Source organism: Thioalkalivibrio sulfidiphilus (genome assembly GCF_000377945.1).
GTDB lineage: Bacteria > Pseudomonadota > Gammaproteobacteria > Ectothiorhodospirales > Ectothiorhodospiraceae > Thioalkalivibrio_A > Thioalkalivibrio_A sulfidiphilus_A.
On sequence record NZ_KB898921.1, the window covers coordinates 112,896 to 169,296 of the forward strand.

Annotated in this window: 56 protein-coding genes (2 of these 56 only partly in view); 16 read left to right on the top strand and 40 right to left on the bottom strand. The window is 62.6% G+C overall.

What is annotated here, in order from left to right:
- Positions 1–704, bottom strand: the 5' portion of a protein-coding gene (locus tag D580_RS0100555; protein ID WP_018952495.1) for a tyrosine-type recombinase/integrase. It extends 559 nt beyond the left edge of the window; only the first 704 of its 1,263 coding nucleotides appear in the window; the start codon lies at positions 702–704; the stop codon falls past the left edge of the window.
- A gap of 657 nt (positions 705–1,361) precedes the next feature.
- Here D580_RS0100555 and D580_RS15950 point away from each other — a divergent pair.
- A complete protein-coding gene (locus tag D580_RS15950; protein WP_081617199.1) occupies positions 1,362–1,601 on the top strand; it encodes a DUF1902 domain-containing protein in 240 nt (79 codons plus the stop codon).
- Positions 1,602–1,799: a type II toxin-antitoxin system HicA family toxin gene (locus D580_RS15955; RefSeq protein WP_081617200.1), complete on the top strand. Its 198-nt coding sequence runs from the start codon at positions 1,602–1,604 to the stop codon at positions 1,797–1,799.
- A 259-nt stretch (positions 1,800–2,058) separates the two neighbouring features.
- On the opposite strand, the gene D580_RS0100560 is transcribed toward D580_RS15955, so the two are convergent.
- Positions 2,059–3,081, bottom strand: coding sequence for an IS5 family transposase (locus D580_RS0100560; RefSeq protein WP_018952496.1), 1,023 nt, complete (start codon positions 3,079–3,081; stop codon positions 2,059–2,061).
- Between the two features lie 262 nt (positions 3,082–3,343).
- Here D580_RS0100560 and D580_RS0100565 point away from each other — a divergent pair, with 262 nt between their 5' ends.
- From D580_RS0100565 to D580_RS0100580, 4 genes are all read left to right on the top strand, one after another.
- The gene (locus D580_RS0100565; protein WP_026289562.1) at positions 3,344–4,012 is read left to right on the top strand and encodes an SOS response-associated peptidase; all 669 of its coding nucleotides are present in this window, start codon (positions 3,344–3,346) and stop codon (positions 4,010–4,012) included.
- Positions 4,013–4,121: 109 nt separating this feature from the next.
- On the top strand, positions 4,122–4,424 hold the full coding sequence (locus D580_RS14965; RefSeq protein ID WP_018952498.1) for a cytochrome c: 303 nt from the start codon (positions 4,122–4,124) through the stop codon (positions 4,422–4,424).
- 105 nt (positions 4,425–4,529) lie between these two features.
- The gene (locus D580_RS0100575) at positions 4,530–5,018 is read left to right on the top strand and encodes an Hsp20/alpha crystallin family protein (protein ID WP_018952499.1); all 489 of its coding nucleotides are present in this window, start codon (positions 4,530–4,532) and stop codon (positions 5,016–5,018) included.
- Positions 5,019–5,142: 124 nt separating this feature from the next.
- Complete coding sequence (locus tag D580_RS0100580) at positions 5,143–5,490, top strand: PilZ domain-containing protein (protein ID WP_026289563.1); 348 nt, start codon at positions 5,143–5,145, stop codon at positions 5,488–5,490.
- A gap of 35 nt (positions 5,491–5,525) precedes the next feature.
- Here D580_RS0100580 and D580_RS14970 read toward each other — a convergent pair whose 3' ends face one another.
- On the bottom strand, positions 5,526–6,293 hold the full coding sequence (locus D580_RS14970; RefSeq protein WP_018952501.1) for a CheR family methyltransferase: 768 nt from the start codon (positions 6,291–6,293) through the stop codon (positions 5,526–5,528).
- 320 nt (positions 6,294–6,613) lie between these two features.
- On the opposite strand from D580_RS14970, the gene D580_RS0100590 reads away from it, so the two are divergent.
- Positions 6,614–6,934 (top strand): hypothetical protein, encoded by a 321-nt coding sequence (locus tag D580_RS0100590; protein ID WP_018952502.1) that lies wholly within the window; start codon positions 6,614–6,616, stop codon positions 6,932–6,934.
- Positions 6,935–6,983: 49 nt separating this feature from the next.
- On the opposite strand, the gene D580_RS0100595 is transcribed toward D580_RS0100590, so the two are convergent.
- The gene (locus D580_RS0100595; RefSeq protein WP_155999609.1) at positions 6,984–8,615 is read right to left on the bottom strand and encodes a methyl-accepting chemotaxis protein; all 1,632 of its coding nucleotides are present in this window, start codon (positions 8,613–8,615) and stop codon (positions 6,984–6,986) included.
- A gap of 815 nt (positions 8,616–9,430) precedes the next feature.
- On the opposite strand from D580_RS0100595, the gene D580_RS15770 reads away from it, so the two are divergent.
- The 3 genes from D580_RS15770 to D580_RS0100610 all read left to right on the top strand — a co-directional run bounded on the left by D580_RS15770 (position 9,431) and on the right by D580_RS0100610 (position 13,673).
- Positions 9,431–12,643, top strand: coding sequence for an EAL domain-containing protein (locus D580_RS15770; protein ID WP_018952504.1), 3,213 nt, complete (start codon positions 9,431–9,433; stop codon positions 12,641–12,643).
- Between the two features lie 22 nt (positions 12,644–12,665).
- Positions 12,666–13,337, top strand: a complete 672-nt coding sequence (gene mtgA / locus D580_RS0100605; RefSeq protein ID WP_026289564.1) for a monofunctional biosynthetic peptidoglycan transglycosylase — start codon at positions 12,666–12,668, stop codon at positions 13,335–13,337.
- Positions 13,338–13,406: 69 nt separating this feature from the next.
- Positions 13,407–13,673: a hypothetical protein gene (locus D580_RS0100610; protein WP_018952506.1), complete on the top strand. Its 267-nt coding sequence runs from the start codon at positions 13,407–13,409 to the stop codon at positions 13,671–13,673.
- Positions 13,674–13,697: 24 nt separating this feature from the next.
- Here D580_RS0100610 and D580_RS15775 read toward each other — a convergent pair whose 3' ends face one another.
- The 22 genes from D580_RS15775 to rtcA all read right to left on the bottom strand — a co-directional run bounded on the left by D580_RS15775 (position 13,698) and on the right by rtcA (position 37,790).
- Positions 13,698–14,558, bottom strand: a complete 861-nt coding sequence (locus D580_RS15775; protein WP_051081729.1) for an alpha/beta fold hydrolase — start codon at positions 14,556–14,558, stop codon at positions 13,698–13,700.
- Between the two features lie 139 nt (positions 14,559–14,697).
- Positions 14,698–15,366, bottom strand: a complete 669-nt coding sequence (locus tag D580_RS0100620) for a zinc ribbon-containing protein (RefSeq protein ID WP_196799708.1) — start codon at positions 15,364–15,366, stop codon at positions 14,698–14,700.
- Between the two features lie 239 nt (positions 15,367–15,605).
- Entirely contained in the window at positions 15,606–16,409 is an 804-nt protein-coding gene (locus D580_RS0100625) for a phosphate/phosphite/phosphonate ABC transporter substrate-binding protein (protein ID WP_038042919.1), read from the bottom strand.
- 208 nt (positions 16,410–16,617) lie between these two features.
- Positions 16,618–17,619, bottom strand: a complete 1,002-nt coding sequence (locus D580_RS0100630; protein ID WP_026289565.1) for an MBL fold metallo-hydrolase — start codon at positions 17,617–17,619, stop codon at positions 16,618–16,620.
- A gap of 380 nt (positions 17,620–17,999) precedes the next feature.
- A complete protein-coding gene (locus tag D580_RS0100635; protein ID WP_026289566.1) occupies positions 18,000–18,308 on the bottom strand; it encodes a helix-turn-helix domain-containing protein in 309 nt (102 codons plus the stop codon).
- Positions 18,309–18,961: 653 nt separating this feature from the next.
- The gene (locus tag D580_RS0100645) at positions 18,962–20,014 is read right to left on the bottom strand and encodes a thioredoxin family protein (protein ID WP_026289567.1); all 1,053 of its coding nucleotides are present in this window, start codon (positions 20,012–20,014) and stop codon (positions 18,962–18,964) included.
- Positions 20,015–21,156: 1,142 nt separating this feature from the next.
- On the bottom strand, positions 21,157–22,200 hold the full coding sequence (locus D580_RS0100650) for a DUF262 domain-containing protein (protein WP_196799709.1): 1,044 nt from the start codon (positions 22,198–22,200) through the stop codon (positions 21,157–21,159).
- A complete protein-coding gene (locus D580_RS0100655; RefSeq protein WP_018952515.1) occupies positions 22,193–22,783 on the bottom strand; it encodes a hypothetical protein in 591 nt (196 codons plus the stop codon). Before D580_RS0100655 ends, D580_RS0100650 begins: the two co-directional genes overlap by 8 nt.
- A gap of 171 nt (positions 22,784–22,954) precedes the next feature.
- Positions 22,955–23,641, bottom strand: coding sequence for a hypothetical protein (locus D580_RS0100660; RefSeq protein WP_018952516.1), 687 nt, complete (start codon positions 23,639–23,641; stop codon positions 22,955–22,957).
- A 231-nt stretch (positions 23,642–23,872) separates the two neighbouring features.
- Positions 23,873–24,334, bottom strand: coding sequence for a GNAT family N-acetyltransferase (locus D580_RS0100665; RefSeq protein ID WP_018952517.1), 462 nt, complete (start codon positions 24,332–24,334; stop codon positions 23,873–23,875).
- Positions 24,318–24,983, bottom strand: a complete 666-nt coding sequence (locus D580_RS0100670) for a helix-turn-helix domain-containing protein (RefSeq protein ID WP_231363467.1) — start codon at positions 24,981–24,983, stop codon at positions 24,318–24,320. Before D580_RS0100670 ends, D580_RS0100665 begins: the two co-directional genes overlap by 17 nt.
- A gap of 2 nt (positions 24,984–24,985) precedes the next feature.
- Complete coding sequence (locus tag D580_RS0100675; protein ID WP_018952519.1) at positions 24,986–26,332, bottom strand: FMN-binding glutamate synthase family protein; 1,347 nt, start codon at positions 26,330–26,332, stop codon at positions 24,986–24,988.
- A 3-nt stretch (positions 26,333–26,335) separates the two neighbouring features.
- Entirely contained in the window at positions 26,336–27,046 is a 711-nt protein-coding gene (locus D580_RS0100680; protein WP_018952520.1) for a protein glxC, read from the bottom strand.
- Positions 27,034–27,924: a class II glutamine amidotransferase gene (locus tag D580_RS0100685; protein ID WP_026289568.1), complete on the bottom strand. Its 891-nt coding sequence runs from the start codon at positions 27,922–27,924 to the stop codon at positions 27,034–27,036. Before D580_RS0100685 ends, D580_RS0100680 begins: the two co-directional genes overlap by 13 nt.
- Before the next feature lie 16 nt (positions 27,925–27,940).
- Positions 27,941–29,275, bottom strand: coding sequence for a type III glutamate--ammonia ligase (gene glnT, locus D580_RS0100690; protein ID WP_018952522.1), 1,335 nt, complete (start codon positions 29,273–29,275; stop codon positions 27,941–27,943).
- The gene (locus tag D580_RS0100695) at positions 29,272–29,916 is read right to left on the bottom strand and encodes a hypothetical protein (RefSeq protein WP_018952523.1); all 645 of its coding nucleotides are present in this window, start codon (positions 29,914–29,916) and stop codon (positions 29,272–29,274) included. Before D580_RS0100695 ends, glnT begins: the two co-directional genes overlap by 4 nt.
- Positions 29,913–32,804, bottom strand: coding sequence for a 2Fe-2S iron-sulfur cluster-binding protein (locus D580_RS0100700; RefSeq protein ID WP_018952524.1), 2,892 nt, complete (start codon positions 32,802–32,804; stop codon positions 29,913–29,915). The genes D580_RS0100695 and D580_RS0100700 overlap by 4 nt, the downstream gene beginning before the upstream one ends.
- A complete protein-coding gene (locus D580_RS0100705; RefSeq protein WP_018952525.1) occupies positions 32,797–33,072 on the bottom strand; it encodes a sarcosine oxidase subunit delta in 276 nt (91 codons plus the stop codon). Before D580_RS0100705 ends, D580_RS0100700 begins: the two co-directional genes overlap by 8 nt.
- A gap of 388 nt (positions 33,073–33,460) precedes the next feature.
- Positions 33,461–34,699 carry an FAD-dependent oxidoreductase gene (locus D580_RS0100710; RefSeq protein ID WP_018952526.1) on the bottom strand — a complete coding sequence of 413 codons (1,239 nt, stop codon included), beginning with the start codon at positions 34,697–34,699 and terminating at the stop codon, positions 33,461–33,463.
- On the bottom strand, positions 34,699–35,571 hold the full coding sequence (gene purU, locus D580_RS0100715; RefSeq protein WP_012638259.1) for a formyltetrahydrofolate deformylase: 873 nt from the start codon (positions 35,569–35,571) through the stop codon (positions 34,699–34,701). The genes D580_RS0100710 and purU overlap by 1 nt, the downstream gene beginning before the upstream one ends.
- A gap of 147 nt (positions 35,572–35,718) precedes the next feature.
- Positions 35,719–36,747 (bottom strand): ribonuclease Z, encoded by a 1,029-nt coding sequence (locus tag D580_RS0100720; protein WP_018952527.1) that lies wholly within the window; start codon positions 36,745–36,747, stop codon positions 35,719–35,721.
- Complete coding sequence (gene rtcA, locus D580_RS0100725) at positions 36,744–37,790, bottom strand: RNA 3'-terminal phosphate cyclase (RefSeq protein ID WP_018952528.1); 1,047 nt, start codon at positions 37,788–37,790, stop codon at positions 36,744–36,746. Before rtcA ends, D580_RS0100720 begins: the two co-directional genes overlap by 4 nt.
- A gap of 326 nt (positions 37,791–38,116) precedes the next feature.
- On the opposite strand from rtcA, the gene D580_RS0100735 reads away from it, so the two are divergent.
- The 4 genes from D580_RS0100735 (at position 38,117) to D580_RS0100750 (ending at position 41,503) form a co-directional block, all read left to right on the top strand.
- Positions 38,117–38,869, top strand: a complete 753-nt coding sequence (locus D580_RS0100735; protein ID WP_018952529.1) for a DUF72 domain-containing protein — start codon at positions 38,117–38,119, stop codon at positions 38,867–38,869.
- Positions 38,866–39,981, top strand: a complete 1,116-nt coding sequence (locus D580_RS14990; RefSeq protein ID WP_018952530.1) for a CapA family protein — start codon at positions 38,866–38,868, stop codon at positions 39,979–39,981. Before D580_RS0100735 ends, D580_RS14990 begins: the two co-directional genes overlap by 4 nt.
- A 209-nt stretch (positions 39,982–40,190) precedes the next feature.
- Entirely contained in the window at positions 40,191–40,853 is a 663-nt protein-coding gene (locus D580_RS0100745) for a phosphoribosyltransferase (protein ID WP_018952531.1), read from the top strand.
- The gene (locus D580_RS0100750; protein WP_018952532.1) at positions 40,850–41,503 is read left to right on the top strand and encodes a dienelactone hydrolase family protein; all 654 of its coding nucleotides are present in this window, start codon (positions 40,850–40,852) and stop codon (positions 41,501–41,503) included. The genes D580_RS0100745 and D580_RS0100750 overlap by 4 nt, the downstream gene beginning before the upstream one ends.
- Before the next feature lie 28 nt (positions 41,504–41,531).
- Here the strand turns inward: D580_RS0100750 and D580_RS0100755 are convergent, their stop codons facing one another.
- The 6 genes from D580_RS0100755 to wrbA form a co-directional block, all read right to left on the bottom strand.
- Entirely contained in the window at positions 41,532–42,371 is an 840-nt protein-coding gene (locus D580_RS0100755; RefSeq protein ID WP_038042890.1) for a hypothetical protein, read from the bottom strand.
- 168 nt (positions 42,372–42,539) lie between these two features.
- A complete protein-coding gene (locus D580_RS0100760; protein WP_012638253.1) occupies positions 42,540–43,073 on the bottom strand; it encodes a YbjN domain-containing protein in 534 nt (177 codons plus the stop codon).
- Positions 43,074–43,099: 26 nt separating this feature from the next.
- A complete protein-coding gene (locus D580_RS0100765) occupies positions 43,100–43,723 on the bottom strand; it encodes a phosphoribosyltransferase (RefSeq protein WP_018952534.1) in 624 nt (207 codons plus the stop codon).
- 205 nt (positions 43,724–43,928) lie between these two features.
- Positions 43,929–45,749 carry an ABCB family ABC transporter ATP-binding protein/permease gene (locus tag D580_RS0100770; protein ID WP_018952535.1) on the bottom strand — a complete coding sequence of 607 codons (1,821 nt, stop codon included), beginning with the start codon at positions 45,747–45,749 and terminating at the stop codon, positions 43,929–43,931.
- Positions 45,746–46,162, bottom strand: a complete 417-nt coding sequence (gene arfB, locus D580_RS0100775; RefSeq protein WP_018952536.1) for an alternative ribosome rescue aminoacyl-tRNA hydrolase ArfB — start codon at positions 46,160–46,162, stop codon at positions 45,746–45,748. Before arfB ends, D580_RS0100770 begins: the two co-directional genes overlap by 4 nt.
- 109 nt (positions 46,163–46,271) lie before the next feature.
- Entirely contained in the window at positions 46,272–46,931 is a 660-nt protein-coding gene (gene wrbA / locus D580_RS0100780) for an NAD(P)H:quinone oxidoreductase (protein ID WP_018952537.1), read from the bottom strand.
- A gap of 112 nt (positions 46,932–47,043) precedes the next feature.
- On the opposite strand from wrbA, the gene D580_RS0100785 reads away from it, so the two are divergent.
- Complete coding sequence (locus D580_RS0100785; RefSeq protein ID WP_018952538.1) at positions 47,044–47,961, top strand: LysR family transcriptional regulator; 918 nt, start codon at positions 47,044–47,046, stop codon at positions 47,959–47,961.
- 106 nt (positions 47,962–48,067) lie between these two features.
- Here the strand turns inward: D580_RS0100785 and D580_RS0100790 are convergent, their stop codons facing one another.
- From D580_RS0100790 to D580_RS0100820, 7 genes are all read right to left on the bottom strand, one after another.
- On the bottom strand, positions 48,068–48,811 hold the full coding sequence (locus D580_RS0100790) for a DUF4197 domain-containing protein (protein WP_231363463.1): 744 nt from the start codon (positions 48,809–48,811) through the stop codon (positions 48,068–48,070).
- An 8-nt stretch (positions 48,812–48,819) separates the two neighbouring features.
- A complete protein-coding gene (locus tag D580_RS0100795; protein ID WP_018952540.1) occupies positions 48,820–49,443 on the bottom strand; it encodes a DJ-1/PfpI family protein in 624 nt (207 codons plus the stop codon).
- Positions 49,444–49,575: 132 nt separating this feature from the next.
- Entirely contained in the window at positions 49,576–49,989 is a 414-nt protein-coding gene (gene rnk / locus D580_RS0100800) for a nucleoside diphosphate kinase regulator (RefSeq protein WP_026289570.1), read from the bottom strand.
- A gap of 124 nt (positions 49,990–50,113) precedes the next feature.
- The gene (locus D580_RS0100805) at positions 50,114–51,490 is read right to left on the bottom strand and encodes a DEAD/DEAH box helicase (RefSeq protein ID WP_018952542.1); all 1,377 of its coding nucleotides are present in this window, start codon (positions 51,488–51,490) and stop codon (positions 50,114–50,116) included.
- Between the two features lie 241 nt (positions 51,491–51,731).
- On the bottom strand, positions 51,732–52,496 hold the full coding sequence (locus D580_RS0100810; protein WP_018952543.1) for a sulfite exporter TauE/SafE family protein: 765 nt from the start codon (positions 52,494–52,496) through the stop codon (positions 51,732–51,734).
- 31 nt (positions 52,497–52,527) lie between these two features.
- Positions 52,528–54,114: a diguanylate cyclase domain-containing protein gene (locus D580_RS0100815; protein WP_018952544.1), complete on the bottom strand. Its 1,587-nt coding sequence runs from the start codon at positions 54,112–54,114 to the stop codon at positions 52,528–52,530.
- Between the two features lie 196 nt (positions 54,115–54,310).
- Positions 54,311–55,216 carry an alpha/beta fold hydrolase gene (locus D580_RS0100820; protein WP_026289572.1) on the bottom strand — a complete coding sequence of 302 codons (906 nt, stop codon included), beginning with the start codon at positions 55,214–55,216 and terminating at the stop codon, positions 54,311–54,313.
- Between the two features lie 176 nt (positions 55,217–55,392).
- Between D580_RS0100820 and D580_RS0100825 the strand changes: the two genes are divergently transcribed.
- Positions 55,393–56,109 (top strand): hypothetical protein, encoded by a 717-nt coding sequence (locus D580_RS0100825; RefSeq protein ID WP_018952546.1) that lies wholly within the window; start codon positions 55,393–55,395, stop codon positions 56,107–56,109.
- Positions 56,110–56,186: 77 nt separating this feature from the next.
- Here D580_RS0100825 and D580_RS0100830 read toward each other — a convergent pair whose 3' ends face one another.
- On the bottom strand, positions 56,187–56,401 hold the 3' end of the coding sequence (locus D580_RS0100830) for a quinone oxidoreductase family protein (RefSeq protein WP_018952547.1). Its footprint extends 763 nt past the window's final position; only the last 215 of its 978 coding nucleotides appear in the window; its start codon lies off the right edge, out of view — the gene reads right to left on this strand; it ends in the stop codon at positions 56,187–56,189.

Genomic DNA, 56,401 nt, shown 5'->3' on the forward strand with positions numbered 1-56,401 from the left:
TTAAGCGCCAGGGCGGTCAGGCGGTGCAGTCCGCAGGTTTCGGCATGGGTCCAGAAGTCCAGAATTTCCTGATTGCTCAGCACCCGGGCGCGGGACTTGGGTGTCATGGCCTTTGCCACCTTGCGGGGCTTGATGGTGGCGACGGGGTTGGCCTCGATAATCTCCCGATCCTCGGCCCAAGCGAATAACCCCTTCGTGTAAGTCAGCAGGAGAGCGGCCTGGCGGGGATACTTGTGAGCCAGCGTCTCGAGTACCTCAATCACGTCTCTGCGGCGAACGTCTTTCAGCTTCATTTTCCCCAGCGGGGGGACAAGGTAGCGCTCCAGGGTGGCGCGGATCGCCGGGCCGGACTTGAGCTTGTCCACGTGGGCAGCGAAGTATCGCGACAGGGCATCTGATAGCGTCGGCTCATCCCGGTCGGCGCGGCGCTCCTCGAGTATGTCGTGCCCGGCGTCAATCTGTTTCCGGAAGTCATGGGCCTGCTTCCGGGCTGCGGCCAGACTCCAGGGCTTGGGCCACTGGCCAATTGTCAGCAGCCGGTCGCGTCCGTTCACGTTGTAGCGCAGAAGGAAGGTCACGGTCCCGGCAGAGGTGATACGGACCCCAAAGCCTCGGGGCGCATCGCGGTGATCGTCAAAGATGATGCGCTTGCCCTTCGCTGGCGGCTCCAGGCGCCTCAGCAATGTATCTGTCAGGGTCGGCATGGGTCAGTCCTCGGTAAATGACCTTCTGTCATTCGGTCTCCGGTTTGATTCCGGGTCACAGAATAGTCACAGTATAGGACTGTATTTCATGGCATACAATGTCACTTTACGTCACCGAAAAAGTGGACGTAACTACCTGACTCAAAATCGTTATTTCTGAGAACAGCCAGATGTGACAAGGATTCCGGGGTCACACCCTGACGCGACTGTTAATCACTAGGTCGGCGGTTCGAGCCCGTCCCGGGGAGCCAAACATGAGAAGGCCTCGACAAGATCCTGTCGGGGCCTTTTTGTTTATACGGCTCCGATGGACTCACACCGCCTTCGGCGGCTGATCCGCGCCATCCCTGGCGCGGCCCCTTCGGGCGCGCTGCACGCGTCCAAATCTGCTCCCGGCAGATTTGTCGAACCCGTCCCGGGGAGCCAAAACCTGCCGCAAGGCGGGTTTTCGTTGGGTCACAGAATAGCCACAGCCGTGGGTAAGGGTTATGCCCGCTAGCCTCTGGCAGGCCTGCTACACTCTCCAGCGGGCCGCCTTCGCCCCGTTAAGTGGCACCATTCCGCGATAGCCGGCCATGAAATTATTGCTTCTCAACTTGCCCCATCCCCATAATTGTCTAGACGTTTTTGGTCAGTGAACTAATCGAGGCTCGTGACATGTCAGCTATTCGCGTCAATGCCCTGTGGGATCCGGAAGCAAAGGTGTGGACCGCAGAAAGTGATGACGTGCCCGGTCTCGTGACTGAAGCACACACTGTTGAAGCCCTGACTGAGAAGTTGCGCATTCTCATCCCTGAACTGTTAGAAGCCAATGGGATTACCCCGCAAACCGACGACCATGAATTGCCGTTTGACGTGGTCGCGCAACGGCACGAAAGCGTTCGATTGGTGTCATGAATGGGCGGCAGCCTCACGCCCGACCTCAAGCGGATACTGCGTGACGCCGGATGTGTATTTGTCCGGCAGGGGAAAGGGGATCACGAAATTTGGTACAGCCCTAAAACGAACCGTAATTTCCCGATCGATTCTAAAATTCTATCTCGCAACACTGCCAACGCGGTATTGAAGCAAGCGGGTCTCCCCAAGCAGTTCTAAGTGGTTCGTGCTCTTACCTTTCGCACAGGCAGAAGAAGCCCGGCGCTTGACCGGGTAACCGCGAGGATGATCCCTTAAATATCGCTTTCGGAGAATTATGGGAACCTCTAAAAATCACAATTTTCCCGGCGCACGGTGACAGATGATAGCGATCAGACAATAAGGCGCATTTGGCTCAGAGATTCGATGCATCATGATGATGGCCACCTCATCGATTCAACGCTCGCTTCATGGCATCTTGCTTGGCCCCACCAGCCGTTCATGCCGCTCCCGTCGCTTCCAGCCATGCCCATCGTCGCAGGTTGTAGGTCATATTCGTCATCGCAATCTTCACCCGTGCTCGCGCAAGCCCGATCGTTCGCACCAGTTTGCCGCCCATCGCCGCCTGTGCGCCAAAGACATGTTCAACCCGAGCGCGCACCTGCGCCCGTCTCCGGTTCGCCGCCTTTTGCCGTCCGGTCAGCGGCTTTTGCGACGTCCCCTTCGTTTGGATGTGGCTGCGATGCCCCGGCTCCCGAAGGTGGATTTCTCGCTCTGCCGATCGATAGGCCGAGTCGGCCCAGATGTCGCCGCTCGTATTGGTATCGTCCAGCAGCACGTCGAAGACCTGGCTGTCGTGGGTGGCCGCATCCGTCACTTCGAAGTGCCGCACCAGCTTGTGCTTGCGGTCGATACTGATGTGGTTCTTGTAGCCGTAGTAGCTCTTGCCGTGCTTCTTCGTCCAGCGGGCCTCGACATCCTTCTGGCGCAACATGGCGGGTTTGTCCTTCCAACCTTCAGGAACCTCGCCGCGCCTGATCGCCTCGTTCTCCTCCCGGCTGTTGCGTTGGCGGGGCGCCGCAACAATGCTGGCATCCACGATCTGGCCCTGCTTCGGAATGAAGCCCGCCGCTTCGATCTGGGCCATCAGCTCGGCGAATAGTTCGTCCATCAGGTCCAGTTCCTTCAGATGCTCCCGGAACAGCCAGACGGTGCGGGCATCAGGAACCTTGCCCTCGGGCGTCAGCCCCAGAAAGCGGCAGAAGGAGTAGCGATCGCGAATCTGGTACTCCACCTGTTCGTCTGCCAGGTTGTAAAAGTGCTGCAGAACCAGGACCTTGAACATCAGGACCACGTCGTAACCCTTGCGTCCGGCATTGCTTTTGCGCTCCTTCTCGCGGACGCGCTGCAGGATCGGCCGAAAGCCCTCCCAGTCGGCCACCGCATTGAGCTTCGGAAGCGGATCGCCCAGCTTCTCCAGGAGTTGGTAGCGGTCATCGAGATCGAAAAAGCCGGGTTGCATCGTTCTCTCCAGGGGCGTCACGGGTTGCTACTAATGATGCCAGACGAGCCGATTTTTAGAAGTGCCCTTATTTGTCTCCGAGCCCTATTGTCGAGTCCGTCCCGGTGAACCACACAAGAGAAGGCCTCGACAGATCCTGTCGGGGCCTTTTTTTTGCAGTCTCTCCAGCGCTACTCCGGGGACCTGCTGCCTCTGCAGCCGGGTCAGAGGAATCCCGGCTTGTCCCTCGGCACCGCATCCCCGGCCTGCTATGGTCATGCTCATGTGCGGGCGTTTTGCTTCCAGAACCGATGCGGCCATCGAGCACGCCTTTGGCGTGACCGAGAGCCACTGGGCCGACTGGTCCAGCTTCAACGTCGCCCCCTCCATGGCCGTGCCCGTGGTGCGCGAGCATGAGGGCGTGCGGCAAGGCGTGATGCTGCGCTGGGGCCTGATCCCCTTCTGGGCCAGGGGCGAGCCGCCCAAATACAGCACCATCAACGCCCGGGCCGAGGGTATCGATACGGCGGCCAGCTACCGGGGTCCCTGGCGGCGCGGCCAGCGCTGCGTCATCCCTGCCCTCGGCTTCTATGAATGGAAGGGCGAAGGCAAGGGCAAGCAGCCTTTCTACATCCGCTTGGCGGGCGGCGAGCCCTTCGGGTTATTGGGGCTCTGGGACTGCTCCGTCGGGCCGGATGGTAAGGTGGTGGAGTCGGTCACCATCATCACCGTGCCGGCCAATCCCCTGGTGGCCGACATCCATGCCAAGGGTCGGATGCCGGCCATGGCGCTGGCTTCCCGATGCCCGGCCTGGCTGCAAGCCGGCCCCGAGGATGCCCGGGCCATGCTGCTACCCTTCCCCGCGGATCAGATGGATGCCTATCCGGTGAGCACACGGGTCAATTCGCCCAGGAACGATGGGCCTGATCTGGTCGAACCGATCGTCCCCTGAGCAGGCGGCCTCTGCGCGTCGCCTCATCGGGTCTTTACGCATCGACTATATTCATCAGTGAAATCCTGCCACGCAGTTTGCCACTGCCAACCAGGAGGCACGGAGCCCCATGAATGTCATGCCATCCCGCCGCCCCTTGAGGCTGGCTTCCCTGCTGATCTGCCTGTCACTGACGTCCCTGCAGGCGGGTGGTCAGGATTTCGACCCCGGCCGGGCCCTGTACGAAAACCACTGTCAGCAATGCCATGCCGGCTGGGTGCACACCCGGGAGGGTCGCAAGGTCACCCGCCTGGATGACCTGCACGCCCGCGTGGGGGCCTGGAGCGTTCATGCCGGCCTGCACTGGACCAGCGAGGAGATCGACGCGGTCACCCGGTATGTGAACCGGCGTTTCTACCAGCTCACGGAGTAAGACCCACCGGGCCGCTCGTGCCGGCGTCCATCCGTGCGGCAGTGGCGGCAGGGGTGCTTGTGGATCGATCAACAACGTGAAATCTGCATAGAGGAGGCAACATCAATGGCCAAAGACAGCAACAAAAAGAAGGAGATGGAAACGGTCACCCCGTCTCGCTCTCTGAGTCCTTTCCAGGACATGGAACGGTGGTTTGAGGAATCCTTCCCCAGGGCCTGGATGCAGCGCTGGGGATGGCCCATGGGAGAACGGATGTCGCGCGTGTTCGAGGGTCTGTCACCCAGGGTCAACGTGATCGATCGTGATGAGGAAATCGTCGTCCGTGCCGAGGTCCCCGGTGTCAAGAAGGAGGATCTGGATATCAGCGTGACCGAGAATGCGGTCACCATTAAGGGCAGCACGAAGCGAGAGGAAGAAGAGGAGAAAGGCGACTACTATCGCCGCGAGATCGAAACGGGGGCCTTTGCGCGAACGGTGGGACTGCCGGGGATGGTGGACATCGAAAAGACGAAGGCCACGTTCGAGAACGGCGTGTTGCAACTCACCTTGCCCAAGGTGAGCAAGGCCAAGCGCAGGCAGATCAAGGTGGAGTGAGCAACAGCTCCCCGGTTGCGGATGCCCGGCAATCGGGGAGTAGTCTTTAATACCGGTGACACGACCAGCGCCCCGATTTCGGGCCGTTGCATCCCATCACGGCCCGGGCGTCCGGGAGGTGTGTGTGAAAAAACGAGAGGGTGCACGCAGACCTGTAGACATCCACGCCATGATCGAACCGCTCACCGAGCGGCTCTCCGATCCTGTGCAAGGCCGGATCAGGGATATCAGCCTGAGCGGTGTGTACGTGGAGATGCCGACCGAGGCTGTGGCTAAGTACACCAGGCTGCGGCTCAGTCTCGGTTCCGGGAGCGAAAGCCCCGGCCCGACACGCAACTGGCAATGCTACGTGGTCCGAACCACGGGTGACGGCGTCGGCTGCATGTTCGATGATTCCGATCCCGGCAACATCGACGGCCTGCTGGAGATCCTGCGCGACCTGTCTGCGGGCAGGTCCCTGGACCCCGGCTGACCGGACAGCACCACAGGGCGCGGCCTGGCCGTCGTTCAGGCCTTTCGATACAGGCCCAGGCGTTGCGAGATGACCTGAAACGGCGGCCCGCCCTCCGGCAGGCATTCATGCACTCCCAGCAGCAGGACACCGCCGGGAACGAGCCGATCATGGAGCGCCCCCGCCACGTGCTTTTGCAGTGCCTGATCGAAATAGGTGAAGGCCAGGTTCCGGCAGCAGACCAGGTCGAAGCCGCCCTCCTCCAGCGGCTCGCGCAGGTCATGGAGTCGGAAGCGAACCGCCTCCCTGTATGCGGGCCTGAGACAGTAGCCTTCGTCGCGGCGAACAAAGGCCTCGGAAAGCCAGTGGGGTGGCAGGTTCTTCACGACGCTCCAGTCGTAGCAGGCGCGATCCGCCCGCGACAGCAGGTCGGGATCGGCGTCCGTGGCCAGGATGTCCACGCCGAGACCCGGGAAGCGCTCAGCCAGCGCGATTCGCCAGCCCATGGCCAGGCTGAAGGGTTCCTCTCCCGAGGCGCAGCCGGCGCACCAGATGCGCAGCCTCGTGGCATGGCGTTGCAGGGCCGCCCGGGCAAGCGCTGGCAGCACCTCCTCCATGAGGGTGTGAAAGACCTGCCGGTCACGGTAGAAGCGGGTGATGGTGATGCGGCACAGCGCGTCCAGCTGTGCCCATTCTCTCGGGTGGGCTTCCAGATAAGCCTGGTAGACCTGCACGCCCGGGCACGAGAGTGCCGCCATGCGTCGCTGGATGCGCTTGCAGGCCTGCTTGCGCACGCGTCGAAAGCCCGCCCAGCGCAGCTTCAAACGAGGCAGTGCCCACTGAAGGAAGGCAACACACTCCGCGTCTTCCAAGCAAAGCCTCCTGCATTGCGATCAGATGCCCGGCAAGTCGTGTCAGGCAGGTTGGCGCCGGTGAGGGCTTCCAGACACCATCAGTGTAGCTGCACTTCCACTGCATGGCCCCGCTGAGGCACGACAGGGTACATCGCTTCGCGTGGTCTATCTGTTTGCCCTATGCTGTCCCGACATGCCCATTACCCGCCTTCGGGTTGGCTCGGGGGAAGACCGGTGGGTCCTTTCATTTCCACAGATCACTCAGAAGCTCACAGGAGTGCATTCCCGTCATGTCCAAGACATCGGAGCAATCCGAAATGCACGATGCCGAATTGCAGCCGGAATTACTCGATACGCCCGGCGGTGATTCGGTGCGGCTTCGCTTCGAGGGACCGTTCGAGGGGCGTTGGGTGCGCTGGGACGCGTGCTTTCTAGCCCTGGGGCGCGGTGCGGCGGGGGGCAATTACATCGAGGCGGGAGAAGATGCGCCCGATGGCATCCGGCTCAGGGTCGGGCTCGCGGTGGATTGCATCGACATGCCCAGCCTGCGCAATGCCATCATCATGATCCGACAGTACAAGCGCCTGCGGCGCGGGCGACACGAGTGGTAGTGTAATTGCTGTCCGAGTGCACGGATCGAACCTAAGCAGCGCATGGTGCTTAATTCTTTGCTTTGTAACCCAGGCGGAAACCACCCCAGTGCTTGCCATTGATATAGATGGGCGCTGACAGGTCGTGCATGACCTCTCCGGTGTCCCGTTTGTAGGTCTGTAGCAGGAAGGGCTTGGTGTTAGACCCACAACGGGAGCCGGTCCGGTCGCTGAAGATGCGCTTGGTTCGGTTGTTCACCAGGTCTGTCTGGTAATCCCCGGTCAGCGGCTTGGAATACTTCTTGTTGTGAGTGGGGAAGTAACCCTTGTCGTCCACGGCACCCGCATAGGCGACCTCCGGGAACCTCTCCAGTATCGGCTCCTGGATGGCCGGCAGCACCTGGTCGGTGAATTTGTCGAAGCGGGTCGAGACCTTCTGGGGATTGGTGTTGGGAATGGGTTGATAATTTCGGTCGAACAGGTCCGATTCGCTGATACGCCCCTCTCGGATACTGCGCTCGAACAGCTCCCCCACATCCCTTGCTGCATTGAGCACGATCCCGCGCATGCGACCATGCACCCCCTCCAGGGGAAAATCCGACAGGGCCTCGTGGACCGATTCGGCCATCTCAGCGAGCTTCAATGAGCGCTCGGAGATGTTCTGAACCTCCTGTTCCGTGGCCTTGAGATGGCTGCTTACGTTCTGTACCGCAGCGGTGATCTGGCTCACCTCATGGGTATTGCCCCGGGCGGCGCTTGCGATATGACCGATATGCGCCCCCACGGTGTCGGTCTCGTTGACAATGCGTTCAAGCACGTCATCCACGGACTCGATTCGTGCCCGTCCATTGTCGACCAGGGACAGGAGACTGTTCATGGTGGAAACCGCGTTGCCGACGTCACCGCTGATCTCCTCGGTGGTCGCGCGGATCTGCTGGGTGGCCTCCGCCGTGCGTTTCGCCAAGGTACGAACCTCATCGGCGACCACGGCAAACCCCCGGCCCTGCTCGCCGGCGCGGGCGGCTTCAATGGCCGCATTCAGGGCCAGCAGATTGGTTTGTTCCGCGATCCCGGAGATCACGGAGGAGATGCTCTGCACCTGCCGCGACTTGGTCTCCAGTTCGCCGATGATCCGGGCCGTGTTGTCGGCCTGGTCACTGGTGTGTCGCATCTGCGCCACTGCCCCTTCCACCGCCTTGCGCCCTTCCTGGGTGATGTCACGGGTCTTGTCGGCCAGTTCATTGGCCTGAGAGGAGAGTTGAGCCACTTCATCCACTGTGCGCGTGATGCGCTCACTGGCTTCGGCGATACGGTTGGCCTCTTCCGTCTGGGATTTGACCTTGTTCTTGAGTTGGTCTGCGGCGAAGGAGACTTCTGCGGCAGCGATGGCGATCTGGCTGCCGTTGTCCGACATGCGACGTGCCAGTTCGGCGCGGCCGCGGAGGGCCTTTACGATGGGCTCGAGTTCGGTACTGGGGATGGCTGTGGACGGATTGTCGATAGACTTTTCCAGGTCCAACAGGGTCTTGCGTAATGGAGACACACCCATCCAGTACAGGGATCCGATACCAACCAGGGCAGCCAGACCTGCCGCCAGAAAGACCGACAGGGTGCTGGGGAAGAGGACGTTGAGCAGGGCGGCCAGCAGCATGGCGGCCACCAGCGCGACGGCGGTGGCTATAAGGACGAAGTGTGTTTTCATCTGGTGTTCTACAAATTATTGATGAAATGGCCATTGCTGGCCCATGGCTTTTGCAGAGCGATATATCGGCAGCACCGCTTAAATCCTTAAGAATATCCCGTGATTTCCGGTCCGGAACCGAATGCAGCCGCTATCGGGTGTGGAACGGGCTATTGGGGCGGCGATCGGGATAACGGATCGAGCAAAAAAATAGTGTAAGAACAGAATTGTGTCAGTCAGATGACAAATTCTGGACGAGACGACAGGCGCGCTCCTCTTCTGGATGAACAGCGTCCAGTGCTATAGGCCAGCACACTCCTCAAGAGCCAGACTGGCGGTCGCAGTGGTAAGGGTGGCGAGATTTCCGGGCAGGCACCCCTGCCGGGGGTGGTTCAGCATACTGGAGCGTACAGGGCCAGGAGACGCTTAAGTATCGCCTGCGCATGCTCGATGGGCACAGAGAAATGCCCTCCCCCCTCCACAATGCCATGGGAATCCCCCACCAGATCGAAGGCGATCCGTCGTCCACCGGGGCGCGAAGGATCTGTGGCCCTTGCCATGAACCGCCGGCTCGTGTTTGATCGATATTACCCATGGACGAAGTGTTCGGATCCCGGGATGTCTAGTGGACTCTCCGTTGGTCGGGGGGCTTGGGACGGGCGGACAACGCGGAACAGCCCAAGAAACGATCATTGCACGCAACAGGCCAAGCCAACGTTACCAGGCCTGAAAGCACGGCACAGCAGACAGTGGCCTGAGTCGCGGGGCCGACCGTCATGATAATGACTATAGTTAAGTAAAAGACTCAGGCATATTGGGCATACCGGAATCACGAGATGCAATCAATCGACATCTTTCCGTGGCATCCGAGTCTCGAGACCGGGATCGACGCCATTGACGCCCAACAACGTCGTTTTGTCGAGTTGCTCAACAGGCTGGCGGGTGAGATCGCGATATCGCCCAGCAAGGCTACCCTGGTCCAGAATCTGGATGAACTCATCGATTACGCAGTTGGCCACTTCAAGACCGAAGAGGCATTGTGGCATGAGCACATCGCGGATGAATCTGCAGAACTCGCCCATCGCGACACCCATCGAGCCTTTCTGTCGGATCTGGCCCGTCTGCGAATCTCCCTTGAGGCCCCAGATACCGAGCGGGTGGCTGATGACCTACTGGAATACCTGGCGCGCTGGCTGGCATCCCACCGACTGACATCAGACCTTTACATGACCACACGCGTGCGGGCGCGGGAAGAAGGTCTATCGGCATCTGAAGCCCATGCCAGGGCAAATGAGCAACTGACCGGTGTCGACCGACGACTGATCAATGCCATCCAGGACTTATCTGTTAGTCGCGCGAGGAGCACCGTACTGCTTCGGCGTGAACGCGAGTCCCGTCACAAGCTTGATGAGGCACTCAAGCGCCAGCAGACCTATCGGGAATTCATCATTCGGCTGGCGGTTTCATTCGTTAACCTGCCGCTGGAGCGGCTCGACAGCGCGATCGAGGAAGCCCTTGCACAGATGTCGTCCTTCTTCGCAGCCGATCGCGCCTATGTCTTCCACTACGACTTCACGACACAAACCTCCAGCAATACCCATGAGTGGTGCGCCCCTGGCGTGCAACCCATGATCGATGAGCTGCAGGACTTGCCGATGACGCTTTCCCCTGAATGGATGAATGCACATCTTCAGGGCAAACCCATGATCATTCCGTCAGTGAGCGAGATGCCGGTGGGGCCAGTCAAGGAGCTTCTGAACTCCCAGGGAGTCCACAGCCTCCTCACCATCCCTCTGATGGATGGTGATCGCTGCCTGGGTTTCGTGGGCTTCGATTCGGTCCAGGAATGGCAAGACTTCGGACGCGACGAACGAGAAGTTCTTGAGCTGTTTGCCAATCTGATGGTCAGCCTCACCCAGAGGAAAGTGATGTCCGCGGCGCTACGCGACAAAACCGATGAACTGGCACTCGCCCATAATCGCTTGATGAGCATCCTGGACGGTGCCAATGCTGGTGTCTATGTGGCCGACATGCAGACCCATGAGGTTTTGTTCGTGAATGACCTGACTCGTCGGCTGTTGGGCAATGTGGTCGGCGAGACCTGTTGGAAGGTGATACAGGGAAAGACGAAAGGTCCTTGTGACTTCTGCACCAATCCCCGTCTGCTTGATACTGATGGACGCCCTACTCCACCGGTGGTCTGGGAACATTTCAATCCACAGCTGAATCGCTGGTTCCAGCTCCATGATCAGGCCATACCCTGGGACGATGGCCGCTACGTTCGTCTGGAGATCGCGCTCGATATCACCGATCAAAAGGTACTGGAACAATCATTACGAGACAGTGAGGAACGCTATAGGGTGCTGTTCGAGCAGTCTCGTGATGCATTGATGATCGTCGCGCCCCCAGACTGGCGTTTCCAGGCGGGTAATCGAGCCATGATCGAACTTTTCGGTGCGCGAGACCTGGACGAGTTGCTTTCCCTCACACCGATCGATCTGTCTCCCCCCTCCCAGCCCGATGGACGCCGGTCCGCTGAGCATGCCCTAGAACTGCTCGAGACCGCGATGCGAGAAGGCTCATGGCTCGGCGAGTGGGTACACCGTCGGCGGGATGGTCGAGACATCACCTGTACGGTGCTTCTTACGCGTACAGAAATCGGTGGGCATACCGTCATCCAGGGCACGGTCAGGGACATCACGCTTCAGAAGGAACAGCAGCGACAGCTTGAGCGCATTGCTCACTATGACACCTTGACGGGTCTTCCAAATCGCACATTACTGGCAGACCGAATGCAACAGGCCATGGTGAATGCCAAGAGGCATGATTCGATGATGGCAATTGCCTACCTTGATCTGGATGGATTCAAGGCCATCAATGATCGATATGGGCATGATGTCGGTGATCGTCTATTGGTCAAGGCCGCAACGCGTATGCGTCTCGCACTGCGCGAAACTGACACGCTGGCCCGCTTGGGCGGAGATGAGTTTGTGGCGGTGCTGGTCGATCTCACCGGACAGGATGACTGCGTACCAATGCTCAACCGTCTGCTGGATGCCGCCGCTGACGAGGTCACGGATAATGATTACTTGCTGCGGGTCTCAGCCAGCCTCGGAGTGACCTTCTATCCGCAGATGCAGCCCATCGATGCCGATCAGTTGTTGCGCCAGGCGGATCAGGCCATGTACCAGGCCAAACTCTCCGGAAAGAACTGTTATCACATCTTCGATGTCCTGCGCGACCAGGCAGTGCGCGGACATCATGAAAACATTGTGCGCATGGGTCTTGCAATCGAGGCGCAGGAGTTCTTGCTTCACTACCAGCCCAAGGTCAATATGCGCAGCGGCGAAGTGGTGGGTGTAGAAGCGCTGGTTCGATGGCAGCACCCGCAGCGCCAGCTGCTTCCACCGGCCGAGTTCCTGCCCGTGATTGAGGGGCATCCGCTAGAGATCACCCTGGGAAGCTGGGTTATCGAAACAGCTCTGAAGCAAATTGAGGCCTGGCGCAAGATCGGACTGGATCTTCCGGTGAGTGTAAACGTGAGTGCGCATCTGCTTCAGCATCCAGATTTTGTACTCACACTTGGCGAGATGCTTAGCAAACGCCCGGACATTCCTCCGCAGAAACTGGAGCTGGAGATTCTCGAGTCGTGCGCGTTGCAGGATCTTGAGCTGGTGACGCAGATCATCACTGACTGCCTATCGCTTGGTGTCGGTTTCGCGCTGGATGATTTCGGCACCGGGTATTCATCGCTTACCTATCTCAAGCGCCTTCCGGCACGCACCCTGAAGATCGATCGCAGTTTTGTGAATGACATGCTGAACGATCCGGAGGGCCTTGCCATGTTGGAAGGTGTACTCGGCCTTGCCCGGGCCTTTCAGCGACTTCCGGTCGCTGAGGGCGTCGAGAGCTTTGCACAGGGTGAAACGCTGCTGGATCTCGGCTGCGAACTGGCTCAAGGCTTCTGCATTGCTCGTCCTATGCCGGCAGCGGATGTTCCCTCATGGATTGCACGATGGCGCGCACCTGACGTCTGGCGAGACCGCTAACCGCATGTACTGACCGGCATCCATGCGCAGACTTCTACTGATCATCCTCCTGTTCCCGGTCTTCTTCTATGTCTTGTGCGTGGCAGCACTAGGTGATCTCCGCTTCCTTCCGCCCCCAATCACTGGGATTCAAGTCCAGCGGGTGGTTGAGCAGACCTTCAGCGAGGACCCGGTGGTATGGGAATACCGCTGGCGGCGCGCCGAGCAGATCTCCCCTCACCTCCCCCGGGCCGTGGTGGCGGCCGAGGACGCGCGCTTCTTCCTGCACCGGGGTTTCGACTGGGAGGAGTTTCACAAGGCCCGGGAAACGGCCCGGGAAACGGCCAGGGACGAAGGGCAGTCCATGCGCGGCGCCTCCACCCTCACCAAGCAGCTGATCAAGAATCTGTTATTCACCACCCACCGAAATCCGGTGCGCAAGGTCTACGAGTGGGCGCTGACCCCGGCTGCTGAGTTCATCCTGTGCAAGGACAGGATCCTGGAGCTGTACGTCAACGTGGTGGAATTCGGACCCGGCATCTATGGTGCTGAGGCGGCCGCGCGCCACCACTACGGCATCACCGCCGCCGACCTGTCCCGTCATCAGGCCATGGGCCTGGCCGCGGTCCTGCCCGCACCGCTGACGCGCAGGCCCCAAGCCATGGGCTGGTATACGGAGATCATCAAGGAGCGCATGCAGCAGCTGGGGTGGTGAGGTGGACTTGGCCATCTTGACCTACGGCTGGGCCTGCTTCACTCGGATAACGACGGGGAACGGGACGGTGTGGAGAACATCGATTTCGTCGTCGATGCCATCCGGCGCCAGGGCAAGGATTTCCTCCTGGACGTGATCGGCTCCAAAGAGGAAGGCCTGAAGCAGATCTTCTCCAGCGCCTCGGAGCACTCCTCGCTAATCGTGGAGTACGTGCAGCGTTTCGGGGATTTCGAAGGGTTTTTTGCAAAACACAATGTGGCGGAGCTGACCCGTGCTACAGGTGTCGAGGAGACACTGCAGTTGCTTGATGCTGAAACCGGTGTGAAGAGGACGTGAGGATGAGTTCCCTGCGGGGTTCATTCAGTCTCGAGTGGTGGCTATCCGTGTGCGGTCCAACATCTGGCTCATGATGTCATCCATGAGATCTATGGGCAGGGAGAAATGCCCAGCCCCCTCTGCCACATGGAGCGTTGCCTGAGGAATCTTATGTGCATACCAGTGCGCCATTCCTGTGGGGGTGACCGGATCAGCGGTTCCCTGCCAAATATCGGTTCGCATGACAGGGGCCATGTCGACTTCTTCTCCAGTAAAACTCGCCAACAGCCTCAGTTCAAGGGCAGCACCGACACCACCTTGGCGCAAACCCTCGCGCAGGCTCTGTTCGATCAGTGAGCGCACTTCCCGATTCCGCAACAGGCGGGCGTCGGCAGGCGGATGAAATCGTGCCACCATCCGCAGCAGCAGGCCGGGCCAGTGTCTCGGCACGGGCGCGACCAGGTGGCGGAACACCGACAGTCCGAGAGATGGTACGGCATGCATGAGGCGAAGACCCAGGCGCACGAATGGACTCATGCCCCGCATCACACCCGGCACGTTGACCGGCGAGATGGGGCAGACCAGGCTCAAGGCATTGATGCGGTCCGGTAGTCTTGATGCCAACAGGTAGGCGTAGGGGGCGCCACCTGAGACGCCGATGACCGGACATCGCTCGATCTCCAGGTGATCAAGTAACGCCTCGGCGTCTGACACCCAGTCCGTCAGCTTTCTCTCTGGGTCATGGGTGGAACGTCCCATGCCGGGTCGATCGGCGGCGATGAAGTAAAACCCATGGGTCTGAGCTGCCGCCTCTGCCAGTCGTGCCTCCAGACGGCAGGTGGGAAAACCATGGCAGTAGAGCACCGGGTCACCTGCCAAATCACCAATCAGTTCATAGGCGATCATGCGACCATCGGGACGTGGCAGCATGCCTGAGGCGTGCTCGGCTGCTTCAGTGGGCAAATCGGTATCGTCGATCAGTTCCGTGAACCGGGTGTCGGTGACCCATGTCTTTGGCCTTCATCGATCACCGATCCCGAACTCATCAGAAACGGCGGAAGCGTGTCTGGTAGCAATTCCCGCAGGGCCTGAGATGCGCGGTATTGGCGATCTCCTGGCGCGTGTGGCAGTTTGCGCACAGATAACCGCCTGGTGGAACAACTTCTCCGGCGTGGTAGGTCCGGTATTGATCCACCTTATCAGAGACCCACTTTCGTACATCGTCGACTGAGGCTCGTGCGGTATGCAGTAGCACCTGTCCACGTTCCTGCCACCTGCCAAGCACCAGTTCCTGTTTCTCATGATGCTCCCGGTGCTCATGCGCCCAGTTGGCGACATCCTTGCGAAACGTGTTGGCAACCTTGCCAACTACGGCTGGATCGTAACCTTCTGCATCGGCCATCTGCGCTGCAACAGCGTCGATCACTGACATGACAGCACCAGCATCGCTGGGGATGTCTCCCGAAAATCGGTCTGCGACTGACCATCGCAAGTGTCTGTCAGCTTCGTACTCCGCCCAACGACGTTCTGCCGAGACGGTCTTCACGTTCGCATCGACCTCGGCCTCGGACTGCAACCAGTCACTGACCGTATCTCCTGGACCGAAGGCACGATCTTTTGCCCGGAACCAGGCCCCTGCGGAGATCATCCGGGTCCGGTCCTCTTCTGAGACCTCGGGGAGATCCGTGTTCTCATTGCGATCATGATCAGACATTGTCGAGCGCTCCATTACAGACCAAGGCTTATGAGACCCCAATTATCCTGTAGGTCATGTGACATCCCTGTTACAGAACGGATTGGAAATAGGGAGCAAGGGTGAAATCGGTGCGGTGAGAAAAGATGCTGTCCATCAATTCTGCATCAAGGGCCGAACTCGGACGTTTTTCAAGTGTTTCGCCTGTTCGTGGCGGTCCTGTTCTTGAAGACGTGACCACAAAGGCTGGGTAGAAGGAGCTAGTACCCCCAGACACCTTCTAGCATCGTCTCAATGCCTTGATAGGTGCCGTTATCGGCCGGCTCGAGATTGGGCACATTCAGAGCCTCCAGCATGGCCCGTCCGGTCGATGAGTTTTGGGCATTCAGCATCGCCTGGCGGATGCGTTCGCGCAGCTCTGGGCTGACCCTGCTGCTCACTGAGATCCCCGGCGCCGGGAGCTGTTCGGTGGTGTAAACCGGCACAAGATCGGGGAAATTCGCCATCAGACTCGTAGGCAGCATGGCCCCGACTGTGCGCTTGTCCATGGCCGACTGCGCGGCTTCGACATGGGTATCCACCGGGACGATGTGTGGCTGACGTACCGAGTCTGGGAATAGATTGATGAGGCCCAGGGCACCTAGGGCCGGGGATGGCTGCGACGCGACCCGTCGTCCGATCAGTTCTGACGGGTCCAGGATGCCAAAGTCCACGTGGGACGCCAGGGTGAAGCTCAGGACATCTGGCAGTTTGGCCACCACGGTGTAATCCATCCTGGCGGCACGGTAGGCGGTAAAAGCCGGCGCGTCGATCACGATGTCGTAACCCTCGAGACGCATCAACTGCCAGTGGGCCAGGATGTTGACGCTCGTCTCCAGCCTGATCTCCCTGCCCGTGGCCTGAGCCAGGTAAGCAAGCAAGGGCTCATAGGCCTGGGCCGCCTGTTGCTGAGACAGGCCCAATGCCACCGCCAGGGTCAGCTCATCTGATTTGACGGCGCTCCCGGTCAGCAGGAAAAACAACAACATGCTGCGGAAAGAGGTTGCTATGAACCTGCTCGGCATGATCAAAGGCACCTCTCGTCTGTGACCAATTCGATTGTATCTCAACCAGGTAATGTGCTTGGCGACTAATGAGAATCATTTGTCGCCGAATCCATACCAGTGGTCGTCGGGAAAGTGACGGAGGGATTGGAAGGGAAAAGGTGACGGAGGGTAAAAAAACCTTAACCCTCCGTCACCTCTGACTTGAGCCGTGTCTGCGGTGAACTGCTTAGAACAGCGCCGCTTCCACCTGCAGGTAGATGTGGGAGACGGACTCGCCGAGACTGTCGCTCATGCCGGGATAGATGGCCTCGAAATCCGCCATCTGCTCGCGGGCCTGAGCGGCGATCTCATGATCCATCATGCCGGCGTTGTAGCCCTCTTCCACGATATCCCACAGGGTCTGGAAGTAGTTGCGCATGTTCTGCAGGGCCTCGATGCCACCGGCCGGACCGTGACCGGGCAGCACCACTTCAGGCTCCAGGGCAAGCATCTCATCGAGCATGGCGATCCAGCCCTGCACATTGGAATCGAAGGTGGCCGGACCGCGCTCCGTGTAGACCACATCAGCCGCCAGCAGCACCCGCTGTGCGGGCAGCCACAGGGCGATATCGCCGGGGGCATGGGCACGCTCGCTGCGCAGCAGATAGGCCTCCATATCGGCAAACTGGTGGCTGCCGGATTCGGTCACTGCATCGCGCGCCGGCACCAGGTCGAAGTCACCGATGGCCCCGTCGGTCATGTTGTAGAAACGGCTCAGCCACTCGGCACCCTGCTCCTTCATCATTGCGATGGTGATGTCGGAGGCGATGATCTGCTCGGGCTCGTCAGCCATGAAGGCGCTGTTGCCCAGCCAGTGATCGCCATGTACGTGGCTGTTGATGATCCAGCGCACCGGCTGATCGGTGACGGTGCGGATCTGGTCTCGCAGGGCCGCGCCGATGCCCTCGGAAGAGCCGGTATCAAACATCAACACCCCGTCGCCGGTGACGACAAAGGCGGTGTTGGAATTCCAGCCCAGGTTGTCCGCGCTGGGGAAACCGCGGGCAGGTGAGACGATGGCATAGACTCCATCGGCCAGCTGTTCGAGCTTCATGCCGAAGGGATTGTCGGCCACCTCTGCCGTTTCCGTGGCGGCCTGCTGCTGAACGGGCGGCTGGCCTTCACCGGAACAGGCGCTCAGCCACAGGGCGGTGCTTGCCAATACCAGGGAAGGAATAATGTATTTCATGACAGCTCCAGTGCAGTTTCTTAACTTGAATGGATCGTTCAATGGGTCTTGGGTAGTTGATGTGGTTTCCGTTCCCTTTGTCCAGGTCATTTCGTACGCGTTCAGCGTAACCCTGAATCTCTGGGTGCGTGAACTGGGTGCAACGATAAGCTGATCCGGGGTCTGTCCGGCTAGCAAAAGGGGGCGGAGGGATGAGAGTTTAATCCCTCCACCCCCTCGAACTGTCTTTCCCGGTACTTGCTGCTGCTTACAAGGGCGTTAATTGTACTGAAATTGCGCACCTAAGGCCGGATTTCGACTGTTTATTGGGGAATAATCTTTTATAAACATGAGCTTGCCGAGGTCCGACCCCGCTATAGTTTATTCCTGCATTCCTGGAATTATGCGTCTGCGACCTCACGAAGAACCTCTGGATGGCGAGACACAATCTTAAGAAGGGTTGCAGCCGCACCAGACGGCTGCCGGCGCCCTTGCTCCCATTGCTGAAGCGTGCGGGACGAAATGTGCAGGGCGGCAGCAAACTGCGCCTGCGAAAGGCCCGACTTGAGGCGCGCCGCAACCACGTCATTGGCCTCAACGCTGTACTTGGCGCCGTGCTTTCCGTTCTTGACGTCACGAATGGCCTGCAGCAGCTCTTCCCCGATGTTACGGTTTGAATCACGCGCTGAAATGGACTTTTTGCTAGTCATGATCAAGTTCCTCCGCGATTTGGCGCAATACATGCGATGCAATATTGTCCTTCGCGCTCTTGGAATAGATTGTGAGCAGCACTACTGTGCCGCGTTTGAGGCGCACGGTGTGGATGACTCGTACACCGCCGCGCTAGCCCATCCCGGGGCGAGTCCACCGGATCTTGCGACACCCACCGGAGCCGGGGATCAAGTCGCCAGCTTCGGGGTTGCCCGCCAGATGGGTGGTGAACTCGCCGTGCTCCTCAACCGACCAGTAGTCAGGCCAGAGCTTGCTAAAGAGTGGCGACTCAATGATGGTCAGCATTGGCACGAATGTACGCCATTGGCGTATAGATCGTCAAGCAGCAAAAAGTAAAAGGGGGCGGAAAAAGTAAAAGGGGTCGGTGACTAATGAAAATCATTTGTCACCGACCCCTTTTACGGTCTGATGGAAACGGATGGCAGCCCTTATCAAGCGCTTCATCCCCAGTGTTCGCGTAATACACCCATACCCGAATCAGCGGCTTTGTGTGTGACTCGATGTAGGAGCCGTATGCGTTAGTAGCGCACGTACGGATCTGTGCCGGGGGCCTGTTGAGCAAGAGAAAACCTCTGAAAAACAGGGCTCTACGGCGACTTATTCATCCCGGTTCCCCGGGACATTGCGCGCTTCAATCCATCAGGTTGACCTCGATGCCCTGATCCCGCAACTCGTAGGCGCGTGCATCCAGATAGCGTTGCAGTTCCGGTTGCTCCCGGTAGGCGCCGCTCAGGACATAATGCATGACACCCTGCACGTGAAAGGTCCGGAAGTATCCCTCGGTACGGATCACCTCGCCATCCTCGGGATGCATGTACACCAGGGTAGGCGTGAAGATGACGTTCATCTCACGGGCCCATTCCCTGGCCTCCATCCTTTTTCCTGAGGGGGTCGTGACAGGGTCACGGGACCAGATGTTCACGTGGGCGATGTTGAACTGATCCAGCAGTTCATTGCTGTGATCGCGGGCGAGGATGTCCAGGTGAAGTTCGTCGCAGGCGGTGCACTGCTCCTGTTCGAAGAACACCAGCAACGGCCGATCACTGCCCTTCATCACTTCGGAGAGATCAAAGGGCGGCGTCATCCAGCCCTCGCGCACGTGCAGCTTGCCCGAAGCCGGTTCTTCACCCACCTTGGCAAGGTATTCCGGGAAGCTCATGTCGTTCTCCCGGCGCTGTCCAATGTAGTCCAGTGCCACCCTGAATCGATGCGGGGGAAAGTAGCCATTGATTCGCGCCACCACCTCGCCGGATTCGTCAAACATCAGCAACGTGGGCGTGTACTGCACGCGCACACTACGGGCGAAATCCGCCTCGGTCATATCCGTACCATCGAGCCCCGTCACCTCGCGCGCGCCCCACATGTTGAGGGCCACCACGTCGAAGTATTCACGCGTCTTCTCGACGATGTCCTGCTGCGCGAAGTTGTCGCGGATCAGGCGTTCACAATAGGGGCAGCCATCCTGATAGAAATAGATCATTAGACGTCTGCCTTCGGCAGCGGCGTCCTCGATGTCCTCACGGATATCCAGAAAGGTGTCTCGAAACCAGTAAGGTGGCTCCACCCATCCTGGGTTCACCATGCCGGGAAGCAACGTTGCCTCGGCACGCGACTGTGCGCTGGCAGTGCTCCAGGCCATCAGAAGCATCAGGGTGACGATGAGAGAGAAGATAGCCGACTTCATGTTCCGCCTTCCTTATCGAGAGACGGACCGTCGGTCGCCGGAAGCGTTGTGGACGGGTCCGCCCGAGTGGGTCGTGCATCGGACATGTCATAAATCGACATGATGCCATCATAAATATCAGACGCACCGTGTACATGCAAAGTTTCAATCAGATGAAAGGTGACAGCTGACAGCGCCATTGATGCATTGCACCATCGTCTGCGCTGGGGCGTTTACCCGCTGTTGACTGTAGCGGACGTCCCTGCCGTCGAAACTCGATCCGACGCCCCAGGATCTGTTCCACCTCGTCGACGAAACGTCCGTTTCCGGTCAATTGTCCACGTTGTAGGGCTTCCCGAATGAGCCGAGTCTCTGCCTCGGGCACTGCCTCCCGTATAAAGGCCCTGTATCGCTCCCGCCTGGCGGTGTCCGATGTCCCAAGCGCCATTGTCCAGGATCTTTCGTGCGCGTTCGGCGCAACCTTGAATCTCCGGGTTGGTGAAGAGAGGCGGAGATAAGAGGGCCCTGGGTCTGTCCGGCTACTAAAAGGGGGCGGAGGGATTACAGGTTGACCCTCCGCCTCCCTCTAACTGTCTTTCGCGATGCTTCCTGCTGCTTACAAGGGCATCAATTGTACTTAAATTGCGCGTTTAAGGCCGAATTTTGGCTGTTTTCAAGGGGATTATTCTTTATAAACATTAGGTTGCAGAGGTCCGACCCCGTTATTTGAGGTGAGACCACTTAATCAGACGTTTCCTAATATTAGCGGATATTGCTCTCTGACCCGGTTTTCGGTTTTTTATTATTCTAGCAGGCCTTCCTTTCGCCATTGTGCTGCGGATTTTAAAATCCCACATTCTGTGCAGATATAATCGCCAGTACCACCACCTGGACCCTTTTCTTGCGTGAGTCTTCCATGTTTACCATTGTTGCATAACCTATCAACGGTTTCTTGCTCATTTTTTGATAAACCGTGCCAATCTCTAGCGGTAGATTTCCACATACGATTCACTCCTAAAATTTATAGAACTAAAAGGGGACGGAGTGGATTAAAATTTAATCCCTCCGTCCCCTTTTTCTGGTTTATGTACACTTTGAGCGCAATAAGTAAACTGTCCCCGGATTTCGGTTTATGCGCATATTTATGTATGAACAGAGGCTCCCTAAGCCTCGAACAGATGACAAACACGGGATTCCAAAGCTTCGAATCGCCGCTTTCTACTACCAAGATCGGTACTCGCGCGTATACCCGCTCCGTAATCTCGGGCTTCTTGGGGTAGCGTGTGCTTGTCTGCATCTTCTGCGCTAACAAACTCATCAATCTGCGAGGCAAACTGGCGCAGCGTATCGGCGGCCTCCTGTCGCGAATCAGACGCGAGTGGTAGAGCTTCGTGATATTTGGCCATCACAAGGAATAAGGTGTAAAAGTCCGTCTTTTTACTCCATCGTGTTCTTGCCAAGTCCGGCAGCACCTGCGTGAGCTCTCCCAGGACATCGCGAAAAATCTTCTTCACACGCGCTCCGTGCTCAAATGAGTCTTCATAGACTTGGTAATAATGCTCAAGTTTGGCTTTCTTATTCTGATGTCCATTCAGTACCGCAACCGTGAGTTCGCTAATGAACTCAACATCTAGCATCCGACGTATATCATTCGGCGAAAAAATGCCAAATTGAGACCACTCGTCCCAATCAGAAATCTCATTCATTAACTTTATGAATGGCCCCCAGTATGTAGCTTGCCGTAATTCCTGTTTATTCAGGGCCGCGACGTTCTTATTCAATCGTTGAAAGATCTCCCGGATCTGTGCGTCATCCATTTCGGGTAGCTGCCGTACGATAAAATCGTACTGACGAATCCTCTTTCTATCGTGCACCGTCAGGTCGTCGAAGTACATGTCACCCCAAGTGGGGCTGTCCTTCGGGTCTAAAGCAAACCCTCCCGCTACATACTCCAATACTGCTCTAAGGCGCTGCTGCCCATCCACGACTACGTACCGCGCATCTCCCTCGTCGTTCACCAAGTCCTGCATATAGATTTCCGGAATTGGAAAACCCGAGAGAATTGTATCTATAAGAAAGCTCTTCTGCCTATGCACCCAGACCGGATTTCTCTGAAAAGGCGGCTTCATGTCGAGTTCACCCGCTTCGTGCGCTTTCACGAGCCAGTGCACATTTCGCGTTGTTGTGTTCAGGAATTTCTTAATCATCGTCGTTCCCTGCTGTCGCGATTTCGCGCAGCTTTTTTATGTTATTAGTGTGATAAGCGGAGAGGGATTCGAAATCACGATAGACTCTCGCGTTGATGTCCCTATCCTGAGTGGGTGCAATAGTTGTCATTTTCTCAAATGCCTCGAACCATTTTTTTCCGAATGGAAGTTTGGGCAGGAGATGTTTGGTATCAAATGTACCCCAGTAGATCAGGCGTTTCTTATGATCTTCCAAGGAGGCGCGCTGTTTGTTGCTTAAGGAATGGACTTTCGGCCCGAAGCTCCTAACGCAACGCCATGCTACGTCGAAGTGATATGCAGATATAATCGCAATATCAATGTCGGAAGAGTCGTCAAAATCGCGAAGATTCTTGAGGGGACTCAAGCTGAAGCCAACACATGCGCTACCAATAATCGTAATCGCACGACCATCAACCTCAATCTTTGAAGCGAGTTGAGACTTCCAATCGACGTATCCCTTCTGGTCGTTTCCAAAGATATGTGGGGTACGATCGATTACCCACCGTTGCGCGATCAGCGCAGGGCTGGTGCTCTCAAGTTCTTTGATGAAGTTATCCTTCATATCCGCCTGGCGTCGAGACACTAACAATAGAGGTAGTCCGGAGAAACCGCGTCAGAGAGTCACTATCTCCGATATTTTCTAGGAAAAAGGCGACTGGGAAGAAGGTGACAGATCTATTTTTACACCGCAATAATATATCTGCCACCTTTGTCAATCCCACTCTGAGTCGGTTTACGAATCCGGTTTGCGCATATTCCACGGGTAAGCCTCATGAATAAGACTCAGCAATACAGCCAAATTTTCTTTGACCATGGACAGCGCCCGCTCTAGGTACGGTAGTCCTAATACGAGCTGATTGTCTCGCAATTCAATATCGCTTGTTTTCTCAACGATAGTCTTTATGCTATGCAAGCGATTACTGCTTAAAGCGCCAATGTTTCCATTGGAGTGGGCAAAAACATTCCGTACGATTCTGATTTCATTGAGATTCTGATCAAGGCGGACTTCCTTTCCAGCTACCAGTTTCAGATATAGTTCAATTCTCTTTTTCTGATTTTGCTCCCTTAGCCCATCGAGCGATAGCGGGCAAGATTCCTGACTCTTGACATAGGAGCAAACCTGCGCGGCGCCTTCTTCAAAAGCCGCCCAAGTTGCTACTAAAACCGAACCACCGAGCAGGCTTGGAATAAGACCATTAACGGTCCAATCGTGGGTCTCATACTCTTCAGCAAGATCATTCTCGGATAAGCCTGGATAGTCCTTCTCCAATCGGGCCTTGAACCGAATCATGCTTTGATCTTGGATGACAGGAAGGAACTCGATCACCGCGTTCAAGTAATCTTCTACAGACCCGATCTTGGCGCTTATCGCCAATCCTGGATATCCATCTTCGAAGATGCGTTGGAGGTCAAATTCCATCTTTAGTTAAGGCTTTGGTAAAGGTGCAGTTGGCGCGCCCAGCGGTCCAGACGCCACCTGCAACCATGAGCGGTGCAAAAATAATTCTGTCACCATTTTTACCTCTGACCAGGTTTATCAATCTGCCTCAAGAATAACGCAGGTTTCCATGGGGCTGAACCCATGGCGAGATAAGCAGGGCGCGGCGAATGCGCTCCGCTCATCCGCCCTACGCTACAGGAAAGCTCGTATTCAGGAATTCCAGCGCAACGCCATCAGTGAGGTACGACGCCACCCGCGCCGAGTATAGAAGTCCAGTGCCGAGGTGTTGTCCATATCAGCCAGCAATTGCAGCCGGCTGAGCCCCATCTCCCGCGCACAAGCCTCCATTCCCTGAAGCAATCGCCCGCCAATCCCCTCCCCCCGATGCCCCTCACCCACCACCAGATCCTCCACGAGCCCGACAGGCCCCCCTTCCGCCGTGGAGACCAGCGTCTGCACGCTGATCATGCCCACCACCCTGCCTTCCCGCTCGGCCACCAGCACGTGAGCGCCGGGCTGCCCCAGCAACAACGCAAGCCCCCGGCCCTGCTTCTCCGCATCCGGCACGAAGTCTTGCTCGATGCTGAACAGCTGGGCGAGGAGCTCCACCATGGCGGGGATGTCGTCCGCCACGGCGTCGCGGATCAGGACGGGATCACTCTTCGTCCCCATAGTTGATCACCGCCAGGAAGCGGATCGGGACTTCCAGGAGTCGCTCGGGGCCGTGGGGGATGCTGCCCTTGAAGGTGAGGGAGTCGCCGGGCTCCAGGAGATAGGTGTTGCGGCCGTGGCGGTATTCGATGCGGCCTTCGAGCATGTAGATGAACTCCACGCCGGGATGGGTGAGGGTGGGGAACACCTCGCTGGCGTCGTCCATGGTGATGAGGAAGGGCTCCACCTGCTTGCGGGGGCCCTGGTCGTAGGCGAGCAGGTGGTAGGTATGACCTCGGCGGGTGCCGCGGCGCACCACTTCCAGGCCCTCGCCGCTCTTCACGTGCTGGGCGCCGCCCTCGGGGACGTCGAAGTTCTTGAACAGCTGGGCCAGGGTCATGCCCAGCACACCCGACAACTTGCGCAGGGTCTCCAGGCTGGTGGAGACCTGGCCGTTCTCGATCTTGGAGAGCATGCCCCGGCTCACGCCGGCGAGATCGGCCACGTCGGCGATGGTGAGCGACTGGGCCTGGCGTTTTTCCCGCAGCACGTGGCCGATGTGCTGGTCCAGGTTGCGGTCCTCCGCGTGGGTTGCGGGTTCGGGCGCTGCAGGCCGCGCGGCCTTGCCGGCCGCCTTGGGTTTCGCCTTGCGGGTGGCCACGGTGGACACGCTCAATAGCCGCTCACGCCCGGGATCCAGTCGGTGCCGGCCAGGGGGATCTTGGCCATGGCGGCGGCCTCGATGGTGAGCGCGGCGAGGTCCTCCCGCTCCAGGTTGTGCACGTTGGACTTGCCGCAGGCCCGGGCGAGCGTGGTCAGTTCCATGGTGAGGGTCTGCAGGTAGTTCTTCACCCGACGCGCGCCCCAGTCCACGTCCAGGCGCTTTTCCAGTTCCGGCGTCTGGGTGGCGATGCCCACGGGGCAGCGGCCGGTGTGGCAGTGGTGGCAGTAGCCGGGCGCGGTGCCCAGCGCCGCGAAGTCCTCGGTGGCGTCCACCAGTTCACCGTTCATGTGGTAGTGCCGGGCGTTGCAGCCGAGCGCCATCATGGCGGCCTGGCCGATGGACACGGCGTCGGCGCCCATGGCGAGCGCCTTGGCCACGTCCGCGCCGCTGCGGATGCCGCCGGAGATGATGAGCTGCACCTGGCCCACCATGTCGATCTCCTCCAGGGCCTCCACCGCCTGGCGCAGGGCGGCAAGCGTGGGGATGCCGGCGTGTTCGATGAACACCTGCTGGGTGGCGGCGGTGCCGCCCTGCATGCCGTCCACCACCACCACGTCGGCGCCGGCGGCCACGGCGAGCTTCACGTCGTTCTTCACCCGGGTCGCGCCCACCTTCACGTAGATGGGTACCTGCCAGTCGGTGATCTCGCGCAGCTCGGAGAGCTTGATGGCCAGATCATCGGAGCCGGTCCAGTCGGGATGGCGGCAGGCGGAACGCTGGTCCACGCCCTCGGGCAGGGTGCGCATCTTCGCCACCCGGGGGCTGATCTTCTGACCCAGCAGCATGCCGCCGCCGCCGGGCTTGGCGCCCTGCCCGATCACCAGTTCGATGGCGTCGGCCTTGCGCAGGTCGTCGGGGTTGAAGCCGTAGCGCGACGGCAGGCACTGGTAGACCAGGGTCTTGGAGGAACGGCGTTCCTCGGGCGTCATGCCGCCATCACCGGTGGTGGTGGAGGTGCCCATCTCGCCGGCGGCGCGGCCCAGCGCGTCCTTGGCCTGGGCGGTGAGCGCGCCGAAGCTCATGCCGGCGATGGTGATGGGGATGCCGAGCTCGATGGGTTTCTTGGCGAAACGGGTGCCGAGCACCGTCTTCGTCTCGCACTTCTCCCGGTAGCCTTCCAGCGGATAGCGGGAGGCCGAGGCGGTGAGGAAGGTCAGGTCGTCGAAGGTGGGCAGGCGGCGTTTGGCGCCCAGCCCGCGGATCTCGTAGAGCCCGTGCTCGGCGGCCTGCTGGATGTAGTGCAGCGTGTGGTCGCCGTAGGTGTAGTTGGGCTCGATGTAGATGTTCTTGCTCATCACTCAGTACTCCTGGTGGTGATCGGCGTTCCAGTGGTACAGGCTGCGGGCGGAGGCCACGCGCTTGAACTCCTGGAGGTCGTGGTCGAAGCCGGCCCGCTCCAGCAGGTTGGCCACCCGGGCGTAGTCGTCGTCGCTCATGGGTTCTTCCCGGGCATCGGCGCCCAGGCCGTGGATGGTGCCGCGCACGTAGATCACCGCCTCGTAGAGGGAATCCCCGAGGCCCGGGTCCGCGTCGCCGCACACCACCAGGGTGCCGGCCTGGGCCATGAAGGCGGACATGTGGCCGACGCTGCCGCCCACCACGATGTCGCAGCCCTTCATGGAGATGCCGCAGCGGGACGAGGCGTCGCCCTCGATGACCACCAGACCGCCGTGGCCGGAGGCGGCGACGCATTCGGAGGCGTTGCCCTTCACCCGGATGCTGCCGGACATGATGTTCTCGCCCACGCTCCAGCCCACGTTGCCGTGCACGGTGATGTGGGCGAGCTTGTTCATGCCGCCCACGAAGTAGCCGGCGTGTCCCCGGATGTCGATGCTCACGGGGGCGTCCACGCCCACGGCCAGGTTGTGCCGGCCGTTGGGGTTGAGCACCTCGACGTGTTTCGCGCCGCTGCCGGGGAGCTCGTGGTGCAGGTACTGGTTCAGCTCGCGCACCGTGGTTTCCGACAGGTCGAAACGCACGGCCTCGGCGGTGGGGTTCAGCGTGTCCACGAGTAGATCTCCTCGGGCTTGGGTTCGAACAGCATGGCCTCCTTCACCCCGGGCAGGTGCGCGAGCGCCCGGTACTCGGAGCCGATGGCCACGTAGTCGTCGGTCTCGGCCACCACGGCGGGCTTGCAGGCGAAGGGGTCGCGCACCAGGGCCAGCTTGTCGTGGGTGCCCATGAGCAGGGTGTAGAAGCCGTCCAGCACGTTGAAGCCCTGGGACAGGGCATCCTCCAGGCTGTCACCGTCCCGCAGGCGCCATTCCAGGAAGCGGCAGGCGGCCTCGGTGTCGTTGTCGGTCTCGAAGCGGATGCCCTTGCGTTCCAGTTGGCGGCGGATTTTGTAGGGGTTGGACAGCGAGCCGTTGTGCACCAGGCAGAAGTCCTCGCCCGCCGTGAACGGGTGGGCGTGGGCCGGGGTGATGGCCGACTCCGTGGCCATGCGGGTGTGGCCGATGGCGTGGCTGCCGGTGAGCGCGGGGAAGCCGTAGCGCCGGGCGATGTCCGCCGGGTGGCCCGCATCCTTGTAGATGTCGATGAAGTGCCCCGCCGAGAGGATGTGCAGCGCCGGGAAGTGCTCCTCGAACCAGTGGCGCACCGTGTGCGGATCGGCGGCCAGGTAGAGACGCGCGTAGCGGCCCTGGGCCTCGATGCGCGGCGTGGGCACCAGGGCCTCGTCCAGGGCGCGCTCCAGGGCGTCCCAGTCGAAGTCCGCGTCCTGGGCGAACAGGCTGTACTTCTCGCCCCGGTCGGTGTCGGCGAAGACGGCAAGCCCCGCCGAGTCCGGGCCGCGCTCGGACATGCTTTCCAGCATGGGGGTCACCAGTTGGCCCAGTTGCCCGTTCAGGGACGGGTTCTTGAGCAAGAGTCCTACGATTCCACACATGGGGGAATCTCCTCGATCAGTAAAATTCCACGTAACGGTTGAGTTCCCAGTCGGACACATGGCGGGAGTATTCCACCCATTCCATGTTCTTCAGCCGGATGAACTCTTCGATGAAGTCCTGGCCCAGCTGTTCGGCGAACAGCGTGTCCTTCTGCAGCGCGGCGATGGCCTCGTGCAGGCTCTGGGGCAGGGTCTTGATGCCCTTCTCCGCCAGTTCTACGGGGCTTAAATCGTAGAAGTTGAAGTTCTGCGGTTCGCCCGGCTCCAGCTTGCGGTCCACGCCGTCGAGCCCGGCGGCGATCACCGCGGCGGCGGCCAGGTACGGGTTGCAGGCACCATCGCCCAGGCGCAGTTCCAGGCGGCCCTTGGGAATGCGCACCATGGAGGTTCGGTTGTTGTCGCCGTAGGAGATGAAGGCCGGGGCCCAGGTGGAACCGGACAGTGCGCGGCCCACCACCAGGCGCTTGTAGGAGTTCACACTCGGCGCCAGGAGCGCGGTCAGCGCCGGGGCGTGAGCCAGCAGGCCCGCCGCGAAGTGATAGGCGGTCTTGGAGAGTTCCAGGCCGCGGGGGTCCGACGGGTCCTGGAAGATGTTGGGATTGGATTCATCGGCGATGGAGATGTGCATGTGCATGCCGTTGCCCGTGCGGTTGGAGAAGGGCTTGGGCATGAAGGAGCAGATGAGTCCCAGCTGGTTGGCGATCTCGCCGGCGGCCATGCGGAAGAACACATAGCGGTCCGCGGAGGTCATGCAGTCCGAGTAGGTGTAGTTGATCTCGAACTGGCCGTTGGCGTCCTCGTGGTCCACCTGGTAGACGTCGAAGTTTACCGCCTGCAGGGACTCCACCAGGCGCTCCAGGAATTCCCGGGAACGGGACAGGCCCTTGTAGTCGTAGCAGGGCTTGTCGAGGCGGTCGGAATCGTCGGCGGGGACGACGCAGCCGTTGCCGTCGCGGCGCAGCAGGCTGAACTCGGGCTCGAGGCCGGTGTTCATGGTCCAGCCTCGGTCCTTGAGGCGCTTCACCTGGGCGGCGAGGATGTTGCGGGTGTCCAGCATGTAGGGCTCGCCGTTGACGTAGCCGTCGCAGACGATGCGCGCGTAGCCGGGCTGCCAGGGCACGATGGACAGGGTGTTGAGATCGCCACGGGCCATGTAGTCCGCCTCGTGGGGACCCATGCGCAGGCCCCACACGGCGAAGCCGGCGAAACCGGCGCCGTCGGTGAGCACGTCCTCCAGGTGACTGACGGGCACGGACTTGGTCTTGGCCACGCCGTGGATGTCCACGAACTGGGCCAGGATGTACTTGACCTGGTGACTCTCCAGATAGGTCTTCGCTTCCTGTGGTGTCATTTTTTATCCTCCCGGGATATGTAGAAGTCGGAAAAGCCGATGACTTCCCCCTGCATGTCATGGACCCCGTGCATCAGGGTCTCGAATAGGAATTCACCGTAGCTGGGCTCGCAGCCCATGCGATACACCGGGCCGGGCTCGACCCGCAACCACACGCCCACCCCCGCCACGCGGGTGTAGAGCAGCGCGTCTCCCACGCTGGAGAGATCCAGCGAGCAGAACTCGGCCATGAGCTGTGCCGCGTGTTCACCGCCCAGGGCGATCTCCTGGTCATCGCGCACCAGCACGCGGGTGCCGTTGTCGAGGCCTTCGGGCAGCGGACCCAGGTGCCGGGCAAGGCCGCCGGAGGGGCCGTCGTGGAGCAGGAACTCGGCGTTGCCGGTGCGGGCCAGGAAGGCGTCGGGTCCGAACTGCGGCAGGTCCTGGCAGACGAACCACTCCTCGGGCACCGGCAGTTCGTGGGCGCGCATCCAGCCCGCCGCGTCACCGCCCTTGACCAGCACGCGAAGCAGCGGACTCAGGTCGGCGAGCCAGGTGTCCGGCAGTTGCGCTGCCTTGAGCGGCGCGGGCATGCCGCGCACCTCGCCCCACTCGAAACCGTCGCGAGGCAGGAGGTCGTGGGCGGGGCTCAGACGCTTCATGCGCTCACCTCCCCGGCCGTTTCCGGTTTCTGGCGCAGGCCTTCCGGGTCGTAGAAGGGCGTGGGCACCACGTCCGCCTGGATGATCACCGCGCCTTCCACGCGGATGGAGAGTTGGGCCGCATCGGCCAGCGCCTTGTCCACCATGGCGAGCCCCACCCAGGCCTTGAGGCTCGGGCTGTAGCCGATGCTGGTGACCCGGCCGGCGATGTCGTCGTCGTGGATCACCAGGTGGCATTCCCTGGGGATCGGACCCGGATGGTTGCCCGGCAGGCGGAAGCCCACCAGGCGGTTGGCGGCACGCTCCTTCAGGATCTGCAGGCTGCGCTTGCCCTGGAAGAAGGGCTTGTCGAGTTTCACCGCCCAGGCCATGTTGGCGTCGAAGGGGCTGGAAGTGCCGTCGGTGTCCTGGCCCACGATTAGGTGGCCCTTCTCCAGGCGCAACTGGCGCTGCGCCTCCACGCCGAAGGGCCGGATGCCCTTGGACTCACCCGCCTCCACCAGTGCCTCCCACACGTGCAGCGCCTGGGCGGCGGGCACGTGGATCTCGAAGCCCAGTTCGCCGACGAAGCCGACCCGGAACAGCCAGGCGGGCACGCCCGCCACCCGACCCTGGCGCGCGCCCAGGAACGGGAACGCGGCCTGGGAGAGGTCCACGTCGGTGAGCGGCTGCAGCACCTCGCGGGTCAGGGGGCCAGCTATGTTCATGGAGGCCAGCTGGCTGGTGCGGTTGACCACGTCCACCTTGAGGTTCCATTCGCCGATCATCCGCTGCATCTGGCGGAAGATGGCCTCGGCGCCGGTGGTGGTGGTGCTGACGTAGAAATGTTCCTCGCCCCAGCGGGCGCACACCCCGTCGTCGATGACCACGCCCGCCTCGTCCACCATGAGCGCGTAGCGGGTCATGCCCTGCTTCACGGTGGAGAGCTTCAGCGTATAGAGCTGGTCCATGAAGCGCGCGGCGTCGGGACCGAACACCTCCACCTTGCCGAGCGTCGAGACATCGATGAGCCCCACCCCTTCACGCACCGCCATCACCTCGGCGCGGATGGCCTCCGCCTCTGGTGCAGGTCCGTAGTACTTGGGGCGCTGCCAGTGGCCGGCGGGCATGAACACCGCGCCGTGATCCCGGTGCCAGCCGTGCATGGGCGTGCGCCGCTCCGGACGCAGGCGCCGTCCCGCCAGGTGCTTGATGGGCACGGGATGGTAGAAGGGACGCGCCGTGGTGGTGCCGGTCGCGCCGATGGACTGGTTGTTGAGGCGTGCCAGGATGCGCACGGCATTCATGTTGGCGTGCTTGCCCTGGCTGGGGCCCATCCCCACGGTGGAGTAGCGCTTGAGCAGTTCGATGTTGTCGAAGCCTTCCGCCGCCGCGCGCTCCAGGTCCTTGAGCTGCAGGTCCTCGTCCAGGTCCACGAAGTTCTTGCCCTTCGGGTGGGGGAACACGGGCCAGGGGTGGGACATGCGTTCGCTGCTGCGGCCGGGCCGCGCGGCGGGTCCGGTCTGCATGTCCAGATGTGCCAGCGCCTCGCCGGCGGCGGCCGCGCCGTCCGCCACGCGGGCATCGAGATCGAACACGCCGTTGACCCGGCCGCAGGCGAACACCCCGGGCGGCAACTGCTCCGGCACGAACTGGCCGGGGATCTCGGCGAACACCATGCGCGTGCCCGCCTGGTAGAGGATCGGGGCGGCGGGCGCGTAGCCCACGGACATGAGCAGGCCGTCGCAGTCGATGCGCTGGGCGGTCTCCGGTTTCGCCCTGCCCTCGGCATCCAGGGCGCAGACGGTGACGGCCGCGAGCAGGCCCTCGCCCTCGGCGCTGTAGACGGTGCTGCGGCCATGGACGGCGATGCCCGCGGACTTCACCGCATCGTGCAGATCGCCCCGGGCCTCGGGATCGTCCAGGTCCACGATGGCCTTGATGTCGGTCCCGAGCGCCTTGAGTTCCAGGGCGTTGCGGTAGGCATCGTTGTTGGCGGCGAGGATCACGGCGGATTCGCAGGCGGCCACGCCGTAGCGGCGGGCGAGCCGCAGGGCCGCGCTGGCGAGCATCACGCCCGGCAGGTCGTTGTTGCGAAACACCGCGGGCTGCTCGTACACGCCGCCGGCCACGATGACCGCACGAGCGCGCAGGCGGATGAGGCCCTCCGGTGTGACCAGGGGCACGTAGTGATCCGCGTACCAGCCGGCGGCGACGGTGTCCGGCAGGAAGGTGAGATTGGGGAGGCCCGCCAGACGCGCGAGCAGTTGATCGCGCAGCGTGCCGTCCTGCCGGTCGTTGAGGCTGCCCCCGGCGCGGGCGTTCTCATCCACCAGCCAGACACGGGCGCCGCTTTCCGCGGCGGTGATCGCGGCGCTCAGGCCCGAGGGGCCCGCGCCCACCACCAGTAGGTCGCAGAAGCCGTGGCGCTTCGGCAGGCGCAGTTCGGGCCATTGGGTGTCGATGCGCCCGAGTCCCGCCCGCTTGCGGATCTGGTTCTCCCAGAAGGGGAACAGCGCCTTGGGACGGTGGAAGGTCTTGTAATAGAAGCCCACCGGCAGCAGGGGCGAGAGCCTGTCCATGAACCGGCCCCGGTCCTTGTCGAGACCGCCCTGGGTGTTGATGGCGGTGAGCCGCATGCCGTCGGCGACGGCGGTGACATCGCCGCGGATGTTGAAGTCGGAGTCCGACTGCAGCAGTACGTTGCTGTCGTGGTTGGCCGCCGAGAACACGCCCCGGGGCCGGTGGTACTTGAAGCTGCGTCCCAGCACGCGCACGCCGTTGGCCAGCAGCGCCGAGCTGATGGTGTCGCCCGCGAAGGCGCTGTACTCGCGGCCTTCAAACGTGAAGCGCAGCGGACGGCCGCGGTCGATCCACTCCCCGTCCCGCAGTGGTAGGCGCCTAGCCATGGGCCAGGTCCTTCATGGCCTCGGCCACGGTCATGGTGCGCAGGAATTCATCCTTCATGGTGTCCCGCTCCGCCACGAACCACATGCCCGTGGGCGCATGGCACCACCACTCCCGCTGCACGCCGGGCGCACCGTCGCGATGGAAGACGTAGTGGGACCATTCCATGTCCGTGGTGCTGTCCGGGTCGGGCATGGGGCGCCAGAGACCGCCGTAGACGAACTCGGATGCCGGGCGGGTGCCGACTTTGGGGCAGTGGATGAGTTTCATTGAAAGGATTGCCGCGGAGGCGCGGAGGCGCAGAGGTATTTGAAGAGGGGAATGCTGTCGCTATTGGACTCACCTGCCATCGACGGCATACCTGTGTTTGTATAGGTTCGAATTCTCATATTTTTCTCCGCGACTCTGCGCCTCCGCGGCAGAAGTTCATACCGCAATGTCCCACCAAAGCGGGCCGACTCCAGGGCTCAATGAATGTGGGCATGGAACTCATTTAAAGGATTGCCGCAGAGGCGCGGAGGCGCAGAGGTTTATGAAGAGGAAATCGCCGTGGCAGTTGGCATCGCCAGATGTTGACGGTGCTGTTGTGTATGAGTGTGTGTACGTTCTCATGTCTTTCTCCGCGCCTCTGCGTCTCTGCGGCAATCTCTTGCCTTCATCAGTGCCCGACAGAAGCCGCCCCCCGCTCGCCCACCAGTTCGAAGCGGTCGAAGCGGGCCAGGCTGAAGGGTTCGATGAGTGCGTGATCCTTGTCGTTGGCGACGGTCCAGGCCATGGTCTTGCCGGAGACCGGGGTGGCCTTGAAGCCCCAGGTGCCCCAGCCGGCGTCGATGTAGAAACCGTCCACCGCCGTCCTGCCCATGATGGGGGCGAAGTCGGGGGTCATGTCCGCCATGCCTGCCCACTGGCGCATCACCTTGCTGTTGCCCAGGAACGGGAACAGATCCAGCATCTGGTCGGCGAGGCCTTCCACGAAATCGAGCGTCGAGCGGGTGGAATGCAGGATGGCGGGGTCCAGGGCGGCGCCCATCACCAGCTCGCCGCGGGAGGACTGGGACACGTATACGTGCAGGCTGCCGGAGACGATGATGGTGTCGAGCCAGGGCTTCATGGGCTCGGTGACGCAGGCCTGCAACGGGTGGATGACGATGGGCGTGGTGATACCCGCCATCTTCGTCACGCGGGGCGTGGAGCCGGCTACCATGGAGATCACCTTGCCGGTCTTGATGACACCGCGGTCGGTCTCCACGCCGGTGACCTTGCCCTGCACCACCCGGATGCCGGTGACCCGGGTCTTCTGGTGGATCTCCACGCCGCGCTTGTCGGCGCCGCGCCCGTAGCCCCAGGCCACGGCGTCGTGGCGCACCACCGCGCCGGGGGCGTGGTAGAGGGCGCCGAGCACGGGATGCTCGCCGCCGCAGTCCAGGTCCATCATGGGCACCGCCTCGGCGATGGTGTCCCGGTCCACCACTTCACTGTCGATGCCGAAGTGCTTGTTCACCTCCGCGCGCCAGCGCATGGTGCGCATCGCCGCGTCCGTGTGGGCCAGGGTGAAGTGGCCGCGCTCGGAGTAGAAGATGTTGAGGTCGAAGTCCTCGGCCAGATCCTGGAACAGACGCACGCTCTCATCGTAGAACTTCACGCCCTCGGGGGTGAGGTAGTTGGAGCGCACGATGGTGGTGTTGCGCCCGGTGTTGCCGCCGCCGATGTAGCCCTGCTCCAGCACCGCCACGTTGGTGATGCCGTGGTCCCGGGCGAGGTAGTAGGCGCAGGCCAGGCCATGCCCGCCACCGCCGATGATCACCACGTCGTAGCTGTCGCGCAGGCCCCTGGGCGTGTTGAAGAAACGCGGGTCCGGCGCGTCGCTGAAGGCGTTTTTGAGCAGGCGTAGCGGCATCAGTCGAACACCACGGTCTTGTTGCCGTGGATCAGCACCCGGTCCTCCAGGTGGTAGCGCAGGCCCCGGGCGAGCACCGCCTTCTCCACGTCGCGGCCCAGGCGCACCAGGTCGTTGGCGGTGTCATCGTGGCGCACGCGGATCACGTCCTGCTCGATGATGGGACCGGCGTCCAGTTCCTCGGTCACGTAATGGCAGGTGGCGCCGATCAGCTTTACGCCCCGCTCGAAGGCTTTGTGGTAGGGCTTGGCGCCGATGAAGGACGGCAGGAAGCTGTGGTGGATGTTGATCACCCGGCCGGCGTAGGTGTGGCACATGTCCGGGGGCAGGATCTGCATGTAGCGGGCCAGCACCACGGCATCGGCGTCATAGGATTCCACCAGGCGCGTGACCTCGGCGAAGGCCGGGGCCTTGTTGTCCCTGTCCACGGGGACGTGGTGGTAGGGGATGCCGTGCCATTCCACGTAGTCGCGCATGTCCTCGTGGTTGGAGATCACGCAGGGGATGTCGAAGAACATCTCCTTGCTGCGCCAGCGGTACAGCAGGTCCGTGAGGCAGTGGTCGAGCTTGCTCACCATCAGCACCACCCGCTTGGGCACCTGGGCGTCGGTGACCTGCCACTGCATCTCGAACTGCTCGGCGATGGGGGCGAAGGCCTCGCGCAGGCCCTGGTCGTCGAAGGGCAGCGAGTCGGCGCGGATCTCGTAGCGCATGAAGAACCAGCCGGAACCCTGGTCCGCGTGCTGGCTGGCCTCGGTGATCCAGCCGCCGTGGCGGGACAGGAAGCCGCTGACGGCGGCGACGATGCCTACCCGGTCGGGGCAGGAGACGATGAGTCGGTAGGTGTGGTGGCTCACGTTGTTTCCTTTCATGAAACAATAGTTCCTATTAGGAATTAATGATTTTTCCCTGTCAAGGGGATTTCAGGGCTTTGAGTCGTCATCGGGAACGCTGGCTGACGCGAGCGAGATAGTGACGTGAAACGTGAATAGATTGCTATTACAAATTGATTTAATTGATTAATCAGCTTGGTTATCCGGCGTGCCAAGGAATGCGTCCTGAACCTGGGCCTCGATGCGCGCCTCCTCGCCGGCGTGCCGGGGCGAGAAGTGAAACGGAATGACGCGCCTGGCGCCGGCCTCCCGGGCGAGGCTGCCGGCCTGCCCCGCCGTGAGGTGCGCGGTCTCGGCGGCGCGCGCGGCGGCCTCGTCCAGGAACGGCGCCTCCACGTAGAACAGGTCCGCCTCCCGGGCCAGGTCGAGGATGCGGGCCCGGTTGGCCGCGTGGTAGGCGGCGTCGACCACGTAGGCGATCTTCTGGCCCGGCACCTGCTCGAGCACCTCCCGGGCAAGCCGTCCCAGGGGATGCTCCACCCGGTGTTCCCCCCGCTCATCCCGCCAGCGGATCTCCACCGGCGTCTCGGCCGGCGCCTGGCGGCGCACCAGCTGCTTGAGACGGTTGAGCCAGGGCCCGGTGGGCAGACCCAGCTCGTCGAGGCGGTTCTTCCAGACGTTGAGATGGTCTTTCTCTTCCAGCACCAGGCCCAGGCAGGGGATGTGGTGATCCAGGTGCACGGCACGGACCCGGAAGGCGTCTTCCTCCAGCAGGATGCCGCGCGCCGTGCGTGTCGGCGGCAGCCCCCTGGGCTCGAAGGCCTCCCGGGCATGGAACCGGGTGCGGCGCAGGGTGCCGTCGTCCGCCAGTTCACAGGCCTCGATGACGAAACCCTGCGTGTAGTTCTGCATCAGGTTCCAGCTGTAGCCCTTGAGGCGATGGCCCACCTGATCGATGAACCCCGGCGGCCCGTACAGGCGCAGGTGCTTGTCGCGGCCGAGCATGAGGCGCACCAGGCGGTCCAGGCCCATGAAGTGATCCATGTGGGCATGGGTGACGAACACATCGCTCAGGCGCAGCACCCGGCGTGTGCCCAGGGCCGCGATCTCCCCCAGGTCGAACATGAGCGCCCGGCGCTGGAACAGGAAATCGATGTACAGGGCCGGGTCGCCCCGGGTGCCGTTCACGAGATGGGTCTGGAACAGGGGTTTCATGGTGTGGTTCCGGGCGTGACATGCACAGTGCCGGGTTGGCCCAGTTCGCCCTCTATGCGGATCTCCATGGGCAGGAAGGCCTGGATCACCCGGGCCTGGGTGAGCAGATGCAGGGTCACCTGGCTGGTGCGCAGGATCGACGCACCGTCCGCCAGCGCCAGGGGCAGCAGCAGCTGGTCCGCCAGCCAGCGATCCACGGCGGCCCCGGTGGCCAGGAAGCCGAGCAGGTCATCCACCGCCTCGTCCGCCACCCGCTCGGCGCGCTTGCCGCGCTCGCCCAGGGCGAAGAAACAGGCCTGGCCCCGCTCGAAACGGGCCAGCAGGGCCAGCACCGTGCCCGGTGAGCGGGCCGGCAGGTGTTCGATGGCGATGTCCAGGTCGCAGTGAAGTGTCTGCAGGCGCCGCAGCGCCCTGCCCCGCTGGCGTTCGGCGATCTTCTCCGGCAGGTTGGCGACCGCCGATAGCCCCTGGATGGACAGGAGCCTGCCCCGGTCGGTGAGGTCCAGGCCGCGGGGCCGGGCGCTGCCCGGGATCAGGGCATGGATCTCGCCGCCGCCCGGTGGATAGAAGCCCGCCATGGGCATGTGCAGTTCGAAGGGCATGCCGATGTGTCCGAGCATCACCCGCCAGTGCCAGTCCAGGTAATGGAAACAGGGGCTGTGGGGCACGTGGGTGCCGCCGGTGACCGTGACCCGGGAGGCGCCATCGGCCATGGCCAGGGGCGGCAGGACGGTCTGCAGGACCAGGGACGTGGCGCCGGCGGTGCCGATGTCGAAGTGGTAGTCGCCGGGCACCACGGGACCGGGCAGGAATTCCAGGGTCTGGGAGCCGATGCGGTCGCCCTCCACCCGCGCGCCGCTCACCCGGGCGGCGGCCTGTACCGCCATGGCGTGCTGGAAGCCGAGACCCGGGTTGTCGCGCCGGGCGCGGATGTGTTCGAGGCGCACCCCGCGCCCGGTGATCAGGGCGAGGCTCAGGGCGCTGCGCAGCACCTGGCCGCCGCCCTCGCCCATGGTGCCGTCGATGTGGATCAGGTCCGTCATGGTGCTCACCCGAATCCCGTGTTCCGTCCTCCATCCCACATAGGGCGGGCCATGCCCGCCATCAGCCTATCTCACATAGGGCGGGCCGTGCCCGCCATCAGCCTATCCCGCATAGGGCGGGCCATGCCCGCCATCAGCCGCAGTTTCGCCGTGAGCAGGCGGCCACGGGCCGCCCTATGAACCGGCATACACCGGAGACTTGCTCAACAGCCTGCCAGGTGCACTATGCGGGCTGATTCCCTCTCCCATCCACTATCCCGCTTGGCGCCAGGCACCGCAACCGGCCCGACGTACTATGCTCCAAGGGCGGGCGCCTGGGAGATGACATGGCTGTTCCACAGGGCCGACTGCGTATCGGCACTTCAGGTTACCAGTACCAGCACTGGGCAGGATGCTTCTATCCCGCCGAACTGCCGCGCCGGGACTGGTTTGCCCATTACGCCGGGTTTTTCGACACGGTGGAGATCAACAACACCTTCTACCGTTTGCCGGGTGCGGACACGTTCGAACACTGGCGTGTACAGGCCCCGGCGGGGTTCGTCTATGCGCTCAAGTTCAGCCGCTACGGCAGCCATCTCAAGCATCTCAAGGATCCCGACCGGACCATCGGGCGTTTCCTCGCGGCCGCGGAGCACCTGGGTGAACATCTGGGGCCGATCCTGGTGCAGCTGCCGCCCCGCTGGAGAGCCGATGTACCTCGGCTCGATGCGTTTCTCGCCTGTGCGCCCAGGCAGCATCGCTGGGCGGTGGAGTTCCGCGACCCGGACTGGCTGCGGGACGAGGTCTTCGAGGTCATGAAGCGTCACGGCGCGGCCCTGTGCATCCACGACCTGATCCCCGGTCACCCCGAGGTGCTGACCACCGACTGGACCTACCTGCGCTTCCATGGCGGACCCGATGGAGGCGCATACCGCAACGCAATCCTGTCAGCCCGGGCCCGACAGGTGCGCAGCCTGCTCATGGCGGGCAAGGACGTGTATGCCTATTTCAACAACGACATCGCAGGCCATGCGGTCAGAAACGCGCTGACCCTGAAACGTGACCTGGCGGATCTCCGCGCCGGGGAGCCGCAGGGGTGAACGGTGAGATCAGCCTGTTCGTGTGCGGTGACGTCATGACCGGGCGGGGCATCGACCAGGCCCTGCCCTACCCGGCGCCGCCCGACCTCTACGAGCCCTGGGTGCAGGATGCCCGGGAGTACGTGAGTCTTGCCGAGGCCGCCAACGGCGAATTCCCGAAGCCGATGGCGCCCGCCGACATCTGGGGCGATGCCCTGGCCGAACTGGTGCATTTCAGGCCGCACTTGCGCCTGATCAACCTGGAAACCGGGATCACGCGCCACGGCACGCCCTGGCCGGACAAGGGCATCCATTACCGCATGAGTCCCGAGAACGCCGCCTGCCTGCAGGCGGCAGGGATCGACTGTTGCTCGCTGGCCAACAACCATGTCATGGACTGGGGCGTGGACGCCCTGCGGGAGACCTGCCGGGTGCTGGACGGACTGGGCATCGCCCACGCCGGTGCCGGCGAGGATCTGGGGGCAGCGATGAAACCGGCACGCCTCGACGTGGCCGCGGGACACCGGGTGTGGGTCTTCAGCCTCGGCATGACCGACAGCGGCATCCCGCCCGAGTGGCATGCGGCCAGGGACCGGCCCGGGGTGTGGCTGGCCACGGAGGCCTCGGCAGCCGGTGCGGAACCTGTTGCCGAGCGGATCCGGGCGTACAAGCGTCCCGGTGACCTGGCGGTGGTGTCGGTGCACTGGGGCAGCAACTGGGGCTATCGCATCCCGAAGGGACACCGTGAATTTGCCCACCGGCTGGTCGACGCCGGCGCGGACCTGATCCACGGACATTCCTCCCACCACCCGATCGGCATGGAACTCTACCGGGGACGTCCTATCCTCTATGGCTGTGGAGACTTCATCAACGACTACGAGGGCATCCGGGGTTACGAGATCGTTCAGCCGGATCTGACCCTTATGTACATCCCGGCCTTCGATGCGGCGACCGGCGTGTTGAGATCCATGTCCATGACCCCCCTGCGCCGGGCGCGTTTCTCCCTGCACCGCACCGGCAAGGACGATGCTCGCTGGCTTTGCGAAATGCTCAACCGGGAGCGCCAGGGAGATGATGATCCGGAATTCCGGCTGGATGATGCTGGGCGGATACAGTGGGATCTTGCGCAGTGACGCAAAGACGCCAAGGCGCCGAGGGAAGACAACTGGACAGGATCGACAGGATTAACAAGATTTACAGGATTAAAGCTGGCTTATAGAGCGTTAAGGTCTTGATCCTGCTAATCCGAATAAATCCTGTCAATCCTGTCGATTCATTTCAGTCCTTCGCGTCTTTACGTCGAGGTTTTTGATCACCAAACAAAACCGGGAGGAGCCACATCATGACAAGGCTTCCGTTCAAGGACAGGATAGAGGGCGCCGTTGCGCTGGCCGAGGCGCTCTCCGATTATGCCGGCCGGGATGATGTGCTGGTGCTGGGCCTGCCGCGGGGCGGCGTGCCGGTGGCGGCCGAGGTGGCGCGCAGGCTGGGCGCAGGGCTTGACGTGATCATCGTGCGCAAGCTCGGTGCGCCAGGCCAGCCGGAGCTGGCGGTGGGCGCCATTGCCAGCGGCGGCGGACGGGTCTTCAACGAGGACCTGGTGCGCCTGATGCATCTCTCGCCCACGGCCCTGGAACGCATCATCGAGCGCGAGAGCAAGGAACTGGAACGACGCGAACGTCTGTATCGCGGCGCGCATCCCTTCCCGCAGATGAAGGACCGTTGCCTGATCCTGGTGGACGACGGCCTGGCCACCGGCGCCACCATGCGCGCGGCGGTCAACGCGGTGAGAAGCACGGGCCCCCGGGAGGTGGTGGTGGCCGTGCCGGTGGCGCCTTCCGACACCGTGGAGGTGCTTGCCCAGGAAGCGGACCGGGTGGTGTGCGTAGCCACGCCCGAGAACTTCATGGCCGTGGGTCGCTGGTACCTGGACTTCTCCCAGGTGGAGGATGTGGAGGTGATGGATATCCTGGCGGAGGCCTGGGCAAGGCAGGATGCCTCATGAACATCGAGCATCGTGAACTGGACATCCAGGCCGGAACGCTGAGCCTTCCAGGCATACTGGCACTGCCCTCGCCGGCCCGCGGCATCGTGGTGTTCGCCCACGGCAGCGGCAGCAGCCGGTTCAGTTCCCGCAACCGGTTCGTGGCCGACCTGTTGAATCGGGCGGGTCTCGCCACCCTGCTGTTCGACCTGCTCAGCGCCGAGGAGCATGAGGTCGATCAGTTCACCCGCGAGTATCGTTTCGACATCCCCCGGCTCGGCGACCGCATGACCGCCACCGTGGACTGGCTCAAGTCCCAGGCGGACCTGGGGGTGCTTTCACTCGGCTTGTTCGGTGCCAGCACGGGTGCGGCGGCGGCGCTCATCGCCGCGGCCGCGAGGCCCGTGGAGGTGGCGGCGGTGGTGTCCCGGGGCGGGCGTCCCGACCTGGCAGCAGCCTCCCTGCCCCTGGTGCAGGCACCGACGCTGTTCATCGTCGGCGGCCTGGACGGGCCGGTGATCGATCTCAACCGTGGTGCTGCGGGAAGACTGCGATGCGAGCATCACATGGAGATCGTCCCCGGCGCCACGCACCTGTTCGAGGAGCCTGGCACCCTGGAGCAGGCCGCGGGCCACGCCCGGGACTGGTTCGTGAAATATCTCTCCTCCTGAACGCAACGCCCGTTGGACGTTCTGTCCCTCAGGCCGCAGGGCCTGTGGCGCCCTGTCGCGCTTCCTGTCGTGACATGATCTGATCGAGCCGCTGGCGCGCCCGCTCGCTGGTGAGGCGCTCGCGCTCCATCAGCATGTCGATGGCCAGCTGGGCATGGCCCTGGTGCATCGCCCGCACCACCCGTTCCTCGAATTCGTGATCCTGCAGCGCCTGCAGGTTCGCGGTCAGATGCAGGCGTTGCGTCGTGATGCCATAGATCCTGAATGCTTCGGCAATGCGACCGATGCGGGGCGTGACACGGCTGCGATGACTGCGCAGCTCGATGCGGTAGCCTTCCGCGTTCTCGGTGATCGGGTTGAACATGAAACGCAGCTTGATCGGCCGTGACCTGTGGATGTGTGACGGCCGATGGGTGTCGGTCAGTTCCTTGACACGCGACTTGTCCACCACGATCTCGAGGCCGGTGAGATCATTCAGCTTGTGTTTTTCCTTGGGCCTCGTCCATGGACGGCGGCGCCACTGTTCTCTAACGATGCGCGCGCCCCGCAGGGCTTCGGCGGGAATGAACAGGGTCCTGTGGTCTTCGTTGGAGATGTGGCCGCCGGTCTGCAGCGCGATGCCATGGCTGTAGAACCTGATCAGCCAGTTCTCGGGCCGCAGGGTCGCCATGAGGATACGGGGCTGGATCAGGAGCAGCAGCGTCAGAGCGCCGCCGGAGGCGAGGATGATGAACAGGGGGAAGTCCTGCGCCAGGGCCAGCCAGAAGAAGCCGCCCAGCAGGCCCAGCAGCATCAGCATCGCCAGCAACTGGAAGAGCGGGCTTTCCCTGACCACCAGACGGGGTCTGTGTCCCCTCAACTCGATCATGGATGGGGGCTAGCAGGCTGTTGAATAACCCTCGGGTGGCGCCATGCTGCGTTGGAAAGCGGCTCAAAGCGCCTGAGTGATCTGGGCTCATGTACTCGCATGTACACTGCGCTTTTTCGCCGCTTTCCGCCTTGCCTGGCATCCACCGGAGACTTTTTCAACAGCCTGCTATCCGACTGTCGGTGAGATTCCTGCGCGCAGTTCCCGATCCCGGCGCGGGGTGACGGGCTTTGAGTCGTCAACGCCCTGGCCGTGGACGACCTCGCGCACGAACATGTCGATGAGCATGTTGAAGGTCTGCAGCCAGTCCTTGAGGCGGTCTACGGTGATGCCGCCGTCCAGGTCCAGGTCGGACTCGAAGATGGTGTCGCCGTCGCGATCCAGGTAGGCCTTGGCGAGTATGCGGTTGCGGTTCCAGGCGTTGACCTGTTCCAGGGTGATGCCCATGCCGACAAAGGCCACGTTCATCTGCAGCTGTCGGCCGTTGCCGGAGCCCACAATCACCACCACGGGACGGCCGTGCATCATGACGATGACATCATCATCCTCGTCGATGCGCGTGCCGGTGAAGCCAAGCTCCTTCAGGAGGCCCTCCACCTGCTTGGCATTGGTGGAGGAGATGATGGTCTGATCCGCCTGGGCCGGGAGGACCAGCAGGAGACTCAGGACCAGGGCGGTGACCAGGGGCAACAGGTGGCGCATGGTGGATCTCTCAGGTGAACGGGGTGTCAGGTACCATCTTGCTCCGGAATCCGGATCAGGGAAAGGATGCGTTGCAACTCGGCATCCTCCAGGTGGATGCCGTAGTCGGCACGCAGGCGATCCTTGATCTGTGCCTCGTCGGCGGTGGGCGGATCCATGTCCCGGATGAAGCCGCCGATGTCCTCGACCCGGGCCCAGGGATAGATGATCCAGCGCCATTCCAGCACCTCGGCCACGTGGAAATCCGCATGCACCGGCGAGGTGGCCTTCTCGTGGAGCACCGCCGTGCGCACCTCGGCCGCGCCCGCGGCCTCCACATGGGTCCGGGCCACCACCAGGGTATCGCCGGTGTCGTTGACGTCATCCACGATCAGCACCCGCTTGCCCTGCACGTCTCCCGACAGGGGGTACTTCACCCAGGCCTTGGCCTCCATCTTCGCGGGGCCGGTGTAGTGCTGCACCTTGATGCTGGTCATGTCCTGCAGGTGCAGGTAGTCGCACAGGTAGCGTGCCGGCACGAAACCGCCCCGTGCGACCGCCACCACCAGGTCTGGTCTGAACCCCGAATCCCGCACCTGGCAGGCCAGCTGGTAACTCAGGTCGATGACGCTCTGCAGGGAGATCAGTTCACAGCGCATGGGGGTGGGCATTTGTGCTCCGGTGAATCACAAAATCTTCAACGCAAAGACGCGAAGGCGCAAAGAACGCGAAGGAAGTTCTGGGTTAAACAACCCGGTCACCACAATGTTCTTGCCAAGGGTTGATCTGGAATCAAACGTTTCCATGTTTTGACACAAAAAGATGTTCTTTGCGTTCCTCTGCGTCTTCGCGTCTCTGCGTCGAGGCTTTTGACGTTCATTCCACCAGCGCCGATTCCGCCGCAATCCGTTCCTGCTGCTGGTGGGTCCAGAGCTGGGCGTAGGTGCCGCCCAGGGCCAGGAGTTGCGCGTGGCTGCCCTGCTCCACGATGCGTCCGCCGTCCAGCACGATGATGCGGTCGGCGTCCACGATGGTGGACAGGCGGTGGGCGATGGCGAGCGTGGTGCGACGCTGGGAGACCTCGTTCAGGGCGTCCAGGATCACCTTCTCGGCGTGGGAGTCCAGGGATGAGGTGGCCTCGTCCAGCACCAGGATGGGCGGGTCCTTGAGCAGCACTCGGGCGATGGCGATGCGCTGCTTCTCGCCGCCGGAGAGTTTGAGTCCCCGCTCGCCTACCTGGGTCTCAAGTCCCTGGGGCAGCGAGGCGATGAAGCCCTCCAGGTGCGCCATACGCACGGCGCGCAGGATCTCTTCCTCGCTGGCATCCGGACGGCCGTAAGCGATGTTGTAGCGCACCGTGTCGTTGAACAGCACCGTGTCCTGGGGTACCACGCCGATGGCCCGGCGCAGGCTCTCCTGGGTCACGCTGCGGATGTCCTGGCCGTTGATGGTGATCCGGCCCTCGGTGACGTCGTAGAAGCGGAACAGCAGGCGCGCGATGGTGGACTTCCCTGCCCCGCTGGGACCGACGATGGCCAGTTTCTGGCCGGCGGGGATCTCGAAGCTCACGTCCTTGAGGATGGGCCGGTCCTCGGTGTAGGCGTAGCTCACGTGCTCGAAGCGGATGGCGCCGCCGTCGGGCTTGAGTTCCGTGGCATCGGCGGCGTCCACCACCCGCGCGGGCTGGTACATGAGCTTGAACAGGCGCTCGATGTTGATCAGGGCCTCGCGGATTTCCCGGTACACGAAGCCCAGGAAATTGAGCGGCATGAACAGCTGGATCATGTAGGCGTTGATCATGACCAGGTCGCCCAGGGTCATCTGCCCGGCAGCCACCCGGTGCGCCGCCATGATCATCATCACCGTGATGGAGGCGGCGATGATGAGGGCCTGCCCGGAGTTGAGACCGGCCAGCGACAGGCGGTTCTTCATGCGCGCCTCTTCCCAGGCCTCCAGGTTGCGGTCGTACTCCCTGGCCTCGTAGGTCTCGTTGCCGAAGTACTTCACCGTCTCGTAGTTGAGCAGGCTGTCCATGGCCCGGGTGTTGGAGACGTTGTCCATCTGGTTGCTTTCGCGCACGAAGCGGTTGCGCCATTCGGTGACGTAGATGGAGAAGATCACGTACACCGCCACCGCGGCCAGCACCGTGAGCGCGAAGCTGGCATCGAAGGCCACCAGCATGATCACCGTGATCAGGCCGATCTCAAGCAGCGTGGGCACGATGTTGAACAGCATGAAGCGCAGCAGGAAGCTGATGCCGGTGGTGCCGCGCTCGATGTCGCGGGCGAGCCCCCCGGTCTGGCGGGAGAGATGAAAGCCGAGATCCAGGCGGTGCAGGTGTTCGAAGACCTTGAGCGAGACCCGGCGCATGGCCCGCTCCGCCACCCGGGCGAACACCGCGTCGCGCAGTTCGCCGAAGAACACCGAGGTGAAACGCAGCGCACCGTAGCCGATCAGCAGGGCCAGGGGCACGGCCACCAGCACCTCGGCGGGAGATTCCAGGCCGCGGGTCTCGAAGTGATCGACGATGAACTTGAGCGCCACCGGTACCAGGACGCCGGCGACCTTGGCCAGCGCCAGCAGGCCCAGGGCCAGGATCACCCGGCCCCGGAACTCCATCAGGAAGGGAAGCAGGCTGATGATGATGCGCCAGTTGACCGGGCCGCCCCGGTAGTCGCTGTCCCTGCGTGTTCTCACTGGATGTCCACCTTGCCGCGCAGCTCCTTGGTGCGACCCCGGCGGGTCTTCTCGTCCACCCGCTTGCGCTTGGTCGTGAGGCTCGGCCGGGTGGGCTTGCGGGCCTTGGGCACCACGGCGACGCTGCGGATCAGCTCGGCGAGGCGTCGCAGGGCGTCTTCCCGGTTGCCTTCCTGGGTGCGGAAGCGCTGGGCCTTGATGATGACCACCCCCTCGCGGGTGATGCGATGGTCACGCAGGGCCAGCAGGCGGGTCTTGTAGAAGTCGGGGAGCGAGGAGCCGGGGATATCGAAGCGCAGGTGAATGGCGCTGGAGACCTTGTTGACGTTCTGCCCGCCCGCCCCCTGGGCGCGGATCGCGCTGATCTCGATCTCGTGATCGGGGATGGAGACCTTGTTGGAGATGGCAAGCATGGCTGTGGGCGGCTTTGGCGAGCCCACAGTCTATCAAAGGACGTGAGGAGAGAGGTGTGAGGAGAGAGGCGCGAATGCTCACCTCTCTCCTCCTCTGGCTCCGCTTACATCAGCCGCCTGAGGCCAGACGGGTCACGCTCGACGCCGCGCCCATCTGCGCCTTGCCCAGTTTCTGCGCCGCGGCCGTCTCTGCCACGTGGCGACCCTGGGATCGGGCCATGGCCAGCTCGATCTCGGAGGGCTGGCGGCTGCCGTCGCCGGCGGCCAGGGTGGTGGCGCCGTATGGGGAGCCGCCCGCCACCTCATCCAGGGTCAGCTGGCGCTTCTCGGTGTAGGGCAGGCCCACCACGGTCATGCCCAGGTGCATGAGGTTGACGATGGTGGAGATCAGCGTGGTTTCCTGGCCGCCGTGCTGGCTGGCCGTGGAGGCAAACACGCTGCCCACTTTGCCCACCAGCTTGTCCTGGAACCACAGCTGGCCGGTCTGGTCCAGGAAGTTGGCCATCTGGGCGGCCATGCGACCGTAGCGGGTGGGGGTACCGATGATGATGGCGTCGTAGTCGGCCAGTTCGGCGGGGGTGGCGATGGGGGCGGCCTGGTCCAGCTTGGCACCGGCGCCTTTGGCGACTTCCTCGGGCATCAGCTCCGGGACCCGCTTGATGACGGCCTCGGCGCCCTGCACTTCGCGCACGCCCTCGACCACGGCCTGGGCCATCTGCTCCACGTGGCCCCAGGTGGAGTAATACAGGATCAGCACTTTGGTGTTCATGGACGTTCCTCCGGAACGATGGAATATGGGAACGTCATCAGTTTATTTGTTGCGATTTACTGAAATAAGGATTAAGAATCGAAACCAGTGTTCTGTTAATTGGTACATAACCATGAAACTGGAAGGTATTCGCACCTTTGTGGCCATCGTCGAGGCCGGCTCCATCACCGCCGCTGCCCGACGCCTGGGCGTGGCCAAGTCCGTGGTGAGCCACCGGCTCTCGGAGCTGGAGGATTCGGTGGGCGCGCGGCTGATCCAGCGCTCCTCCCGCCGGCTTTCGCTCACCGAGCAGGGGGAGATGTTTCACCGCTTCAGCGCCCGCATGCTGGGGGAGCTGGACGAGGCGGTGTCGCGCATCGCCGAGGAGGGCCACGAGCTGCGCGGTCCGCTGCGGGTGGCCGCGCCCATGAGTTTCGGCCTGCTGCACCTGGGTCCTGCCCTTTACCCCTTCCTGCGTGAACACCCCGGCATCCAGCTGGACCTGGACCTGAACGACCGCATGGTGGACCTGGTGGGGGAAGGCTACGACATGGCTATCCGCATCGGTCAGCTGCCGGACTCGACCCTGGTGGCCCGGCGCCTGGTCTCGAGCCGCCACCTGCTGGTGGCCAGCCCTGCTTACCTGGCTGAACACGGCAGACCGACGCACGTGGAGGCGCTGTCAGAGCACCGGGGGATCCTCTACTCGAACGTGCATCCCAACGACCAGCTGCGCTTCAAGCGCGAGGGCAGCACGGTCACGGGCCATTTCGCCACGGCCCTGCAGGTGAACAACGGCGATGCCATGCGCGATGCCGCCATTGCCGGCCTGGGTCTGGCGGTAATCCCGGACTTCATCGTCTGGCAGGCCCTGGCGGACGGGCGGCTGGTGGTGGTGGAACTGGACGGCAGGCTGCCGGAGGTGGGCGTGTATGCGGTGTTCCCCCAGAACCGGCATCTGACCGCCAAGGTCAGGGCGTTGACGGAACACCTGGCGGCGAGTTTCGGGGATCCGCCGTATTGGAAGTACGAAGGGGGAATAGGGAAGTAGGAATCGAAGTGTGAAGGGTGAATTGGGAAGTGCGAAGTGAATGCTTTTTTCCCACTTCCCAATTCTCCCTTCACACTTCTAATTCGCACTTCCCAATTCTCCCTTTTCACTTCAACCCCCCACTTCCAAACACCTTCCTCAGCAGTTCCGTGGTGCGCCGGGCCGGGTCCTGGCGGATGGCAGTCTCCTCCACGGCCAGGTAATGGAACACCCCGTCCAGGGCGCGGCCGACCACGTGGCCGCTCAGGTCCGTGTCCACCTCGGGCAGGAACGGGATGCTGCGGTAGCGGCGCATCAGGTCGTCGTGCACGCGCACGGCACCTGCTTCCGAGAGGGTCTCGTCCACGATGGGACGCATCTCCGTGCCCAGGGGCTCACGCATGCGGGATTCGAAATAGCGGGTGGCGGCATCGTCCGGCCCGTTCAGGATGGACTGGGCGTCCTGGATGCTCATGTCGCGGATGGCGTTGACGAACAGCGCCCTGGCGCGGGGCGTGGCCGCCTCGGCGGCGCGGTTCATGCGCACTTCGAGATCGTCCAGCATGCCGCTCAGGCCGATGCGGGACAGTTGTTCCTGCGCGCGGGTCAGGCCGTAGGGCAAGGGGATGCGCACCCGGGGGTCGTTGAGGAAGCCGCCGGGCGCGCCCAGCCGGCTGACCACGTTGTCGGTACCGATGCGCAATGCTTCGCGCAGGCCGTCGATGATCTCGGCCTGGGTCAGGCCCGAGGTGGTGGTGCTGCCGCCGGTGATCCCGCGCAGCAGCTGCTGACCCCGTTCCCACCAGTTGGCCTGGGCCTGGCCGGCCGGGATTGCCAGCAGCAGGGTGAGCAGAAAGCGGCGACGTGTCATGTGAGGCATCAGAGTTTCACCCTTCGTGTGTTGTCCGTGGGCCAGGGGTATTCCATGTTTCGGGCGGCGTTGGCGGCCACCTCCACCCCATGATCCCGCGCCACCAGGTGCAGTGCCAGGTCCATGCCCGCGGAGATGCCGGCGGAACTGATGAGGTCACCATCCTGCACCACGTGCAGGTCCTCGTGCACGCGGACCCGTGGGAAATGTTCTTTCATGAAGGACAGGGAACGCCAGTGGGTGGTGGCGTCGCGTCCGTCCAGCAGGCCGGCAGAGGCCAGCAGCAGGGAGCCGGTGCACACCGAGGCGAGCGTGCTCACCTGCCCTGCCCTCTCCCTGAGCCAGGCTTGCAGTGCTGCATCCTCCAGCAAGGCGCGCACGCCCCAGCCGCCGGGTACCACCAGGATGTCCAGGGCGGGCGCATCGTTCAGTGAACACGTGGGGAGCACGCGCATGCCGCCGGAACAGGTGACCGGCTCAGCGCTGGTCGCCAGCAGGCTCACCCGGTAGGGGGACTCGGTCTCGCGCCGGCGCGCTTCGTCCAGGCGCGTGGTGACGAAGACCTCGTAGGGGCCGGTGAAGTCCAGCACCTCCACGTTTTCGAAGATCAGGATGCCGACGTGCTTATGCATGTGCCTGGAATCCGGAAAGGATAGCCGCGCAGACGCGCAGGCGCAGAGACATCAACCATACATCATTCAAGCACCGTTCCGATGCTTGCTGCTTGAATCTCTGCGCCTGCGCATCCCCGCGGCCGGGTCTTGTCAGCGATGCAGCTCCCCCGCCGCCTCCGGCTGGTAGAGGATCTCCATGATGCGCACGTTCATCTCGCCGCCCTTGGGGGTGGGCCAGGCGATGCTGTCGCCCACGGACAGGCCCAGCAGGGCGCTGCCGATGGGGGCCAGTACGGAGATCTTCTCCTCATCGCCGTCCATGCCCGAGGGGTAGACCAGGGTGCGCTGGAATTCGCGGCCTTCCGGTTCCACGCGGAAACGCACCCTGGAGTTCATGGTCACCAGGGTGGGCGGGACCTGCGACGGTTCAACCACGTTGGCGCGCTCCAGTTCGGCCGCCAGCTGGCGGTGGTTGGCCAGGGCCTCTCTTGGCAGGCTGTCGAGCAGGTGCTCGAGACGGTCCAGATCCAGGGAAGACAGGGTGATGTTCGGTTGCTCTGTCATGTCTGCGTTCTCCTGCAGAAACTGCAAATGCACAACGGCCCGCGCAGAGCGCGGGCCGATATGGATTTCACTTTAATGGTTATCGACCCGGCCTGCCAGGGCCGGGTCCTCAGAAACGGGTTGCTTAACCCCGGTTGCCGCCGCGAGGGCCGCCGCTGCGGGCGCTGTTGCCCCCACGGCCTCGACCACCATTGCCCTGGCCCCCGGGACCCTGACGGCGGGCGCCAGCGGGCGCGCCACCCGGACGGCCGCCGCGGGGAGCGCCCTGACGGGCGCCGTTGCCCGGGCGTCCGCCACCGGGACGACCACCACGGGGCGGGCGACTCACGTCGGCATCATTGGCGGATTTCGGCGGCGCCACGAAGCCTTCAGTCTGGATGCGCTCGATGGGACGGCGGATCAGGCGCTCAATGCTGGTCAGCAGACGCATCTCCTCCCGGTCCACCAGGGACAGCGCGGCGCCGGCAGCACCGGCCCGGCCGGTACGGCCGATGCGGTGCACGTAGTCCTCGGGCACGTTGGGCAGCTCGAAGTTGACCACCTGGGGCAGCTGGTCGATGTCCAGGCCACGGGCGGCGATGTCCGTGGCCACCAGCACCGGGATACGGCCGTTCTTGAACTGGTCCAGGGCCTTGGTGCGGGCCGCTTGGCTCTTGTTGCCGTGGATGGCGGCCGCCGGGATGCCGTCCTTGGACAGCTTCTCCGCCAGGCGGTTGGCGCCGTGCTTGGTACGGGTGAACACCAGCACCTGTTCCCACTGATTCTGCTTGATCAGGTGGCTGAGCAGGTCACGCTTGGCATGGCTCTCCACCAGGTGCACGTGCTGCTGCACGCGCTCGGCGGTGGTGTTGCGCGCGGCCACTTCAACGCTGGCCGGGTTGCTCAGGATGCCGTCCGCCAGGCTGCGCATCTCGTCGGAGAAGGTGGCGGAGAACAGCAGGTTCTGACGCTTGGCCGGCAGCAGCTTCATGATGCGGCGGATGTCATGGATGAAGCCCATGTCCAGCATGCGGTCGGCCTCGTCCAGCACCAGGATCTCCACACCGGAGAGGTCCACGGTCTTCTGGCCGGCGTGGTCCAGCAGCCGGCCCGGGGTGGCGACGATGATGTCCACCTGGCCGCGCAGGGCACGGATCTGGGGATTGATGTTCACGCCACCGAACATCACCAGGGAGCGCAGGGTCAGGTACTTGCCGTAGGTCTCCACGGACTCGTGCACCTGGGCGGCCAGCTCACGGGTGGGGGTCAGCACCAGGCAGCGGGGACGGCCCGGCCCGCTCTTGACGGCGGGACGGTGGGACAGCAGCTGCAGGATGGGCAGGGTGAAGCCTGCGGTCTTGCCGGTGCCGGTCTGGGCGGCGGCGCGCAGGTCGCGGCCCTTGAGCACTTCGGGGATGGCCTGGGACTGGATGGGGGTCGGCGATTCATAGCCGGTCTCTTCCAGGGCACGCAAAAGGGGATCGGCCAACCCGAGGTCGGCAAACTTGGAAACAGAAGACATGGGAAAACTCCAACGGCAACCAGCCGCTCCGTACCGGAGGGGCGCCCATCGAGGAAGACGAAATCAGGGGGTAGGAAATCGGATGAACGGACGCTGACGGGCGGGGCGTTCGATGGGGGGCACTATACAGGAATAAGGGCGAAGTGGGAATTGGGAAGTGGGAAAAGAAGTGAGAAGTGGGAATTGGGAAGTTGGAAGTGAAGATCTCAAACTTCGCACTTCCCAATTCGCCCTTCCCACTTCAAGACAGTTCCCGAAAGAACTGCACCACCAGCAATCCACTCAGCACCCACAGGACACCTCTCAGCCATCCCCGGTAGGCATCGGCGGAGAACCGGTCGCGGATGGCCATGCCGGTGCGCAACCCCACCAGGGCCAGGATCGCCAGCGGCAGGGACAGCAGCACGAGCCCGGGACTGATCATGCCGAAGGCGGTGAAGGTGGCGGTCTGGGCGCTCTTGCCGACGAGGAAGGCCAGGTTGGTTGCCTGTACCACGACGAGCGGTGCGACCCGCAGTTCCAGAAAGTAGATCATCAGGGCCGGGCCGCCCACATTCACCGTTCCCCCCATCAGGCCTCCGGCCAGTCCGGCCACGCGGCCGCTGCCTTTGGGGTGGCGCTGGATGATGCTGAAATCGATGCGCTTGATCTGGTCGCTGAGCAGGTAGAGGACGATGGTCAGGGCCAGCAGCAGGCGGAACGGGTTGGGATCCAGCAGGATCAGCAACAGGGTGCCCAGCACGGAGCCGAGGAGCATCCAGGCCGCCACGTGCCAGAAACGTCCCAGGCTCTCGCCCAGGTTGCCGCCCCGCAGCATGCTCCAGACATTGACGGCGATGTTGGGCCCCAGGGTCATGAGGATGGCGGTCTGCACGTCGGTGACCAGGGCCAGCAGCGGCGTGGCGACCATGGGAAAGCCCAGCCCGAAGACCCCGTGGATCAGCGCAGCGCCCAGCACCACGGTCACGACCACGAGGATCTCGTTGAGACTGAAGGCGTCCATCATCAGGATAAAGAGTTTGGATTGAGCGTGGCCCTCAGGCCACGATGCAGACCTGGTTCTTGCCGCGCCGCTTGGCCACGTAACAGGCCTCGTCGACGCGCCGCATGACGGTCTCCGGGTCCGTGTCACGGGAAGTGATGGCATGCACGCCGATGCTGGCGCCAGCCCCCTTGAGTGCGCGACCCTCGAAGGTGAAGGTCAGCTCACTAATCGAACGGGCGAGATTGTCGACGATCTGCTGGGCGTTGTCCAAATCGCAATCGCTGAGCAGGATGGCAAACTCGTCGCCACCCAGGCGAGCCAGGCTGTCGTGACGGCGGATGCAGCTGGACATGGTCCTGACCAGGGCCACCAGGAAGGCATCGCCGGCGTGGTGCCCGTGGGTGTCGTTGAGGTGCTTGAAGTCATCCAGGTCCAGATAGATGAGGGTGCATGCCCTGCCCTGCCTGGCATCCAGGCAGGCGCGCTGCAGTTCCACCTCGAAGGCGCGGCGATTGAGTGCGCCGGTGAGGTGATCGTGCTGGGCATCCCAGGTCATCTGTTCCATGTGCGCCAGGTCCGCGCTCACGTCGCGGAAGATGAAGCTCACCCGCACGCGCTGGTCGTTCTCGTCGAAGATGGGGGAGACGGTCTCCTCCACGTAGTGCAGGACACCCTGGCGGTCCTCCAGTGTCTGGTAGCGGTGGACGCGGGTGGCCACGCTCGACAGCAGGGTCGCAAACACCCCGGGGGGCATGCAGGGGTCGCCGCTGGGACGGCTCAGTCGGTAGACCTCGTCGATGGACTCACCCAGGGCGCGCTCCGGTGCAAGACCGGTCATGTGGCCGGCGGCCCGGTTCATGGACAGGATGAACCCCTGGGCGTCGGTCACGATCACACCATCGGCGATGTTGTTCAGGGTGCCGATCGCCAGTTCCTTCTCCTCGTTCAGGGAGTTCTCGATGCTTCTCAGGCGCACCAGCACACGGGCGGCGCCGGCGAGCACGGAGATGATGATCAGCAGTGTCACCACCGCGAGCATACGCAGGGCCGTCTGGTACCTGATCTCGGAATCATGTCGCGCGGCGTAGGCGTTGTCCTGTACGGTCTGGGCGAGGCGCTGGAAGATATTGAGCAGGGACATCTCCAGGGGCAGATCCTGGTCGACGATGGCCGACCAGATCTCCGGGCCCTGCTCACCGCCCAGGATGCGCTGCATGATGTCTTCCTGAAGGGGGGCGGTGACGCGGATGATCTCCAGGGCGTCGTTCAGCAGGGCCCGTTCCTTGGGGTCCAGGCCCAGGGCGATGAGCCGGTCGCGCAGTTCGATGAACTCCACCGCCACGGCCCGGAACTCCATGAAGCGTGCGTCGCGAAACCAGGGGTCGTCCTTGAAGGCCACGCTGTAGAGTTGCAGGGAACGGGCCTGCACGATGTTGGACATGCGGTGGATCAGTTCCACCTTGCGGTTGTGGACCTCGGAGACCTGGGTCATGGCGGACTGCAGGGCCGTGAGGTAGTAGAGGCTCACGGCCGCATAGATGCAGAGCAGAACCAGGGTCAGCAGCGCGCTGCGCCGCACCAGGGCGAGACTGGAGCGTTTGTCTTTGGCAAAAATCAGCTCGGCCAGGCTTTTTTTCACTTTGCATTTCGGCCCGAGAGGGTGGCTTGGCGTGCCCTTCATTGGGCATTCTGTGAGGCAATCTTAGTTGCGCAGGCAGTGCACAACAATGCGGATCAGACAACGGGCGCAGCGGCGTTGACAGGCGGTCGGAGAATGAAATATGAAAAAAACATGATCATCAGTGACCTGGGGCATGTGTTGCAGACTGAAACGCTTATTCCCTGATTGAAGTTGTGGTTAATACCAGTCCCTGGCACCATTGATCGATGGCGGCTGTCGCCTCTTGCGGTTTTTCCGTGAGCAGCCAGTGGTTGGCGTCGATGTGAACGCGTTCGAGATGCGGAAACAGCTGGATCTGCCGGCTGTTGATCAGCGGGTCGCTGATGCCGGATCCCCTGGATTGCAGCACCAGCACCGGTTGTTTGATCTGTGCGAGATGAGGCAATGGCCGGACCACCTCGCGCAGGTCCTGCAGATAGTTGGCCAGGGGCAGAAACCGCAGGTCGGCCCGGGGGCTCATGTACAGGCGCACGATGTCCTGTAGTTCCCCCTCTTCCAGCCTCTGACGTGCCTGTGCATCCAGGGCATGCAGGTCCCGGTAGGGGAACCGGCGACTGGCCGCGAAGATCCGGCCGATCAGCCTGACGGGCGGGATGAGCAGACAATTGAGCAGGTTGAGACGGCGCACGACGCCCAGCACGCCGCGCAGGGCCTCGGGGAACACCGGGTCGATGAGGATCAGCGCCCGCACCCGGTCCGGATGCCGTACCGCCAGTTCCATGGCCACCTGAGCGCCGAGGCTGTGCCCCATGAACACCGCCTGCGCATGCCCTTCCCTGTCCAGCAAGCTGATCTGGTCCTGGCACCAGTGCCATCGGCTAAAGGCCTTGCGCGTCATGGAAGCGCCATGGCCACGCAGGTCCGGCTGGTAGAGATCCCAGGTATCACGCAGGCGGCTGTGGGCGCAGAACTCGCTGAAGCGGGTGCCGTTGCTGGCGACGCCATGCAGGGTGACCAAAGCCGGTGCCTCGGGAAGCCCGCAGCGGTGTGCGCGGTAGCCAAGGCGAAGGCCGTCGCTTGCAGTGAGATAGTGGAGGGGGGCGTGAATGGCCGCATTCATGGGGCCATCCTAATGCAGATCGAAGGATCGGTGGGCAGCCGCTGCCCGACAGCACGTGGCTGATACCGTCTATCTTTTGCCGGGCGCCGGATATCTCGCCGGAAGCAACCATTTCCCGCAAGCGGCGTCACAGGGATATACTCATTTCGAGTCTCCTGACTGATCCGGAGGTCCCCATGAAGCTCTGGTCCGCCCTGTTCTGCCTGTTTTTCTCCGCCAGCGTGCTCGCGGCTGAGACCATCCCCTTCGAACACTGGACGGTCATCTCCCGCGCCGACTCCGCGACCGGCGAGATCACCTTGGCCGCCTACACCCGCAATCGCGAGGGTCACCTGCTGGCCTTCGGTCAGAAGGACAACGGACCCATCGATGGCGCCCTTATGCTTAACGAGCGCAGCGGCAGCCGGGCCCGTGCGGACCATCCCCTGAACCTGCGTTTCAGCCAGGGCGCCGAGTACCGCGTCGAGGGCCTGCGCATCCCGGAGACCGCGCGGGGCCAGGGACCCGAAGGCACGGCCAGCCGCGTGGAATGGCAGTTGTGGGAGAAGAAACAGGGCGGCAGAGTGCCGGAAGCCCTGGGTTCGCTGGCCGAGGCCCGCGAGGTGACGGTTGAATATCGGGATGCCGAGGGGGAACTGCGCCAGACCAGCTTCTCGCTACGCGGCGCTAACCGGGCCCTGGCCTGGGTGCTCCAGGAAGGCCCGATGACCGCCAGCGTGCACACCATCGACACCCTCTCCGAGGAGGCCGCCTTCGCCTGCCAGCGCAACGGCAACGGTGACTCAGGCCGGGTGGCCCACTGCTTCGACGGCATCGTGTCCTGCTGGGACAAGACCGCCAGCGGTTCCGTGGCGGCCTTCAGCAGCTGCCTGAGAAGCGAAGGGGTTTTGTAAGTGGCAAGTGGCAAGTGGCAAGTGGCAAGGAAAACAGCATCACGATTGCCCTTGCCACTTGAGACTTGCCACTGCCCCTACGGCAGTAGGACCGTGGATCCCGTCGTCTTCCTGCCCTCCAGATCCCGATGGGCCTGGGCCGCGTCCTTGAGCGCATAGGTCTGGTTGATCTCGATCTTCACCGCCCCGCTGCCCACCACCTCGAACAGATCCCCGGCGGCCCAGTTCAGGTCCTCGGGGGTGGAGGTGTAGTGGAACAGGGTCGGACGGGTGAGGAACAGGGAGCCCTTCT

Excerpts from the sequence above, each read along its gene's own strand:
- D580_RS15955 (WP_081617200.1), top strand. The coding sequence starts at position 1,602 with ATGGGCGGCAGCCTCACGCCCGACCTCAAGCGGATACTGCGTGACGCC.
- D580_RS0100650 (WP_196799709.1), bottom strand. The coding sequence starts at position 22,200 with ATGATTAAGAAATTCCTGAACACAACAACGCGAAATGTGCACTGGCTC.
- D580_RS0100665 (WP_018952517.1), bottom strand. The coding sequence starts at position 24,334 with ATGGGGACGAAGAGTGATCCCGTCCTGATCCGCGACGCCGTGGCGGAC.
- rnk (WP_026289570.1), bottom strand. The coding sequence starts at position 49,989 with ATGACAGAGCAACCGAACATCACCCTGTCTTCCCTGGATCTGGACCGT.
- D580_RS0100635 (WP_026289566.1), bottom strand. The coding sequence starts at position 18,308 with ATGACTAGCAAAAAGTCCATTTCAGCGCGTGATTCAAACCGTAACATC.
- rtcA (WP_018952528.1), bottom strand. The coding sequence starts at position 37,790 with ATGACGGACCTGATCCACATCGACGGCACCATGGGCGAGGGCGGCGGC.
- D580_RS0100820 (WP_026289572.1), bottom strand. The coding sequence starts at position 55,216 with ATGAATGCGGCCATTCACGCCCCCCTCCACTATCTCACTGCAAGCGAC.
- wrbA (WP_018952537.1), bottom strand. The coding sequence starts at position 46,931 with ATGAACACCAAAGTGCTGATCCTGTATTACTCCACCTGGGGCCACGTG.
- D580_RS0100595 (WP_155999609.1), bottom strand. The coding sequence starts at position 8,615 with ATGAAAACACACTTCGTCCTTATAGCCACCGCCGTCGCGCTGGTGGCC.
- D580_RS0100790 (WP_231363463.1), bottom strand. The coding sequence starts at position 48,811 with ATGACACGTCGCCGCTTTCTGCTCACCCTGCTGCTGGCAATCCCGGCC.
- D580_RS0100630 (WP_026289565.1), bottom strand. The coding sequence starts at position 17,619 with ATGAAATACATTATTCCTTCCCTGGTATTGGCAAGCACCGCCCTGTGG.
- glnT (WP_018952522.1), bottom strand. The coding sequence starts at position 29,275 with ATGACACCACAGGAAGCGAAGACCTATCTGGAGAGTCACCAGGTCAAG.
- D580_RS0100805 (WP_018952542.1), bottom strand. The coding sequence starts at position 51,490 with ATGTCTTCTGTTTCCAAGTTTGCCGACCTCGGGTTGGCCGATCCCCTT.
- D580_RS0100760 (WP_012638253.1), bottom strand. The coding sequence starts at position 43,073 with ATGCGCCACCTGTTGCCCCTGGTCACCGCCCTGGTCCTGAGTCTCCTG.
- D580_RS0100655 (WP_018952515.1), bottom strand. The coding sequence starts at position 22,783 with ATGAAGGATAACTTCATCAAAGAACTTGAGAGCACCAGCCCTGCGCTG.
- D580_RS0100695 (WP_018952523.1), bottom strand. The coding sequence starts at position 29,916 with ATGAAGCGTCTGAGCCCCGCCCACGACCTCCTGCCTCGCGACGGTTTC.
- D580_RS0100625 (WP_038042919.1), bottom strand. The coding sequence starts at position 16,409 with ATGCCGAGCAGGTTCATAGCAACCTCTTTCCGCAGCATGTTGTTGTTT.
- D580_RS0100720 (WP_018952527.1), bottom strand. The coding sequence starts at position 36,747 with ATGAAACCCCTGTTCCAGACCCATCTCGTGAACGGCACCCGGGGCGAC.
- D580_RS15775 (WP_051081729.1), bottom strand. The coding sequence starts at position 14,558 with ATGATCGCCTATGAACTGATTGGTGATTTGGCAGGTGACCCGGTGCTC.
- D580_RS15950 (WP_081617199.1), top strand. The coding sequence starts at position 1,362 with ATGTCAGCTATTCGCGTCAATGCCCTGTGGGATCCGGAAGCAAAGGTG.
- D580_RS0100745 (WP_018952531.1), top strand. The coding sequence starts at position 40,191 with ATGACAAGGCTTCCGTTCAAGGACAGGATAGAGGGCGCCGTTGCGCTG.
- D580_RS14965 (WP_018952498.1), top strand. The coding sequence starts at position 4,122 with ATGAATGTCATGCCATCCCGCCGCCCCTTGAGGCTGGCTTCCCTGCTG.
- D580_RS0100710 (WP_018952526.1), bottom strand. The coding sequence starts at position 34,699 with ATGCCGCTACGCCTGCTCAAAAACGCCTTCAGCGACGCGCCGGACCCG.
- D580_RS0100575 (WP_018952499.1), top strand. The coding sequence starts at position 4,530 with ATGGCCAAAGACAGCAACAAAAAGAAGGAGATGGAAACGGTCACCCCG.
- D580_RS0100700 (WP_018952524.1), bottom strand. The coding sequence starts at position 32,804 with ATGGCTAGGCGCCTACCACTGCGGGACGGGGAGTGGATCGACCGCGGC.
- D580_RS0100755 (WP_038042890.1), bottom strand. The coding sequence starts at position 42,371 with ATGATCGAGTTGAGGGGACACAGACCCCGTCTGGTGGTCAGGGAAAGC.
- D580_RS0100645 (WP_026289567.1), bottom strand. The coding sequence starts at position 20,014 with ATGAAGTCGGCTATCTTCTCTCTCATCGTCACCCTGATGCTTCTGATG.
- D580_RS0100565 (WP_026289562.1), top strand. The coding sequence starts at position 3,344 with ATGTGCGGGCGTTTTGCTTCCAGAACCGATGCGGCCATCGAGCACGCC.
- D580_RS0100795 (WP_018952540.1), bottom strand. The coding sequence starts at position 49,443 with ATGCATAAGCACGTCGGCATCCTGATCTTCGAAAACGTGGAGGTGCTG.
- D580_RS0100785 (WP_018952538.1), top strand. The coding sequence starts at position 47,044 with ATGAAACTGGAAGGTATTCGCACCTTTGTGGCCATCGTCGAGGCCGGC.
- D580_RS0100750 (WP_018952532.1), top strand. The coding sequence starts at position 40,850 with ATGAACATCGAGCATCGTGAACTGGACATCCAGGCCGGAACGCTGAGC.
- D580_RS15770 (WP_018952504.1), top strand. The coding sequence starts at position 9,431 with ATGCAATCAATCGACATCTTTCCGTGGCATCCGAGTCTCGAGACCGGG.
- D580_RS0100825 (WP_018952546.1), top strand. The coding sequence starts at position 55,393 with ATGAAGCTCTGGTCCGCCCTGTTCTGCCTGTTTTTCTCCGCCAGCGTG.
- D580_RS0100560 (WP_018952496.1), bottom strand. The coding sequence starts at position 3,081 with ATGCAACCCGGCTTTTTCGATCTCGATGACCGCTACCAACTCCTGGAG.
- D580_RS0100620 (WP_196799708.1), bottom strand. The coding sequence starts at position 15,366 with ATGTCTGATCATGATCGCAATGAGAACACGGATCTCCCCGAGGTCTCA.
- D580_RS0100685 (WP_026289568.1), bottom strand. The coding sequence starts at position 27,924 with ATGTGTGGAATCGTAGGACTCTTGCTCAAGAACCCGTCCCTGAACGGG.
- D580_RS0100705 (WP_018952525.1), bottom strand. The coding sequence starts at position 33,072 with ATGAAACTCATCCACTGCCCCAAAGTCGGCACCCGCCCGGCATCCGAG.
- D580_RS0100765 (WP_018952534.1), bottom strand. The coding sequence starts at position 43,723 with ATGCCCACCCCCATGCGCTGTGAACTGATCTCCCTGCAGAGCGTCATC.
- arfB (WP_018952536.1), bottom strand. The coding sequence starts at position 46,162 with ATGCTTGCCATCTCCAACAAGGTCTCCATCCCCGATCACGAGATCGAG.
- purU (WP_012638259.1), bottom strand. The coding sequence starts at position 35,571 with ATGAAAGGAAACAACGTGAGCCACCACACCTACCGACTCATCGTCTCC.
- D580_RS0100675 (WP_018952519.1), bottom strand. The coding sequence starts at position 26,332 with ATGAGCAAGAACATCTACATCGAGCCCAACTACACCTACGGCGACCAC.
- D580_RS0100735 (WP_018952529.1), top strand. The coding sequence starts at position 38,117 with ATGGCTGTTCCACAGGGCCGACTGCGTATCGGCACTTCAGGTTACCAG.
- mtgA (WP_026289564.1), top strand. The coding sequence starts at position 12,666 with ATGCGCAGACTTCTACTGATCATCCTCCTGTTCCCGGTCTTCTTCTAT.
- D580_RS0100810 (WP_018952543.1), bottom strand. The coding sequence starts at position 52,496 with ATGATGGACGCCTTCAGTCTCAACGAGATCCTCGTGGTCGTGACCGTG.
- D580_RS0100590 (WP_018952502.1), top strand. The coding sequence starts at position 6,614 with ATGTCCAAGACATCGGAGCAATCCGAAATGCACGATGCCGAATTGCAG.
- D580_RS0100660 (WP_018952516.1), bottom strand. The coding sequence starts at position 23,641 with ATGGAATTTGACCTCCAACGCATCTTCGAAGATGGATATCCAGGATTG.